The following is a 53710-nucleotide window of genomic DNA, read 5'->3' on the forward strand; positions in this document are numbered from 1 at the left end:
AGTGGACCTCGTCCATGACCACGTAGGCGAGCCCGCCCAGCGTCTCGGAGCCCGCGTACAGCATGTTGCGCAGGACCTCGGTGGTCATCACGACCACCTCGGCCTCGCCGTTGATGCTCGTGTCGCCCGTGAGCAGTCCGACCCGGGCCGGGCCGTAGCGCTCGACGAGGTCCGTGTACTTCTGGTTGCTCAGCGCCTTGATGGGCGTGGTGTAGAACGCCTTCAGGCCGCGCTCGAGCGCCAGGTGGATCGCGAACTCGCCGACGACAGTCTTGCCCGCGCCGGTCGGGGCGGCCACCAGGACGCCCTTGCCCTCCTCGACGGCGCGGCACGCGTCGACCTGGAAGGCGTCGAGCTCGAAGCCGAGCGTCTGGCGGAATCCGTGCAGCCGGGTCTTGGCCTCGGCCGCGCGCTGTTTGAAGGCCGCGTACTGTTCGGCAGGAGAGCCCATGTGCGCCGCTCCTTCCGGATGGTGTCGGTGTGCGGTACTGGTCCCCTACAGGCTATCGGCATCGGTGGGGCGGCCAATATCGCTGCCGTGGCCGGCGGCGGCGCGCGCGTTCTCCTCCTCGAGGGCGGCAGACCGCTTGGCTCGGCGCTTGTCGTTGGCCAGGCAGAACACGGTCGCCGCCGCGAAGAGCACCAGGAGGGGCCCGGCCAACACGAACATGGTCAGCGCGTCGCCGCCGGGGGCGGCCATGGCCGCCACGAGGCAGATCAGGAAGACCGTCACGCGCCAGTGCTTGACGATGAGCCTGCCGGGCAGGATCCCGACGAGGTTCAGTCCCACCATGAGGACGGGCACGATCATCGACAGCCCGAAGGCCAGCAGCAGGCGCAGCACGAAGGGCAGGTAGACGTCGATGCCGATGTAGTTCACCGCGCCCTCTGGCGTGAGGCCGATGAAGAACATCAGGGCGTGCGGGAGCACCCAGTACCCGAGGACGATGCCGCCGAGGAAGAGCGGCAGGGCCGCCCCGATGAATGCCAGCGCGGTGCGCTTCTCGCGCTTCTTGAGCCCCGGGACGATGAACGCCCAGAGCTCGTAGAGCCAGACCGGGCTGGCCATGATCAGGCCCAGGAACACCGAGACCTTGATCATGACGTCGAACGGCGACATCGCGCTGTTGAAGTTCGCCACGCCCCCGTGCTCCGTCATGGGCACGAGCAGCAGCTCCATGACGGGCCGGTAGAGCAGGAAGCCCCCGATCGTCGCCAGCAGCAGTGCCACCAGCGAGATGAGCAGGCGATTGCGCAGCTCGATCAGGTGCTCCTTGAGCGCCATCCTCCCCTCGGGATTGGACTTGCGCCCCGAATGTGCCGCCACGGGCGCCTACGCCTGGGGGTCGCGGCGGTCCGGATCGACGATCTTGCCCTCAACGGTCTCGCCGGTGGCGTCCTTGTCGCGCTTGTCGTCGTCCTTCATCTCGCGGACCTCGGACTTGAAGATCCGCAGCGACTGGCCGATCGAACGGGCCAGGCCCGGGAGCTTGGGCGCGCCGAAAAGCAGCAGCGCCAGAACAATGATGATGACCAGATGCCATCCCTGCAGACCACCCATGGGATTCCTTTCGTTGGATTCAAGTCTACGTCAAGCCCCGCCGCGGGCACCCGCCCCACGCGGGCCCGCACGATCCGTTCACCGGCCCGTCAACCGGGCGCCACCTACTCCTCGTCGAACACGTCGGACCAGCGCTGCGGCCGGCCGGCGGCCCGCTTGGCCGCGACCCGCCGCTCTCGCCGGGCCAGCCGCCGCGCGTCCGAAGCCGCCTCCTTCCGGCCGCGCAGGCGGTCGGGGTCGGCGAACACCGCGTCGTAGCCGGCGGGCAGGCGGTCGCCGGCCTGCGGGTCCGCGGGGGCGGACGCCGGATCGGACCCCGCCCCGCGTCCGGCGGGCCCAGGGGCCGGCATCGCGAGTGCGTCGAGCGACCGCCCGGCGTCGTCGGCCAGCGCGGTGAACCCGCGGAAGAGCCGGAACCCGCAGTAGAGCAGGAAGGCGCCGCTCGCGGCGGCCAGCGCCAGCCACAGCAGGACCCAGAACCACCAGGGCATCATGCGTTCTCCTTCGTTCCGCCGGAACGGGCCGGCGGCGTGTCGGTGGGGCCGGGCGGCCCGTACGGTGCGAGCGCCGCGTCCAGCCACCCGCGCACGGCCCGGACCGCGTCGTCCGGGGCCAGGACCGTCACGGCGCCGCCGTGGCGCGCGACGAGCCCGCGGAGCATGGCGGGCTCGGCAATGCGCACCTCGGCGACGAGCGCCTTGCCGTCGGCGTCCGTCCGGGCCGGGGCGAAGTCCTCGGCCAGCGGGACCAGGCGCTCCGCGAAGCGCAGGACCACCGTCGCATCGTCCTCTCCCGGCACGTACAGGGTCTCCTGCATCGAGCCGTGCCGGTCCCGGTCCTCCGTGTAGGTCTCCCCCGTGGCCGCGGCCTCGAGGATTCGGTCGGTGCGGAAGTTGCGGGCCGCGCCGGCGGCGCGGCACCAGGCCTGCAGGTAGGTGCGGCCGGAGTCCTCGAGCAGGCGCACCGGCTCGACGTCGCGCTCGGTGGCCCGGTCGGTGTCGGGGTTCAGGTGGCGCAGGCGCAGCACGCGCCGCCCGGCGACGGCCTCGCGCAGCGTGGCCAGGTGCCCCGGCGCCTCGCCGGAGGCCAGGCGCGCGGCCACGAGGTCGTCGATCCCGGCGAACTCCCCGGCCGCCCGCCGCAGCTTCTCCAGGGCGGAGCGCGCCGCGCCGGGATGCTCCGCCGGGAGGTCGAGCAGCGCACGCAGCCCGACGATCAGCGTGGACGCCTCGGTCAGGTTCAGCCGCATCGGGGCCGCCAGCCCCTCGGCGTTGGCCATCGTGACCGTGTTCTCGTCCCAATCGACGTCGATCAGCTCGTCGGGCAGTCCGTTGGGGATCCCGGAGAGGCTGATCGTCGACAGGTCCTTCATCAGCGCGCGCTTGCTGATCCCGAACCGTGCGGCCGTCTCGTCGAGGTCCGCGACGCCCTGCCCGACGACGTACGCGATGAGGTCCAGGGCCCGCGCGACGACGGCGGTCGCGGGCGGACGGCCCCCGCCGCGCCGGCGGTCCAGGTCGTAGGCGGGCACGGGGGCGCGCTGGGCGTCGCGGGCCGCGGCCAGGCGCCGGACGACGGCGTCGCGCACCTCGCCCGGCTCGGCGACCCAAGCCACGGGTCCGAGGGCGGCCAGGTCCGCGCCGAGTGCCTCGGCGTCGTGGTAGTGGAGCGTGATCCGCTCGCGCCCCGGGGCGGTCCCGGGCCTGGCCCGCTGGCCTGCGCCGTAGCGGGCGCGCACCTGCAGCCCCCGTCCGGCGTCGAGCTCGACCGTGGCGGCGTGCGGGGCGTGCCCGGGGTCGAGCCGGTCCAGCGCCGCGCCGACGCTGAATCCCGCGGGCCGCTCGAAGTGGCCGCCCAGGCGGGCGACGGCGCTGGTGATGCGCGAGAGCCGGAACACGCGCTCGGCGTCCCGGTCGCGGTCGCGCCCGACGAGGTACCACTGGCCGAACCGGTGGCCCACGCCCCAGGGGTCGACGCGGCGGCGGGACTCGCCGCCACCGACGGTGCGGTATCCGAATTCGACGGGTACGCGCTCCCAGACGGTGCGCAGGAGCACCTCGAAGGCGGGGTCGGTGGTGTCCAGCCGGGCCGCGTAGGCGCCGGTGGAGCCGGCGTCGGCCGCGCCGTCGTGCAGCCGGGCGGCGGCCCGGGCCGCCGCGGAGCCGAGGGCCGGGTGTTTCCAGACGCGCGAGGCGAGGCCGACGGCGAGGGCCTCCCCGGCGGTGAACGAGACCTCGGGCAGCCGGTACCGCTCGGGCCGGACGAGGTAGCGGGTCTCCTCGCCGGAGTCTCCGTCGACGGTCTCGATCGGCACGCCGAGGCCGCGCAGGTCGTCCTTGTCGCGCTCGAACTTCCGCTCGAAGGCCTCGTCCCCGAGCCCCTTGTAGTCGTCGACGATGCGGCGGAGCTCGGCGCGCGTATAGCCGCGGCGTCGGGCCATCAGCGCGTAGGTCAGGCTGACGAGCTTCTCGGTGCGCGTCGGGGCGTCGGGTCGCTGTTCAGGCACGCTTGTACGTTACTACGCCGCGGGCGGCGCACCCCCTCGGGGGTGCGCCGCCCGCGGCGGTCGTGTGGGGTCAGCGGACGCCGACGAGGTCGACGACGAAAATCAGCGTCTCGTTGGGCCCGATGGCGCCACCGGCGCCGCGCTCCCCGTAGGCCAGGTGCGGCGGGATCTCCAGGCGGCGGCGGCCGCCGACCTTCATGCCAACCAGGCCCTGGTCCCAGCCCTGGATGACCTGGCCGACGCCCACTCGGAAGTCCAGCGGGGTGCCCCGGTTCCAGGACGCGTCGAACTCCTCGCCCGTGGACCAGGCCACGCCGACGTAGTGGGCGGAGACGGTGTCGCCCGGGGCGACCTCGCGGCCGTCGCCGGCGACGACGTCCTCGATGACGAGCTCGGAGGGCGGGGTGTCGCCGGGGAACTCGATCTCCGGCTTGGTGCGGTCGTACTCGCGCTTGCCAAACGACATGGTGGTCCTTTCTGGGGCCTAGTTGGAGGCCGCGGGCTCCGCGGACTTGATCTCGACAACGAAGACGAGCGTACCCTGCGGGCCGGACGGCGACTGCGCGTAGGCCATCTGCCCGGGGATGGTGAGCATGACGGTCGAGCCGACCTTCTGCCCGGCCAGGCCCTTGGTCCACCCCTCGATGACCTGCGTCAGCGGGAACGCGGCAGGTTCCCCGCGGTCGTAGCTGGAGTCGAAGACCTTGCCGTCCTCCCAGCGGACGCCCTCGTAGTGCGCGGTGACCGTGTCGGACTCCTTGACGGTCTTGCCGGTGCCCTCCTCGAGGACCTCGACGGCGAGGCCGCCCGGCTCCTCGGACTCGGGGATGGTGATCGTCGGGTTTCCGTCCTGCGCGAACTCCACGGTCGGCAGCCGGCCCTCGTCCGCGAGCTTCTTCACCTCGTCCTGGCCCAGGACCTTCGCGGGCTCCGGCATGTTCTCGGCACCGACGACCTTGAGGATCACCACCTGCTCCGCCTTCGCGGGCTCGGGCGAGGGGCTGGCGGAACCCTCGGACGGCGCGGCGGAACCGGACTCCTCCGACGGCGCGGCCGAACCGGACGCCCCGCCGTCCTGGCCCGCGGGGTCCTCGACCGGGCGGACGTACGCGACCCACGAGCCGACCTTGGCCCCGACCAGGACGTCGTAGATCTCCGGGTCGAGCGACTTCATCTCCTCTGTCATGGACAGGACCTGCGGCGGCTCGGAGAACAGGTTGCCCAGCTCGGATCCGTCCTCCGTGTTGTAGCCGGCCAGCTTGTACTGCACGTTCTGGCCGGCTTCGATGACCGGCCCGTCGCCCTCCTTGACGACGGCCGCGCCCGGGGCGGTGGCCACCAGGGGCGTGTCGAACTCGACCGTCGGGGCCGTGTTGTCGTCGGCCCCGGGCTTGATCTCGATCGAGCTCAGCGGGGCGGCGTCGCCCGAGGTCTTGCTCGGCTCCGCGCTGCATCCCGTCAGGAGCAGCCCGGCGGCGAGCGCGGTGGCCAGGATCTTGCGCACGTGTCCAGCTTTCGTCGTCGGTGTGGTGCCCGCGCGCGCGGGACCAGGGTCATCAGCGCGCCGGGGCTTCCAGTTTAGGGGGCACTGCTGTGAGGCCCCTGTGCCGGACGCGCATCGTCCCGGCCGGCCCGGCGGGGCGCTACAGCAGCGAGCGCAGGTGCTCGACGCGCGGGTCCTCGTGCGCGAACGGGTCCTTGCACAGGACCGTCTGCCCCGAATGGTCGTTGAGCTTCAGATGGACCCAGTCCACCGTGAAGTCCCGCCCGGCGGCCCGGGCGTCCCGCACGAAGTCCCCGCGCAGCTTGGCGCGGGTGGTCTGGGGCGGCACCTCCCGGGCCCGCTCGACGTCCGCCGGGTCCGTGATCCGCGCGGCCCTGCCGTGGGCCTCGAGCATCCGGAACAGCCCCCGGGACGGCGAGATGTCGTGGTAGGTCAGGTCCAGCTGGGCGATGCGGGGGCTCGAGAGCTCGAGCCCGTGCCGCTGGCGGTACTCCTCGATCAGCCGGTGCTTGATCGCCCAGTCGATCTCCGTGTCCACCCGGGACGGGTCCCCGGCGGAGACGGCCTCCAGGGCACGCCGCCACAGGTCCATCACCCGCGGTACGTGCGGCGTGTGCGCGCCCTCCCGGGCCACGAAATCCTCGACCTTCGCGTAGAAGGACTCCTGCAGCTCGAGGGCGGTCATGGTCCGGCCGTTCGCCAGGCGCACCGGGGTGCGGCCGGTCGTGTCGTGCGAGATCTCGCGGATACTGCGGATCGGGTTCTCGAGGCGGTGGTCCCCCAGGATCGTCCCGGCCTCGATCATGCGCAGCATCAGGTCCGTGGCCCCGACCTTCACCAGCTGCGTCGTCTCGGACATGTTGGAGTCCCCGACGATGACGTGCAGCCTGCGGTGGAACTCGGCGTCGGCGTGCGGCTCGTCGCGCGTGTTGATGATCGGCCGGGACCGGGTCGTCGCCGAGGAGACGCCCTCCCAGACGTGGTCCGCGCGCTGCGAGAACGCGTAACGGTGCTCGCCGTCGACCGGCAGCACCTTCCCCGCCCCGGCGAACAGCTGCCGGGTGACCAGGAACGGGATCAGGGCCTCCGCCAGCCGGGTGAACTCCAGGCGGCGCGGGATGAGGTAGTTCTCGTGGCACCCGTACGAGTTCCCGGCGGAGTCGGTGTTGTTCTTGAACAGGTAGACGGACCCGTTGAACCCGTCGTCGCGCATCCGCTCCTGGGCGCCGGCCGCGAGCTCGTCCAGGACCGCCTCGCCGGCGCGGTCGTGCACGATCAGCTGGACGACGTCGTCGCACTCCGCGGTCGCGTACTCGGGGTGCGAGCCCACGTCGAGGTAGAGGCGCGAGCCATTGGTGAGGAAGACGTTGGAGCTGCGCCCCCAGGCCACGACCTTCCGGAACAGGTAGCGCGCGACCTCCTCGGGGGTCAGCGGGCGCGCCCCCGGGGCCGAGTACGCGATGCCGTACTCGGTCTCGATGCCGAAGATCCGCCGGTCCACGCTACGCCCCGCCCGTGGCGAGCATCGCGGCGACCTCGGAGTCGGCGATGCGCCGGAACGCGCGCCGCGACCCGCGCAGCGCCAGCGGGTCCCGGTCCAGGACGGAAACCTCCAGCAGGGCCGGCCCGGCGCCGTCGGCCGACATGGCTGGCAGGGCCCGCGCCGCCGCGGCGACGGCCTCGGCGAAGCCCGCGCTGGCGGGGTCCCGCCCGGCCGGCACGCCGGAGAGCGCCTCCGCGATGGGCCCGGGCTCCCCGCCCATCACGACGCTGCCGCGCTCGTCGGAGATCGAGCCGTCGAAGGTGAGCCGGAACAGGTGGTCGGCCGCCGGGTCCTCCCCCACCTCGGCGACGGCCAGCTCGACCTCTAACGGCTTGCTGTCGGCCGTGAACACCGCCCCGAGGCTCTGCGCGTAGACGCTCGCGAGCCCGCGCCCGGTCACGTCCCCGCGGTCGTAGGAGTAGCCGCGCGTGTCGGCGTACCGGACGCCGGCCTGGCGCAGCGACTCGAACTCGTTGTACTTGCCGACCGCGGCGAAGCCGATCCGGTCGTAGATCTCGCCGGTCTTGCGCAGCGAGCTCGACGGGTTCTCGGCCACGAACGCGATCCCGTCGGCGCAGCTGAGCACCACGACGGAACGGCCCCGGGCGATGCCCTTCCGGGCGAAGTCCGCCCGGTCCTTCATCAGCTGCTCGGGCGAGACGTAGAACTGCGCCGTCACCTAGGCCTCCCTTCCCGCGGCGGAGCGGTCCGCCACGATGGCCGCCGCGACGGCGGCCAACTCGTCCTCGGGCACCCGCTGCGCCCCGGGCTCGGCCACGGTGTACACGACCGGCCACAACTGCCTGACCAGGTCCGGCCCGCCCGTGGCGGAGTCGTCGTCGGCCGCGTCGTAGAGCGCCTCGACCGCGATCCTCACTGCCGCGTCCCGCTCGAGGGCCGGACGCCACAGCTTCTTCAGGGCCCCGCGCGCGTAGACGGAGCCCGAGCCGATGCTGTGGTGCTCGATCTCCTCGTAGCGCCCGCCCGTGATGTCGAAGGAGAAGATCCGCCCGACTCCCCGGCCCGGATCGAACCCGGCGAACAGCGGGACGACCGACATACCCCGCATGGCCAGCCCGAGGTTGGCCCGGACCATCGAGGCCAGGCGGTTGGCCTTGCCGTCGAGGCTGAGCAGCGTGCCCTCGATCTTCTCGTAGTGCTCCAGCTCCACCTGGAACAGCCGCGCCATGTCCAGGGCGGTGCCCGCGGACCCGGCGATCCCCACGACGGAGTACCGGTCCGCGGGGAGCACCTTCTCCATGTGCCGGCTCGCGATCACGTTGCCGATCGTCGCCCGGCGGTCGCCGGCCATCACGACGCCGCCCGCGTACTCGAGGGCGACGATCGTGGTCGCGTGGCGCTGTTCGCCGGACTCGGCGCCGGGCGCGGCCGGGAGCAGCTCGGGCCGCTCCCGGGCCAGGTACTCGACGAAGGACGGACCCGCGGGCAACTCCACCTACTGGCCGCCCTTCTGCACGAACCCGCGCACGAACTCCTCGGCGTTCTGCTCGAGGACCCCGTCGATCTCGTCGAGCAGGTCGTCGGTGGCCTGCGACTGGGCCTGCGCCTCGGCGGACGGGGCGGCGGGGGCCGGCGCGCCGGCGTCCTCCTCGTCCTGGCGCTGCTCGGTGGGCTCCGACCGGTACTGTTCCTGGGCCATGGGGTCCTCCTGGTCTCGCTACCGCGGCGGGTGCCGCCGTGTTCCCATCTTGCCACCTGTGGCGCGGCGCACCACCTATGCCTCTTTCCGCCCGCGGCGAAGCCGGTCGACGAAGTCGCCGATGTCGTGGCGGGCGTCGAACAGCGGCCCCACCAGGTCGCGGGTGCCGCGCAGGGGCTCCATCATGGCGACCCGCTCCAGGCCCGGGCGGCCGGGGACGCTGAAGATCACGGAATCCCAGCTGGCGCCGACGACGTCGTCGGGGTACTCCGTGAGCGCGCGGCCGCGGAAGTAGGCGCGCGTGTCCGCCGGCGGCTCCGACACGGCGGCGGCGATCCGCTCCGGCGGCACCAGGGTCTCCATCAGGCCGCGGGCCACCAGCCGGTGGTAGAGGCCCTTCTCGGGCCGGATGTCGGCCCACTGCAGGTCCATGAGCGCGATCCGGTGGTCGTCCCAGGCGAGCCCGCCGCGTTGCCGGTACCCCTCCATGAGCTGCAGCTTCGCGACCCAGTCGACCTGCCGGGCCGCGGCCGCGACGTCGCGGCGCAGCGTGTCCAGCACCGCCTGCCAGCGCCGCAGCACGTCCGCGGTCTGCCCCTCGGCGTCCGCCCCGGTGTCCGCGCACAGGGCGCGGGCGGCGTCCAGGTAGGCCTGCTGGATGTCCAGCGCCGTGGCCCGCCGGCCGTCGGCGAGTTCGATGGTGCGGGTGAGCGTCGGGTCGTGGCTGACCTGCTGCACGGCGCCGACCGGGTGGCGCAGGGCCAGCTGGGGCGCGCGCCCGGCCTCGACCAGTGCGAGCACGAGGGCCGTCGTACCGATCCGCAGGTACGTCGAGACCTGGCCCAGGTTGGCGTCCCCGGCGATCACGTGCAGGCGCCGGTACTTGTCCCACGCGGCGTGCGGCTCGTCGCGGGTGTTGACCAGCGGGCGGCGGATCGTCGTCTCGAGCCCCACCTCGGCCTCGAAGAAGTCCGCCCGCTGGCTGATCTGGAACCCGGGCTCGCGGCCCGTGACGCCCAGCCCCACGCGGCCGGCCCCGCAGAAGGCCTGCCGGGTGGCGAAGAAGGGCAGCAGCGCCGCGGCGATGGCGTCGAAGGGCACGTCCCGCGGGACCAGGTAGTTCTCGTGCGCGCCATAGCTGACGCCCTTGTTGTCCGTATTGTTCTTGTACAGCAGGACCGTCTCGCCGCCCTCGGCGATCCGGCGGGACGCCGCCAGCATCACGGCGTCCCCGGCCTGGTCGTGGACCACGGCGTCCAGCGGCCCGGTCGTCTCCGGGGACGAGTACTCCGGGTGCGCGTGGTCCACGTAGAGCCGGGCCCCGTTGCCGAGCACCATGTTCATCAGGACGTGCTCGTCGCGCGTGTCCTCCGTGTACAGGGTCTCGCCGGCCCGGGCGTCGCCGCCGGCCAGCGCGACCTCCTCGGCGGTGAGCTCCCGCGCCTCGTCGGTCAGCTGGGAGGGGTGGGCCTGCACCCGGGGCACGGTCCAGCCGCGCGCGTCGGCGAGCGGGGACTCGTCCGAGAAGTCCCAGCGCGTCCCGGCCAGCGGCCCGCGGCCGCGCCGGACGACGGCGGCGTACGCGTTGACCACCTGCGCGGAGAGCACGGTCGGGTTCGCGCCGGCGCGTCCCGGCGCGAGGATCCCGTATTCGGTCTCGAGCCCGACGACGCGGCGCACCGTCACAGGTACTGCCCCGTGTTCTCGTAGGGCCCGCCGTGCCCCTCGGCATCGATGGAGCGGCCCGAGCCCGCCTCCCCCTTGCTCTGGATGATGGTGCGGATGTAGGTGATCCGCTCCCCCTTCTTCCCGGAGATGCGCGCCCAGTCGTCGGGGTTGGTGGTGTTGGGCATGTCCTCGTGCTCGTGGAACTCGTCGACGACGGCGCCGAGCAGGTGGTCGATGCGCAGGCCCCGCTCCCCCGTGGTCAGCAGCTCCTTGATGGCGGTCTTCTTGGCCCGGTCCACGACGTTGCGGATCACGGCCCCAGAGTTGAAGTCCTTGAAGTAGAGGGTCTCGGTCTCGCCGTTGGCGTACGTGACCTCGAGGAACTCGTTCTCCGGGACCGTGGCGTACATGGCCTCCACGGTGCGCCGGATCATGGCCTGGATCGTCGCGTGCGGGTCGCCCCCGTGCTCGGCGACGTCGTCCCGGTGCAGGGGCAGCGAGTCGACCAGGTACTTGCCGAAGATCTCCGCGGCGCCCTCGGCGTCCGGGCGCTTGACCTTGATCTTCACGTCGAGGCGGCCCGGGCGCAGGATGGCCGGGTCGATCATGTCCTCCCGGTTGGAGGCCCCGATGACGATCACGTTGTCCAGCTTCTCGACGCCGTCGATCTCGCTGAGCAGCTGCGGGACGATCGTGGTCTCCACGTCGGAGGAGACCCCGGTCCCGCGGGTGCGGAACAGGGAGTCCATCTCGTCGAAGAAGACGACGACCGGGTTGCCGCCGGTGGCCTTCTCGCGCGCCCGGGCGAAGATCAGGCGGATGTGGCGCTCCGTCTCGCCGACGTACTTGTCCAGCAGTTCCGGGCCCTTGATGTTCAGGAAGTAGCTGCGGGCCCCGCTCTCCCCGCGCAGTTCCGCGGTCCGCTCCGCGAGCGAGTGGGCGACGGCCTTGGCGATGAGCGTCTTGCCGCACCCGGGGGGCCCATAGAGGAGGATGCCCTTCGGGGCGGTGAGCCCGTGCTCGCGGTAGAGGTCCGCGTGCAGGAACGGGAGCTCGACGGCGTCGCGGATCTGCTCGATCTGCGGCCCCAGTCCGCCGATGTCCGCGTAGGAGATGTCCGGGACCTCCTCGAGGACGAGGGACTGCATGTCCGACAGGTGGACCCGCTCCACGGCCAGCCCGGTGCGCGGGTCGACGGCGAGCGTGTCGCCCACGCGCACCTTCTCCTGCAGCAGCGGCGCGGCCAGCCGCACGACCTTCTGGTCGTCCGCGCGCCCCACGGCCAGGACGCGCCCGTCGTCGAGCACCTCCTTGACGGCGACCAGGTCCCCGGCCTGCTCGAAGCCGAGGCCGGCGACGACCGTGAGCGACTCGTTGAGCAGGACCTCCTGCCCCACGGCCAGGAGCTTGAAGTCCAGCAGCGGCGACACGGCGACGCGCAGCTTGCGTCCGCCCTGGACGATGTCGACGCTTTGCCCGCCGGCGGCGGCGATCGCGGTGCCCTTGGCCGGGGCGCCCTTCGGGTTGATGGCGACGATGGTCCCGTAGCTGAAGGGGGTCTCGCCGTCCTTGTCGAGGGCGGCCTTGAGCGTGACGATCTCCTCGCGCGTCCGCTCGAGCATGGCCACGAGCCGCTGGTTGTTGGCCGTGGCGGTCCCCAGTTGCCGGTCGAGGTTCCGGGACTTGTCCCGGAGCACGTTCAGCTGCCGCTCGGCCGCGGCGAGCTGCGCGGCGAGGCGCTCCTCGCGCCCGCCCGGCTCGGCGCCGGGCCCCGTTCCCTCCGGCTTCGGTTCCATCGACATCGGCACCTCCCGTGACTGGGACCCCATCCCGGGCCCCGTACAGCCATCGTAGCCAGCGCCGACCCCACCGCCACCCCGGCGTGTCGCGCGTCCGCATGGCGGACGGGTGGCTGCCGCGAGACGACCCCCCGCGGGCGAGGAGACCGGATATGCAGGGTGGCCTCGTCCGCGGCGGGTCGTGTCGTCCGCGGCGGGTCGTCTCGATACCGGCCCGCCCACGCCGGCCGGGCTACTGCGGGTCGGCCTCCGGGCTGGCGGGACGGCCGCCGTCCCCGGCGCCGTCGTCCGCCCGGGCGCCGCCGTCGTCGCCCGCCCCGAGCAGCGGGTGCGGCGCCGCATCGCGCCCGGCGCGGCGCAGCTTGCGGTCCGAGACGCCGCGCTCGCCGATCGCCTCGGGCGTCCAGGCCTCGGGCTCGTGGCCCTGGGTCCAGGCCCGGACATCGGCCTCGGCGAACTCCGTCGACTTGGGGCGCTTGCTGCCGGGGATCCCGCGGGCCCCCTCGGCGAGCCGCCGGCATGTCATGAGGAAGCCGGTGTGGGCGACCATGCGGTGGTCGGGCCGCACGGCGAGGCCGTCGAGGTGCCACCCGCGCACCATGGACTCCCACGCGTCGGGCTCGGTGAACCGCCCGTCGGCGCGGATGGCCTCGGCCGTGCGGGAGAGCTGCGTGACGGTGGCGACATAGTTCACCCACACCCCGCCGGGGGCCAGGACGGTGGCGACGGCGTCGACGCACTCCCACGGGGCGAGCATGTCCAGGACCACCCGGTCGACCGATCCCGGCTCTTCGGACTCGACGACCTTCTCCTGGAAGTCGCCCAGCGTGATGTCCCAGGCGGGGTGCTCGGCGCCGAAGATCGTCTCGACGTTCCCGCGGGCGATCTCGGCGAACTCCTCGCGGCGCTCGAAGCTGTGCAGGTAGCCGTGGTCCCCGACGGCGCGCAGCAGCGAGATGGACAGCGCCCCGGACCCCACGCCGGCCTCCACGACGCGCGCGCCCGGGAAGATGTCGCCCATGGTCACGATCTGGGCGGCGTCCTTGGGGTAGACGACGGCGGCGCCGCGCGGCATCGACAGCACGAAGTCCTTCAGCAGCGGGCGCAGCGCCTGGTAGCGGTGCCCGGTGGTGTTCTCGACGACGCTGCCCTCCGGCCTGCCGATCAGCAGGTCGTGGGCCAGCACCCCCTTGTGGGTGTGGAACTCGCCCCCGGGAACGAGCGTGATCGTGTTGATCCGGCGCTTCTCGTCGGTGAGCTGCACGCGCTCGCCGGCGGAGAAGGGGCCGCGGCGGCGCGAGGCCCCGGTGGGCGTGTGGGCGGTGTCGGAGGGCGTCATGGGTTCCGGTCTTTCTGGTGGGGAATGGTCTGGGGGTGCCGCTTAGCGGCGCTTGCCGGTGATCGCGGCGACGACGGCGGACTGGACGAGGAGTCCGACGACGCGGCCGGCGGGGTCGACGACGGCGTACTCGCTGCCGGCCAGCGGGGCGAGCCGGTCGATGAGGTCCCGGCCGGCGGCCTCCGCGGAGACGACGGCGCCGGGGGCCAGGGCCCTGGCCACCGTGCTCGCGGGCGTGGTGGCGCGCAGGGGGCCCGGGACGGACCGCAGGGAGGCGGAGTCGACGATGGCCTCGGGGGCGCCGCCGGGTCCGGTCAGCAGGACCGGTTCGCCGTAGCGCCCGACGTGGGCATCGAGGTCGGCGACGCTCCAGCCCGCCGGGACCCCGGTGGCGGGGACCATGAGCTCGCGCGCGGCGATCCGCGGCAGGCGGAGGCGCATCCGGGCGTTCGCGATGGCCTGGGACGCCCCGGTCCACAGGAACGCCGAGACCAGCAGGCCGATGATGGCCAACTGCAGGTCGGGCGACCGCCCGAGGGCGTAGGGCAGGACGACGAAGTAGGCGACGAGGGCGACGACGATGACCCGTCCGGCCCACCCGGCCGCGACGGTGCCGCGCTCCTGGGAGCCGGTGGCGGACCAGACGGCGGACTCGACGAGCCGTCCGCCGTCCAGGGGCAGCCCGGGCAGGACGTTGAAGATCGCCACGAGCAGGTTCGCGTACTGGAAGAAGACGAGCAGCAGGCCCGCGGCGCCGGCCGGTTCGGCCGCTGCCAGCACCACCGTGGCTATTCCGGCCAGGGCGAAGTTCGCGGCCGGGCCGGCGAGGGCGACGGCGAGGGAGCTGCCGGGCGTCGCCTTGACGCTGCCGAACTGGGTGTGCCCGCCCATGAGGGTCAGGACGATCCGGGCGCCGGGCCAGCCGTACGCCCGCGCGACCAGCGCGTGGGCCAGTTCGTGCGCGAGCACGGAGAGCAGCAGCAGGAGCGCGTAGGCGAGGGCGACGGCGTAGGCGGTGGCCCCGCTCCCGGGCAGCCTCCGGGCGACCTCCGGACCGAAGAGGACGACGATGGCCGCGGCGATGACGAACCAGGACCACGCGAGCGAGACCGGGACGCCGCCGATCCGCCCGAGCGGGATCCCGCTGCGCGGCTCCCCGGTCCCCTCGGGCCCGCCGGATCCCGCGGGCGGGGCCGGGCGGGGACCCGGGTTCACCGGGGCCCGCCGGCGCGGACCAGGGCGTCGAGGTGCGCCGCGGTGGCGCCGGCGAGCGTCTCCCAGCGCGTCCAGCCGCCCGGCTCGGGGACGGCGCCCACGTTCGGCACGCCGATGGTGGTGGCCCCCGAGGCGACGGCGGAGGCGATGCCGGGGGCGGAGTCCTCGATGGCGACGGCGCGGTGGGCCACGAGTCCCGGCACCTCGGGGGCGAGTCCCCGCAGGGCCGTCAGGTACGGCTCGGGGTCGGGCTTGCCGCGCTCGACCGCGTCCCCGGTGACCAGGAACCGGAACGTCCCGGCGGGCAGCGCCCCGGCCACGGCCTCGGCCAGGGGCGCCTCGGACATGGTCACGAGGACGCAGGGCACGCCGTGGGCGCGGAGGTCGGCGAGCAGCTCCCGGGCCCCCGGGCGCCAGGGGGCGGTGTGGGCGACGTCGGCGCGGACGGACGCGCTGAGCACGTCGATGATGGACCGGATGTCCAGGCGGACGCCAGCGTCCTGGAGCATGGCCGCGCTGGTGGGCAGCGCCTGTCCGACCAGCCGGCGGGCGTCGGCGTCGGTCCAGGTGCCGCCGTGTTCCTCGACGAGGCGCTTCTCGGCGGCGATCCAGTAGGGCTCGGTGTCGACGATGGTTCCGTCCATGTCCCACAGGGCCGCCTGCAGTCCGGTGGCAGGGTCGATGGCGGGGCTGTCGTCGGCGGGGGCGTCGGCGAGGGTGGGCATGGGGCCGATTCTACCGCCGGGGATGCGCCCGGGCGGCGGGGCGCTAGGGTGTGAGGCGTGGCAGAGGAATTCGAGGAGCGCAAGTCGTTGACCGACATCGTCGCCGAGACCCACGGCGGCGAGGGCGCGAAGCGTCCCGCCATCATGGTGGTCGCGTTCGAGGGCTGGAACGACGCCGGCGAGGCGGCCAGCGATGCGGTGCGGCTCCTGTCCCGCGAGTGGGACGCCCGGAAGATCGGGCAGCTCGCGGACGACGACTACTACGACTACCAGTTCTCCCGCCCCACCATCCGGCGCACGGCGGCCGGCAAGCGGACCGTGCGCTGGCCGACGACCCGCTTCTACCGCACGTCCCTGCCCGGCGCCCCCGTCGACGTCGTGCTGGTCCGCGGCGTGGAGCCGACGTACCGCTGGCAGGCGTTCACCGCGGAGCTGCTGACCCGGGCCGAGGAGGAGAACGTCAAGGCGGTGGTGCTGGTCGGCGCGCTGCTGGCCGACGTGCCGCACACGCGCCCCATCCCGGCGAGCGTCACGAGCGAGGACCCGCAGCTCCGCCGGCTGCTGCCGGCCGAGACGACGACGTACGAGGGCCCGACCGGCATCCTGGGCGTCCTGGCCGAGACGTCCGACTCGGCCGGGCTGCCCACGGTGTCGATCTGGGCTGCGGTACCGCACTACGTGGGGCAGTCCCCGTCCCCCAAGGCGACGCTGGCCCTGGTGCGGCACCTCGAGGAGGTCCTGCACGTGGCCCTGGACGTGCACACGCTCGTGGAGGACGCGGAGGCATGGGAGCGCGGGGTGAACGAGCTCGCCGGCGAGGACCCCGAGGTCGCCGCCTACGTGGAGCAGCTGGAGCAGGCCCAGGACGCGGCCGACCTGCCGGAGGCCACCGGCGAGTCGATCGCCCGGGAGTTCGAGCGGTACCTCAAGCGCCGGGACCAGGGCGGCGGTCCCGACCCGTCGGGCTCCGCCTAGCCCACGCCCGACCCGGGCCGGACCCTGTGCCGCCCCGCGCGGCGTGCGCGCGGTCGGGCGGCGGCCCGGCCCGGAATCAGCGCAGGCGCAGGCCCAGCAGCGCGTCGACGGCGTCGGCGACGGCGTCGGCCGCGGATCCCGCGCCGGGGCCCTCGGCCTCGGACGCGGCCCAGGCGTCGAGCGCATCGAGGGCGCCGGGGGCGTCGAGGTCGTCCGCGAGGCGCTCGCGGATCGACTCGATCAGGCGCCGGGCGTCCGCGTCGGTGGCCGTGGCCAACCGCGCGCGCCACGCGTCCAGGCGGCCCCGCGCCTGGGCGAGCAGTTCGTCGGTCCAGAACCAGTCGCTGCGGTAGTGCTGCCCCAGGATCACCGCGCGCACGGCGACCGGATCCTCGCCGGCCTCCCGCAGCTTCGAGACCAGGACGAGGTTGCCGAGGGACTTGCTCATCTTCTCCCCGTCGAGCCCCACCATGCCCGTGTGCACGTAGTGGCTCGCAAGGGGCAGGCCGTCGGACGCCGTCGCGTGCCCGGCCGAGAACTCGTGGTGCGGGAACACCAGGTCAGAACCGCCGCCCTGGACCGTAAAGGGGGCCGGCAGGAACCGCCGGGCGATGACGGAGCACTCGATGTGCCATCCGGGACGGCCAGACCCGAGGGGTCCCCCGTCCCAGGACGGCTCGCCGTCGCGCGCGGCCCGCCACAGGAGAGGGTCGAGCGCGTCGCGCTTGCCGGGACGCTCCGGGTCGCCGCCGCGTTCGCCGAAGAGCCCGAGCATCGTGTCGCGGTCGTAGCCGCTCATCCGGCCCAGCTCCCAGGCGTCCTGGGCCGCGGCCCGGGTGTCGAAGTAGACGTCGCCGTCGGGCTCGCCGCCGGTGCCAGGCACCCGGTAGGCGAGACCGTCCTCGAGCATCGCGGACACGACCGGCACGATCCACGGCACGGACTCGACCGCGCCGACGTAGTGGTCCGGGGCGATGACGTTCAGGGCCTCCATGTCCCGCCGGAACAGGTCGGTCTGCTCCTCGGCGAGCTCACGCCAGTCGGCGCCGGTGGCGGCGGCCCGCTCGAGGAGCGGATCGTCGACGTCGGTGACGTTCTGCGTGTAGGTGACGTCCAGGCCCGCGTCCCGCCACTGGCGCACGAGCAGGTCGAACGCCACGTAGGTGGCGGCGTGGCCCAGGTGCGTGGCGTCGTAGGGCGTGATTCCGCACACGTACAGGCTGGCGGCGCCGTTGGTCTCCGGCGTGGCGGTGCCGCCGAGCGCGGTGTCGTGGATGCGCAGCGGGGCGGGCGACCCGGGGACGTCGGGGATGCGCGGCGAGGGCCAAGCGTGCACGGTGTTCCTTTCGCGGGGGGTGGAGCGGGCGGCGGCTAGACCGGCTGGATGACGTTCAGGCCGAGCAGGATGTAGAGGACCGCGCCGAGGCCGATCCGGTACCAGACGAAGAGCCGGTAGTTGTGCGTCGAGATGTAGCGCAGCAGCCAGCCCACGACCACGAAGCCGACCACGAAGGCGATGCCGGTGGCGAGCATGGTCTCGCCGAGCCCGTACGGCCCGCTCTGCCCGTCCTCCGTGAGCGCCTTGCCGAGCTTGTAGAAGCCGGAGGCGACGACGGCGGGGATGGCGAGCAGGAACGAGTAGCGGGTGGCCGCCTCGCGGGTGTAACCGAGGAGCATGCCGCCGGTGATGGTGCCGCCGGAGCGGGACACGCCGGGGATGAGCGCCATCGCCTGGGCGAGGCCATAGAGGATGCCGTGCTTGACGGTGAGGTGTTCCAGCCGGCGCTGCTGCCGGCCGATGGTGTCGGCGACCGCGAGGATCACGCCGAAGACGATCAGCGTCGTGGCGGTGATCCAGAGACTGCGGAACGTCGAGTCGATCTGCTCCTCGAACAGCAGGCCAAGCACACCGATGGGGATGCTGCCGATGATGATGAACCAGCCCATCCGCGCGTCGGGGTCGCTGCGCTCGACCGTGCCGCGCAGGGACCCGAACCAGGCCTTGATGATCCGCACGATGTCCCGCCAGAAGAACAGGACGACGGCGGCCTCGGTGCCCAGCTGCGAGATCGCCGTGAACGTGGCGCCCGGGTCCTGCGCGTCCGGCAGGAACTCGCCGACGATGCGCAGGTGGGCACTCGATGAGATCGGCAGGAACTCGGTCAGGCCCTGGACAAGGCCCAGCAGGGCGGCTTCGATCCAATTCACACCCGAGACACTACTTCACGCCGGGCGCGGGACCCGATTCGCTCCCTGGTGAGCCGCGTCATGCCCGGCGGGCAGCCCCGGCGGGAGCCGGCGGCGTCACCCCTGGGCCAGTTCGTCCCCCGCGGGCTCTTCCCCCCACTCCTCGTCTTCGTCCTCGTCCTCGTCGTCGTAGAGGTCGAGCGGGGTGACCTCCCCGTAGGCGTCGTAGAGTGCGTCCTCGTACTGCTCGAACGCGTCGGCCACGGCGAGGAACGCGGACTCGACGGCGGGGTCGTTCTCGCCCCGCCGCGCGGCGACCGCGTTGAGGTGTTCGCCCAAGGCGTTGGTCAGGGCCTCCAGTGCCACCCGGGGATCGATGCTCATGGGCTAGACGTTACCCGCTCCACAGGGACAATGGACAGGACATGATGGAAAAAGCACCCACCGTTCCCCACCGCTTCACCGACCCGTCGGGCGACTTCGAATACATCGTCGTCACCGTGTATCCGGGCCAGTCGCTGGCGGAGGCCCGCCGCGCCCTCATCGAGCACGCCGAGTACGGCAAGTGGGAGCTGAGGCGCAGCCTGCTGTACTTCGGCGGCGTGCGGAAGTTCTGGATGCGCCGGCGGCTCATGCGCGTGGAGCGGACCCTGCCCCCGCGCGGCTGAGCCGGACTACGGCGACGGCGGGCCGAGGAGCCAGTTGGCCACCGTAGAGTGCGCGGATTCCGCGTCCGACGGGTGGTAGAGGCTGGCCAGGGCGTCCCGGTGGAGCCGTTCGAGCTCGGTGCCCCGGAAGTACTGCCCGCCGCCGGAGACCTTCAGCGCGATCTCGGCGCACCGCCGGGCAGCGTCACCGGCGCGCGTGCGCAGCGTGACCAGGCGTGGGAACCAGCTGGGGCCGTGGTCGGCGACCGCGTCGAGGTCCGCGGCCGTCTGGCGCAGGAGCGCGTCCACGGCGAGGACCTCGAGGCCGGCGTCGGCGACCTGCCACCGGATGTCCGGGTCCTGGTCGTAGGGGCGTCCCGCGAACTTCAGCGACCGGCGCCGCGCGGGCAACTCCGCGGCCAGCTGCATGCCCCGCTCGGCCACACCGACGTAGACGGAGGCCGTCAGCGTGAGGAAGGAGCCGAAGATCCCGAAGACCAGCGGATCCGGGTTCGGGCCGACCGGCAGGCTGCTGTGCACGGACTCGGCCGGGGCGACGGCGCCGTTGAGCCGCGTCGAGTTCGACTGGGTGGCCCGCATGCCGAGCGTGTTCCAGTCGGAGCCGACTTCGACGCCCGGCGCGTTGCGGTGGAGGAATGCGTGGACGAGCGCCTCGCCGCCGTCGGCGTCCGTCTTCCCGAACACGCCGAGCCGGGTCCACACCGGGGACAGCGACGTGAAGACCTTCGTGCCCGTGAACGCGTAGCCGCCGTCGCTCGTGGGCTCGGCCTTCGTAGTCGAGTCGAAGAGCACCTGGTCGTTCCCGGCCTCGGAGACGCCGAAGGCCATCACCTCGCCGTCGGCCACCCACCGGCGAACCATCCCGAGCCTGTCGTCGCCGCGTTCGGCGAGAAGCCGCCAGACCCCGGTCCAGACCAGATGCATGTTCACGGCGAGCGCCGTGGGCGGGGAATACGTGGCCAGAAGCCGCTGGGCCGCGGCCGTCCGGGCCAGCCCCCAGTCGTGGCCCCCGTCGGCCTCCGGCAACATCGCGCGCAGGTACCCGGCCGAGCGCAGCTCCTCGAAGTCCTCCGCGCAGAACGCGTTCTCGGCGTCGTACCCGGCGGCGCGTTCGCGGACCCGCGCGAGCAGGTCGGGGGTGAGGACGTCCCGGATGTCGGTCATGGAGGCCCCTCTCGGGTCGGTCAGTAGGTGGTCAGGAGTCGGTGCAGGACCCGCGTGCCGAAGCGCAGGGAGTCGGTGGGGACCCGCTCGTCGACCCCGTGGAACATGCCGGTGAAGTCGAGGCCCTCCGGCAGCCGCAGCGGCGCGAACCCGTACCCGGTGATCCCGAGGCGGGCCAGGTGCTTGTTGTCGGTGCCGCCGGAGAGCATGTAGGGCAGGACGACGGCGTCGGGGTCCTCCGCGGCGAGGCTGGAGACCATCGAGTCGACCAGGTCCCCGGCGAAGGGCACCTCGAGTGCGCGGTCCCGGTGGATCTCGGTGATGTCGATGCCCTCCCCAGCCAGGCCGCGCAGGGTCTCCAGCACGAGTTCGTCCTGGCCGGGCAGCGTCCGGCTGTCGATGAGCGCCTCGGCCGACCCGGGGATGACGTTGTGCTTGTAGCCCGCGGTCAGGGCCGTGGGGTTGGACGTGTTCTGCAGCGTGGCCCCGACGAAGCGGGCGACGGTGCCCAGCTCGTCAAGGAGCGCCTGCGGGTCGTCTTCCGTGAACTCGATGCCGGTCAGGTCCGAGATCGCCTCGAGGAACGCGCGCGTGGTCTTGGTGTACTCGATCGGCCACTCGTGCCTGCCGATCCGGGCCACGGCCTCGGCGAGCCGCGTCACCGCGTTGTCGTCGTTGATTTGGGAGCCGTGCCCCGCGCGCCCGGAAGCGGCGAGCTTGAGCCAGGCGATCCCCTTCTCGGCGGTCTGCAGGAAGTAGGCCCGGCGTCCGCCGACGGTCGCGGAGAACCCCCCGACCTCGCTGATCGCCTCCGTGGCTCCCTCGAACAGCCCGGCGTGGTTTTCGACCAGGTGCCGCGCGCCGTAGACGCCGCCCGCCTCCTCGTCGGCGAAGAACGCGAAGACGATGTCCCGCCGCGGGGGCGTGCCGTCGCGGTGCATTTGGCGCTGGACGGAGAGGATCATCGCGTCCATGTCCTTCATGTCGACGGCCCCGCGTCCCCAGACGCAGCCGTCGCGCACCTCGGCCGAGAACGGGTCGACGCTCCAGTCGGCCGCCGCCGCGGGGACGACGTCGAGGTGGCCGTGGACCACGAGCGCGGGCAGCGAGGGGTCGGTGCCCTCCATGCGGGCGACGACGCTGGCCCGCCCCGGAGCGGACTCGAAGATGCGCGGCTCCAGCCCCCCGCCCTCCATGAGGCCGGCGGCGTATTCGGCCGCCTCCCGCTCACCGCGGGCGTCGTTGTTGCCGTAGTTCGACGTGTCGATGCGGATGAGCTCGCGGCAGATGTCCACGACCTCGTCGGCCGCGACGGGGCCTCCGCCTGCCGTCCGGTCCTCGCCCATGGCGTCCCCTTCCGTTGGTGTGCCCGTGCGTGTCCAGCCTAGCCAGAGCGGCAAGAGGGCGGAATTGGGACTTCGCCGCAGGTCGTGTTAGAGTTTTACTCGCTGCTTTCGCAGGGGGAACGCCGGGGGAACCGGCGGAGCCAATGCGAAAGTGACCACCTGCGCGGGTGGCGGAATAGGCAGACGCGCTAGCTTGAGGTGCTAGTCCTCGTATAGAGGGTGGGGGTTCAAGTCCCCCCTCGCGCACAAGAAAGGCCCTAGTCAGAGCAATCTGGCTAGGGCCTTTGTTGATGGATGCGCCAAATTGGTTGATCGCGTCGCTAGTATCCCGGTTCATGGCGAGCATCAGGATCATGGACAGGCGCGATGGGACCCGGGCGTACCAGGTCCTCTGGCGGGACCGGGACGAGGGCAAGCAGACCTCGCGCACGTTCGACGACGAGAACGAGGCCCGGCTGCTCCGGGACTTCCTGAACGCCAACGGCCAGTCGTTCCGGCTCGCCGTGCAGGCCGCGGCGGAGTACCGCTCGAAGGCGCCGGCCGTGGCCGACGTCGTGGCCCGGCACATCGACTCGCTCACCGGGATCGAGCCGGGCACGCGCGGACGCTACCGCCGGCTGCTGGCCAACCACATCGAGCCGCACCTGGGCCACCGGCCCGTGGACAAGCTCGCCCGGCAGCAGGTGCTGGATTGGTTCGAGGAGTCGCTGGACCTGTCGGCGAAGTCGAAGAAGAACGTCCACGCGCTGCTCTCCAGCGCGCTCGGCTACGCCGTGGAGCAGGGCTGGGCGGCCGAGAACGTGGCGGTGGGGATCAGGGCACCCAGGACGGCGCCCAGGACGCGTGAGCCGGTGTTCCTGACCCGGGAGCAGGTCGACGTCCTCGCGGAGGCCATAGAGCCGCGGTACGCGACTCTGGTGCACTTCCTGGCCGGGTCGGGCCTGCGATACTCGGAGGCCGCGGCGCTGCGGCGCCGGGACATCCCCAAGCGCGACGGCCGGTACACCGTGCAGGTGACGCGGGCGTGGAAGCGCGGGGCCAGCGGATTCGTGATCGGCGGCCCGAAGTCCCCGAAGTCCCGCCGCTCTGTGGTCCTCCCCTCGTACCTGGTGGAGCCCATGGACGCACAGCTGCGCCCGCTCGGGCCGGACGGCCTGGTGTTCGCGCGTGCCGGCGGCACGGCCCTGCACAACGGGCACTTCCACGAGCTGTACTGGCAGCCGATGGTCAACCGGCTCACGCACCCCGACCACGAGGATCCGCTCGAGGTCCGGCCCGCGCCCCACGACCTGCGGCACACGCACGCATCCTGGTTGATCGCCGCCGGCGTCCCGCTGCCCGTGATCCAAGTGCGATTGGGCCACGAGACCATCAAGACCACCGTCGACACGTATGGGCACCTGCTGGACAACGCGGACCAGCTCGCCGCCGACGCGCTCGGCTAGGCCAGCGGCTGGACCTCGACGCTGGAGAGCGACTCCCGCTCCCCCGGCGTCAGGCAGGCGAAGCGGTCCTCTAGCACCCAGGGCGTGACGTTGAGCGCGTCGGCAAGCTCGGCGCAGTCGCGCGCCCACGGCAGCTCCCGGCGCAGGGCCTCGAGTGGGACGAGCCAGCACGCGGTCCGGCAGCGGACTTCCCATTCGGTGGCCTCGGGTTGCGGTCCGTCGTGGCCCAGCTCGAAGTGGATGAGCTCGTGGGCGAGGACGCAGCGCGCCTCGGTCTCGGTCAGGCGCGGGTCGAGCCAGATCCGGGATCGCCCGTCCGTCGCTCCAAGCAGGCCGGCACCAGGCTTCCTCCAGATCACGCGCGCGCTGCCCAGCGCGGCCAGTCTCCCCCATGGCATGGCGACAGGCTAGCGATGGTACGTGACATTATGTCGAACGTATGTTCGACTGATGCTTGGGGGTAGCATGGCAAGCTGACCGCGAGGGGGAACACCATGGCCAACAAGTCGGCAATCGAATGGACCGAGGTCACCTGGAACCCGGTCACGGGCTGCGACCGCGTCGCCGCAGGGTGCGATAACTGCTACGCCCTGGCCCTGGCGAAGCGCCTGAAGGCGATGGGCGCCGAGAAGTACCAGAACGACGGGAACCCGGCGACGAGCGGCCCAGGGTTCGGCGTGACCATCCATCCCGCGGCCCTCGACCAGCCGTACGGGTGGAAGGCCCCGCGCACCGTGTTCGTGAACTCGATGAGCGACCTCTTCCATGCGAAGGTCCCGTTGTCCTTCGTCCGGGACATCTTCGACGTCATTCGCGAGACCCCACAGCACACCTACCAGGCGCTGACGAAGCGCGCCCACAGGATGGCCCGGTTGGCCGACCAGCTGGACTGGCCGACCAATCTCTGGATGGGCGTCTCCGTCGAGGACCACACGGTCACCGACCGTATCGACCACCTCCGCGAGGTGCCGGCGGCCGTACGGTTCCTCTCCTGCGAGCCTCTGCTCACCGCACTGCCGAACCTGGAGCTCGACGGAATCCACTGGGTCATCGCCGGCGGCGAGTCCGGACCCAACCACCGCCCCATGGAGCAGGCCTGGGTCGAGGACATCCGCGACCAGTGCCTCGCCGCCGATGTGCCCTTCTTCTTCAAGCAGTGGGGCGGACGCACTCCCAAACAGAACGGACGAGCGCTCGCCGGCCGGACCTGGGATCAAATGCCGGCGCCTGCCGTAGCGGTCTAGTTCCGTGCGATGACAGCATCCCACCACCTGTCTGGTCGGCGGTTGGCGATGATTCCCTCCGCCGCCAGCTGCTTCCATGCGGCCTTCAGCTCGGCTTCGCCGGCGGTCCCGAGAAATGGGCCGTAGATCTCTTCGATGTGCGAAGGCAGCGAGATGACGGAATTCCGCTCGAGCTGGGTCAGGAGCGCTTGTTTGATATGGGTTGTGCCCGCGACCTTGAGATCCGCTTCCGACCTCAAGAAGTCTGGCGTGAGGTCCACATCGAAAAGCGCGTCCGGGGCCTTGACCGATTCTGCGTACTGTTCCCAGTCCTGCTCGCGCCAGCGCTTGTGAGCCCGAGCCGCTGAGTCGACGAAGAGCAGCTTGGCGGCGTTGTGCTTGTGGAACAGCATCAGAGAAAAAATCGGGCCGGTATTGCGGCGGCGCCGGATCGGAACAGCAAGCGATTCATAGCCGGAGCGTGCAGTGAGCATCTCCCTGTAGCGGTTTGCGACCCTTGCTGCTGCCATGGATGCGGGCCTGTAGTTGCCCGATTCTTCCGCAATCCGTTGGGCGTCCTTGAAGTCCTCGTGCCACCAGTCGCCGCCTAGGAAGCGGTCAGCCGCAGCGATAGATTTCGCTGCTGGACTCGAGTCGGAGCCGTCCCAATCGCGCAGCAGGCCGCCGATACGCCACACTGCCGACAGGCTGAAGTTGAGTAGCACTTCGGTTGACACTTTGCCGCGCATCAGGATCCGCTCCACAACCGTGTCCGGATCAAGCGCAGTCCCGAAGGGATCCAGGAAGAAGAGGGACGGACGCCCCTCGATAGCCGCAAGCACGTCGTCCAGGCGGTCTTCGATGGAACCGAGAAGGGGGCCAACGACATCGACGCCTCGCCCTTCAGACTCGACGACGTCCCGAAGCTTGGCCGCAGTGCCAGCCGACTTCTCCACGAACACACACCGCACACGAGCCTTCGCAGCCGTGCGAGCAACTTCCATCGCGATCGCCGGAGAACCTTCCTCGTCGCCTGCGTATCGCCCGGCGCCCGCATAGCCATCTACGAACGCAACGTCCGTGGCCCAGCTCCCCATTTTCGCCGCCCAGGCTGTTAGATAGTCCCGCAGCAGCTTGTGCTTGAAGACGGCAGCGGTTTGAGGCGCTGCAAAGAATTCGGCATTGTTAGACATGGTTCCCCCCTGATCCCTGAGTAACTGACTACCTTCCGTCCGGTGGCGCCTGAGATTCCTCTCCGGCCCCGCCGTACTCCTCGTCGAACTGGTCCCGGGTTAGCTCGTGCCCAAGCGGCTGCTTGTGGGCAGCGATCTGGGCCGGCGGTTCGTCGTCCTCCGATATGCGCTGGACATTCCGGGCAGCAGGCTGCTCATCCTCGGCGCCGCCGGCGATCATCACGTCAATCGGCATCCGCCGCTCCCCCACTGGAGGAGCCCAGCGGCTCCCCGGCCGGATCTTCTGTTCATCGCCAACACCACGGCGTGGCGGGTCATCTCCCCCGCGCTCGCCGGTTGGCTGTTCGTCGTCGTGTCGTGACATGGCATGGGTGCCCTCGCTCTGCGTGGAGCGCATCGCTTCGACCAGGCTCATGACGAGTTGGCGGTCGCGTGCGCTCAGTTCCGTTGACGCGTGAACGGCAGCATCCAGGGAGGTTGTGTCGGCACGGAGGTCCACGCCCATGCTCGCCATAGCTGCACGAGCGACTTCGGCCTCCGGCACCTGCAGCACCTCGGCGAGCATCTTGACCGTGCTCCCCTTGATCGAGACGATCCCGCGGTTCTTCATGCGGGAGAAATTCGACGTGGTGATGTCGAGGCCTAAGCGGTGCGCCCGATTCCCCAGTTCTCGATCAGACCAGCCGTTAGCCTCCTGGGCGGACCTGATCAGGTCGCCGAGCGGATTGTTGCTGTTCACGATCGGAAGTCTTTCCGGGAGTTCGGCTGGGGGCAAAGCGAGCGGACACAGCGCACATGCCCCTAGTGGACACCAGAAACTCTACACACGACCAGTCGCAGAACGCCGGAACCAGAGGGCACGCGGGCGCGATCAGTTGACAGGGTGGACACTGGCGACGCATCATGAGTTCGAAAAGTGGACACAACGAGTTGTATTGGAGTACGGTGATGTCGCAAGCAAGGACCGCAGTGATTGGAGATCTCTGGATGGAACTCAGGGACCGAAAGATGCTCCAGCGGCTCATGATCGTGCAGGGGGTCTCGAATCGAGAACTCGCCAGGCAGGCGGGTTGGAAGTCGCACAGCTACATGAATCGCCTGGTTCGCGGAGACGTGAAGACCCTAGAGCCCGAGCCCGCCTTGAGGATCGCGAAATTTCTCGGGGTCGGGGTCGAGGATCTTTTTTTGACCCAAGTGAGTACTAAAACAACTCACGCTGAACACTTCCAAGCACGGAGGGCGTCGTGAATCTTCGACTGTTTGACCCTGCGGAGACGGCGGCGAAGCTCGGCCCGCACGTGACGGAGTACGAGATCCGGGCGCTGGTTCGGCGTCGGGAGGTGGCCTACACGCGGGGCTCCCGCGGGAAGGTCCTGTTCACACAGGCGCAGATCGATGCCCTGGTGAAGCACATGGAGCGGCCGGCCGAGCCGAAGCCGGCCCCCGCGCCGGTCCTGGCGGAGCAGGCCGAGGAGCCCGCGGACATCTTCCGCACGACGTCCCGCTCGAAGCGGGCACACGACAAGGCGGCCGGCCGCAAGGCCGTCTGACGGAACGCCAGACAAAGAAAACGCCGCCGGCTGCGGGAACAGCCGACGGCACCGAGTCCAGATCGGAGCTGAACTCATGTCCAGTGTAGAGACCACCCAGCATCAGGGCATCCCGCCCGAGGCCTTCACCCCGGGCACCACTGTTTTCGACCGCGAGTATGGGCACCGCGGCGTCGTCATCGCGGAGAGCCCGCAGATCCGGGCCGAGTACCCGGGCATGGTCGGCGTCCAGTGGCTGAACGGCCACCGCACCCAGACCAGTCCCCGCGTCATCGGTATCGTCGGCGGCTCGGCGAACGCCGCCGCCGTCGCCCAGGACCCGGACGAGGCGGAAGCGGTCCGCCTGACCGGCACGGTGCCCTCCGCGCAGACCCCAGCGTCCGGCGTCGCCCCGACCCTGGCCGAAGTCCTCGCGCCCCCCGAGATCGCCGGCCAGGAGCGCCAGTATCTGCTCCGCGCCGACGAGGGGCCCATCATGGGCGCGATCCCCTGGCCGCCCTCGGACACTGTGACGGCCATCCACACCACAGACTCCCGGTCGGACGTGTCCCCCTCGTCCGGCCGGGCCAAAACCCCGGACGCCGGCCGCACTCCCCCGCGCTCGCCGTCCGGGAACGAGCCGGCCGCCGCCGACCCCCGGGGCGCGGCCGGCAACGCTGGGGCGCCCGTCCCCCCATCTGCGGGCGCCCCGGCTACCTTCCATGACGTCGTGGCAGCCGCCGTCCGCGACATCGCGTGGCGTGAGCAGTGCATCCGCGAGGAGCTCGAAGAGATCACCCACAAGCGCCGGCTGCTCGCCGCCGAGGTCGACAACGGTCTTGCGTATTGGGACCGCGTCCGCGGGCTGGTCGAGGACCTCCGCGGGTATGGCACCTCGGTCCGGGACCTCGCAGGCCGCATCGGCCCTTGGGCGGACCAGACCGGGTGGGAGCTCGAGCAGGCAGAGGCCGCCGCGGAGCGCCAGGCGGAGGGCCTGGAGCAGTGAGCTGGCATTCGAGGCCCTCGTTCTTCCAGGCCGTCGTCCCCGAGGGCGCGGCGACCCCGCAGACCGAGGCCGCGTACGCGGACAGGGACCGGCGGGTGAAGGCCCTCGACGACGCGAAGACCGCTGCGAAGTCCCTCCTCTACGGGCTCGACAGGTTTAGCGCCCTGAACGCGACGGACCAGGTCGACGCCGCACTGGAGCACGTGACCCGTCTGGCCGACCGAACCGACGACGCCATGGAGGTCCTCGAGCGGGTAACCCAGCTGTTCCTCGACCAGCACTACGCCCAGCCCGAACCGGAGAGAACGGACACCTGATCATGGAACAGCCCATCGGCCTCTTCGACGCCCAGCGCTCGCCGTTCGACGCCCTCCGTCGGGTGCGTGTGGACGGTTCGGAGTTCTGGTCGGCGCGCGACCTGATGCCGGTCATGGGGTACGAGCAGTGGAAGAACCTTATGGTCCCGCTGGGCCGGGCGATGACGACGGCGCGGAACCAGGGCCACGACGTGGACCGCAATTTTTCGGGATCGCGAAGAATTACCGCGACCAAGCCGCAGCAGGACTACGAGCTGTCGCGGTTCGCGGCCTACCTGGTCGCGATGAACGGGGACCCGAACAAGGCGGAGGTCGCCGCGGCGCAGGCCTACTTCGCGGTGAAGACCCGGGAGGCCGAGACCGCGCCGTCGCCGGGGGAGCCCCTGGACGAGGACGAGCTGATGGCCCGGGCCCTGGTCGCCGCGAAGCGGAAGATCGACGAGCGCGACCGGCAGCTGGCGGTCGCCGCGCCGAAGGCGGAGGCGTTCGACACGTTCCTGTCCTCGGCCGGGGACTACTCCGTGAACGAGGCCGCAAAGATCCTGGCCCGCGACCACGACATCCTCACCGGCGAGAAGCGCCTGCGTGCCCGGCTCGAGGAGTGGGGCTGGGTGTACCGGCAGGCCGGAAAACCCCGGGCGAAGCAGGCGCAGGTCGACTGCGGGCGCCTCGCCGAGAAGGCGCAGTTCCACTACCACCCGGAGACCGGGGAGAAGGTCGCCGACCCTCCCCAGGTCCGCATCACACCGAAGGGACTGGCCGCGATCCGCGACCGCCTCACGAAGGAGCCTGCAGCATGACCACGATCATCGAGACCCCGCACCAGCATGGGATCAGGGAGCAGATCGCCCGGGCCGTGGAGCTTCTTGGCCGGGCGGCGCGCGCCGCGGCGACGGGCCAGCCCCGGATGGAGCGGCTCTACCTGGACAACGCGTTGGCGGCCATGCGGCGGGCCAGCGACGACACGGTGTTCGACCTGATGTCCACGGTGTTCGCGAAGTCCATGCTCGTCGCGGCGCTCGGCGCCCGTCCGGCCCGCAGCGCCCCGCGTGCCCGCCCCCGGATGCGCACGCAGGAGCGCCCGGGCGAGTGGATCAGCGTTCCCGCCGTCGGCTCGGTCGCCCGGTTGCGGGCTGTCGCGCCTCCTGTGCTGGAGGGCGACGAGCTCGCCGGGTATGTGCTGCGCGGCCACGGGGACGCCCGGTGACGTATCTGCCTCGCCAGTACCGGCACATCATCATCCAGCCCACCGGGGAACCACCCCGCAGGGACAGGCCGCAGGTGAGCTTCCGCTCGAAGCAGGACCTCAAGGACGCGGTGGTCCTCGCCGCCCGCACCGTCTGGCCCAGGGCACGGCGCATCGACGTCGAGGTCCGTGGCCACTTCTCGGCCTGCACGGGCCGGATCCTCGTCGATTCCCGCGACGCTGCGGGCTTCAACCCAGTCACCGAACGGCCCCTCCAGGCCCCGGATACACTCCCAGGAGTCACCCCATGACCAGCTTGCTCCGACCACCGTCGCCGGCCGTCGCCGCGCGCCGCCGTACCGTCCTCGTGTACCTGCCCGCAGTCATCGCCGCCGGGCTGCTCTGGGCGGCCACCCAGGCCACCCTGGCGGGCCCCGCGGTCCTCGCCCTCGCCGTCGTCACCGCTGCCGCCGCGGCGGCGGTCCTCGACCTGGGGAGGTTCCAGTGAACGGCCCCGAGGCCCTGCTCGCCGTCCTCGTTGCCGCCGTCGTCGCGGTCCTGGCCCTCGCCGTCGTCCTGGTCGGGACCGTGGCCCTGCTGCACGCCGCGGTGTACGCGGCCCGGCACCGCCGCCGCGAGCGGGACCGCCGCCGGCGCCTCCGCGCCGCGGCAGCCCGCGGTGCCCTGGACCCGCACCTGCTGGCCAGCGCCCGCCACCTCTCCCGGGGCGGTGGCAAGCCGTGACCACGGAAGCCGAGTTCCTCGGCAACGTCACCCCACTCGCGGCCGCCCGGGCCCGCGCCGAGCACCCCGCCGGCCGCCGACCCGCAGGCGAACGCGCGGACGACGCCGCCCAGGCCTCCGCCGACCTCCGCACCGCGGCCGCCATCCAACTCCGCCACGCCGCCCGCGCCATCGACAACGCCACCGACACCAGCCAGGCGCTCGCCGTGGCGGCGTCGGCGGTCTCCAACCTGGCCGAGGCCATGAGATTCGACCAGCAGGCGGACCGCCTGCGGAACCCGAGAGGCTGAATGATGAACACGACCCTGGAACTGATGCCGGTCTCCCAGCTGCGTCCCCACGAGGGGAACGTCCGGCGGGACCTGGGCGACCTGTCGGAGCTGGCGGACAGCATCCGCGAGCAGGGCATCCTGCAGGCCCTGACGGTGGCCCCGCACCCGACCCTGGAGGGCGACTACACGGTGATCGCCGGGCACCGCCGGCTGGCCGCCGCCCGGAAGGCCGGCCTCGACCAGGTGCCGGTGGTCGTGAACCACGGCCTGCGCACGAAGGCGGACCAGATCGCGGCGATGCTGGTGGAGAACCTGCAGCGCGCGGACCTGACCGCAGTCGAGGAGGCCAAGGCCTACGAGCAGCTCGAGCTCGAAGGCCTGGCCGTGAAGGAGATCGCCAAGCGCACTGGACGGGCCCAAAAGACCGTGCGGGAGCGGATGCGCCTCAACGGGCTCTCGGAGGAGCTGCAGTCCCGGATCGAGGGCCACCAGGTGACCCTGGAGAAGGCGTTGGAGGTGGCCCGGTTCGCGGCCCACCCCGAGGTGCAGGAGCAGGTCGAGGCCGCAACCGCCGGCCCCGCCTACAACTGGGACTTCGCGGTCCGCCGCGCCGACGAGGCGGTGAAGTGGAAGACCGAGACCCTGCCGGCCATCACGGCCCGCGCCGCCGAGCTCGGCCTGGAGACCGGCACCCTGCCCGAGGACATGGGCGCCCGGCACTGGATGGCCCGCCAGTTCGGCGTCGAGGTCGAGACGAACGCGAAGTGGGTGATGGAACAGGACGCCGCCAACGGGCTCAAGGCCGACGGCTGGTGCCTCGTCGTCGAGGGCCTCGACCGCCAGGCGTGGCTGCTCCGCGCCAAACCCGAACCCACCGACACGCAGGCGGCGCAGGAACCGTCCCCGGAGGAGGTCGAACGGCAGAAGCACGCCGCCGCCGAGGCCAGGATCCTCGAGGACCTGCGCACGGCAGCCGACGTCGAGGCCGACTGGCTCGCGGACAGGATCGGCGGAAGCGCCCACCTGCCCCCGAACACCATCGGCAGGCTCGGCGCACTCCTCGTCGCCCGGGCCGTCCCCGAGGACACCCTGAACGAGCTCACGGGCCTCGAACCCGGCGACCCCGCCATCGAGAAGCTCTCCGCCTACAACCTCCTGCTCCTCCTCGCCGTCTCCGAGCTGCGCCACCCAATCACCAACCGGTGGTCCTACTCCATGAACCTCGGCTACGACCACGACACCCTCGTCGAATGGCGCCGCATCCGCGACGGGATCCTCGGCTACCAGCCGACCGAGGCCGAGAACGCCGCCGTGGAGCACTTCGGCACCATCCTCAAGACCCGCGAGGAGCAGGAGGAAGAAGCCGAAACCGACCAGGACCCCGAGGGCACCGCCGACGAGGACGGGGACGACCAGTGACCGCGACCGCCGCACCCCGCTCCGCCCTCGAGGCCGCGTTCGTCCGCCACGAAGGCACCCACACCGCCCCCGCCCACCGGCCCGGCCCCGCGGCCCCCCGCGGCGCCAACCCCGCACGGCGCCGCTTCCGGATCGTGAACACCGACTACTCCCCCGTCGGCGTCTGGACCGCCACGACCGGCCGGCTCCAGCGGGTCCGCCAGACGGGTCAGCCGTGGCAGCTCCACGACCGCCTCAAGGGCCAGACCCTGCCCTTCCCCACCGCCGGCGACGCCATCGGGTTTGCCCGCCTGCGCCTCTCCCTCGAACGCATCGTCGCCCGCCAGAACGCCGAGCGCTCGCCGGTGCTGAGGGGGCGCGGCTGATGGCGCAGCACAGGTACGCGCTCACGCTGGCGAAGTCCCCGGACCGGGCGGCGCCCACGAGGGTGCGGCGCACGGCGGCGCTGTGCGCCCAGGAGGGCGCGGACCGGGAGCTCTGGGTTCCGCCGGCCGACAGGGAGAACGAGTACGGGATCTTCCACGAGGCCAAGCGGATCTGCGCCGCGTGCCCGATTCGGACAGTGTGCCTGGAGAAGGCCATGCAGCTCGAGGGCGGCATCCCCACGGCGGGCCGCGGCGCCCTCTGGGGCGGTCTGACCCCGCGCGAACGCTACGACCTCCACCTGGCCCGCCGGGACAGGGTCGCCTGATGGGCATGTTCACCGAATCCGTGGCCTGCTGGCACGGTACGCACCCCGGATGCGACGGCCATGCCCGCGACTGGCTCAACAACCGATCCGGCCCCTGCGCCTGCAAATGCCACACGAAGGAGACGCCATGACCATGCCGATCGAAGAAGGCGCACAGGTGCGCACCATCAACGACTCGCCCGAGCACTGGCCGGATCGTGCCTACCGCAAGGGGCAGCTCGCGATCATCGAGTGCTACGTCAGCGCTGAGGAGTCCGAAGACGGAATGCCCTTCTACTGGGCAAACGACGACCGAGGCAGCCTCATCCTCCGGCCCCAGGACGTGGAACAGTCCCTGTCCGCCCAGCAGGTTGCTGACCGCCGGCCTCCGAAGCTGGCGCAGATCCTCGACTTCCTCGGCAGCGAGCTTCTGGGCGACGGCGAGGGGTTCCGCACCGACGAAACCGATCGCACCGCCGAAGAGGCCACGGTCCACGTCTACGGCAAGACGGACGACGGAATCACCTTCGGATTCGATATCCGCGTCGCCCGCATCTACGAAACGGACTTTTAGCCATGGGAGCACACGGCGCCCAGCTCCCCCACTACGTCACGGTCACCTCCACGCGGGACGAGGACGGCGAGTGGGAGGAACCCCAGGTCGAGTTCAAGTGCCCGTGGCTCTACGGGGCCTGCCACTTCTACCCGTCCTGCGGCTGCGAATACTTCGACCGCCACCACATGGTCGACAACGGGCCCGGCCACGAGCCCGAGCACCACGGCCTCTGCTGGATGGACGACTGGTTCAAGAACGACGGCGCCGTCTACGACGGTGACGACTTCGACGACATGCGCGACAGCTGCGTCCCCCGCGGGATGAACCGCGCCGGCCCCATCGAAGTCGAGTGGGAGCTCGACTACATCACCTGGCACTTCAAGGAGCATGCGTGACTTCCGAGAAGCACGTGATGCAGGAGCTGGTGGAGGACACCACCGACAACACCCGAGAGGACCACTCATGACCGTCACACGCGAGGCGCGCACCCTCACCGACCGCGACGTCGGCCGCACCATCACCTACGCTGGCGGCCCGGCCGGAGGGATCAAGGAAGTCCACCCCGGCGCCGCGCCCGGCCGGGTCTACATCGTCACCAGCACCGGGGCCCTCGGCCTCGCCGGCGACGACCTAGTCCAGGTCACGGGCGCCGATGCTCCGGTCTGCCCTGAGTGCCGGGACGGGAAGCACCGGATCTGCACCGGGCAGGCCCTCGACGTCGGGGCCGACGAGCTGGTCCCCTGCGGGTGCGTTGACGGCCACGGGCAGGAGGCGCTGTGAGCTACGACTACGCGTACGCGAAGAAGTGGCGGATCGAGCGCGAGCGGGGCCTGAAGCGGACTCGGGACGCGACCCGGGTGCGGGAGCGCATCGCCGAGCTGCTGGCCCTGGGTTGGACGCTGCGCGGCATCGGCGACGCGGCCGGCGTCTCGGTCCAGTCCGTGCATTCGATCCACCACGGCCAGCAGGCCAGATGCAAGAACGCGACCCACGATGCGATCCTCAGCCTGCGCCCCGGCAGCGTCTTCGCCCGCCCCATGGCTGCCGGGTTCGTGCCCGCCGTCGGCGCGCGGCGCCGCCTCCAGGCGCTCATGGCCATCGGGTACCGGCACGGCGACATCACGCCCCTGCTCGGTTCCAGCTCGGCGAATCTCCTGCACCATCCCGGGGACCTGGTCAGCCGGGCCAAGCACGACGCCATGGTCCGGGTCTACGACCAACTCTGGGACAAGCCCGGCCCGTCCCAGAGGGCCAGGGACAACGCGGCGAAAGCCGGGTTCCTGCCCCCGCTCGCCTGGGACGACGACCTCATCGACGACCCCACGCACACGCCGGTGCTCGAGCGCCCCCATGGTGATCGCCGGGAGCAGTCCAAGGAGGCGTTCATCGAGGAGGTCGAGTTCCTCCGCCGCACCGGCTCCACCGGCGAGCAGATCGCCGAGCGCCTCGGCTTCAAGGGCTGGAGCGGCCTCGAACGCCGCCTCCACCGGTACGGCCGCGGCGACCTCGCCTCCCGCCTCCGCGCCGGGGAACCCAGGGACACCCAACCCCACACCCGCAAGAACGGCCGCGCAGCGGCCTGACGAAGAGGAGACGCCATGACCACGCGCACGATCTTCGACTTCTGCAGCACAGCCTGCCTCGTCGAGCACATCAAGAAGCAGGGCGGGCAGCCATGATCATCAACCAGACCGCCACCGCCACCGACGCGGCCGGCGAGGCAGCGGGCCGCGCGATCGCCGGCGCCCTGAACACCGACTGGTCCACCCTCACCATCGCCGACCAGACCCAGCTCGCGCTCGCCGGCAGGGCGGCAGTCACAGCGGCGGCCCCGTTCATCCAGTACGTGATGCTCCAGCGCCTCGTCCACGCGGTGCCGAAGTCCCTGCCCGCCGTGGCCGAGTGGCTGCAGCGCAAGGCCAACATCGCCAGAAAGCAGGCCTACGGGACGTGACCGACGACGAATACGACCAGCAGTGGATCTGCCAGGTCTGCGGCGACCAGAAGGTCGTCCCCGGCCTCGCGCGGGACTGCGAACAACGACACGAGGTCGAGACGGACCCAAACAGACATCAGAGCGGAAGGAGCTGAACCACACAGATGCCGTACTTCATGGTCGACGACCAGCTCCACGTCAACCGCAAGGCCACCGCGCTCGCCGTGCGTGCCCTCGACGACGACCTGCTGGGCCTCGCCGCGCTGGGCCTGTGGGGCATGGCCGGCTCGTTCTGCCAGGCTGCCCTCTCGGACGGAAGGATCACGCTCACGGAGCTGGTGAAGATCTCGCTGAACAAGGAAGCGGTCGATCTCCTGGCATCCATGCTGGTCGACGTCGGGCTCTGGCACGCGCACGGCCACGACTGCGAACGCTGCCCCCAGGTCCCGGAGCGCACCTTCGTGTTCCACGACTGGTTCTCCCTCGGCTACGACCGGGGCGAGGACGTCCGGCTCGCCCGGGACAAGCGCAAGGAGCTCAAGGACGCGAAGCTCATCGCCGCCGTCTGGGCCCGCGACTGCACGGACCACCCGAACGCGACCCGCGGCAACTGCCGGTACTGCGGCCGCGAGGTCAAGCGCGCCACCCAGAAGGGCGACCTGCGCCCCGAGATGGACCACATCGACCCGACGAAGGCCATCGGACCCGTGAACGTGGTCCTGGCCTGCGCCGAGTGCAACCGCAAGAAGGGACGCCGCACCCCGCAGCAGGCAGGCATGACCCTGCGCCCGGCTCCGGAACGCGCCGCCGTATCCGCCCCCGTCGAGACGCGCTCGCCCCTCGTGGCCGCAGAGCAGGACACTCCGGGAGCGTCGATCGCGCGCGACACCGTCGAGCCGGCACAGGACCACGCCGCCCGCTTCAACGCGAGGATCGGCCCCCCGCCCTCAGCGGCCGCCAGGATCGAAACACCGATCGAATCCGATCCACGCACCGGATCGGGCCCGGTATCGGAGCCGGAAGCTCTCCACGGGCGTATGCGCGGGGACGCGCGGGCTGGCAGGGCAGGGCAGGGTTTAAGTACTGGGTTAGAGACAGGGTCACCACAGGGTCAGCCCGCGCCCTCCGATCCCCCGCAGCCCAAGTCCCGCCGTCGCAAGCGTGGCGGGAAGGGCAAGCCCGCTGGGACTGGTGCCCGGGCTGGGGCTTCGCCTGCTGTGGCTGATGGTGGTCCTGCTCCCGAGGTCTCCAACGGCGGCCGGTTCGGTTCCCCGTGGCATGGCTGGCAAGGCAGACCCTCGGAAGTCGTCGAGGAGACCACCTGCCAGGACCACGGCCAGCCCATGCCGTGCCGGCCGTGCCAGGACTCGGCGGTGGACCAGTGACCCCGAACCCGCTCGAGCAGCAGATCCTCAGCTGGCCCGAGCAGGAGTTCCAGGACCAGGTCATCGCCGCGGCGCAAACGCTGGGCTGGCGGCACTTCCACACCTACGACTCCCGGCGCTCGCCGTCGGGGTGGCCGGATCTGGTCCTGGTGAATGTCCGGCAGGGCCGGCTGCTGTTCCGGGAGCTGAAGACCGAGAAGGGCCGCGTGTCGGCGGCGCAGGAGGTTTGGCTGGCCCATCTGGTGGCGGTCGGTCAGGACGCCGGGGTGTGGCGGCCGAGGGACTGGGTGTCGGGTCGGGTGCAGCGTGAGCTGGCCGGCCCATGAGGGGCGCCTTCCTGGACCGGTGCCCGCTCGGGCGGCGGTGTTGGGGATGCATCAACTTGGCAATGGCGAAGGAGGAGGGGCGCGATGCCGACGAGCTTGAGAGGGAAGACGATGGCCGGGACTGACTACCGGGCGAGATTGCGTGAGCTCGTGGACCGCATGACCAGGACGACCAAGCAGGTGGCGGTGTGGCAGGACGAGGACGGGCGGACACGGCGCCGGTTCTACGATGCGCCGTCGCTGCTCGCGCAGCTGCGCGCCGAGTTCCGTCCGAGCATGGAGACGGGAGGTGGTGGCGGTGGCGGGGTAAGCCCGGGCGTCCCGCTCGCTCTGGACGCCCTGGACCTCGAGGTGCGCATCAGTGATGAGGTGGCGCAGCAGGTGTGGCTCGTGCGCGATGCGACGTGGCGTCCGGGCGGGCGCACGCTGGAGGACCGCATCCGCTACTGGGCGCAGCGCGTCGAGCACGACGAGGCAAACGCTCGCGAGTGCATGAAACTGCTGGCCGGCTGGGCGCTGGACATCGAGTACCTGTTCGAGCCGCCCCGGCAGGTGGCGCTGCACATCTCCTGCCCCGAGTGCGGCGAGTACTTCGCCCGGGTCGAGGAGGCGGGAGAGACGATGCGCCGGCTGGCGATGGTCACGTTCCTCGGCAGCGTGATGGTTACCCGGTGCGGCGCCTGTGGCGGGACGTGGACCGGGGACGAGATCCACGCCCTGGCCCGGGGCGCGCTGCCCGCCACGCCGACGGGCGCCGCGGAATGACAGCCGTGTAGTTTCTCGCCTATCCTGAAACCACTTACCACTCCTGTATCCAAAACCAGGAGGCAGAGGCCCGGACCAGCAGGTCCGGGCCTCTCGCGTGCGGGGAGGTGGCACGGTGTCCCGACTGCGGGTCTGCTCCGAGCCCGGCTGTCCCGAGCTCGGGCCCGGCACCAGATGCGACACGCACCAGCGGCAGCGGGAGCAGCGGCGCGGCAGCGCAAGCCAGCGCGGCTACGGCCCGGCGCACCAGCGCAAGCGGCGCGACATCGAGCGCCGGGGCGTCGAGCACTACCGGTGCGGCAGGTGCGGTGCCTGGTTCGAACCGGGCGAGCCGTTCCAGCTCGGCCACACCGACGACCGCCGCGCCTGGTCTGGTCCCGAGCACCTGCGATGCAACCTCGGGGCCGCGGGACGCGCCTCCCATGCCGTATTCGAGCAGCCTTCGACCGCCTCCGCCGAGGGGTGGGGGGCACCCCCGGCCGACCGGGAAGCGCCGGACCGCCGGGGAGGGCTCTAGATGGTCTGGCAGGTTCAGTAGATTCCGTGAAACCCCTAGTCAGGTTCAAACTTCCGGGGTCTGTCAGGTTCAAACGAAGCCCCGGAAGGAGGTCGCGGAATGGCCCGGATCTACGGCCACGAAATCGAGCTCGAGGAGCCGGACGACGATGCCGTCGTCGTCGACGTGATCGTCCTCGCCCGGACGGTCCGGAGCACGAGCGCCGGCAGGCTCGAGGACATGCTCCTGGTCAGCACCACGGACCAGACCACGGGCATGGTGCAGCAGGGCATGATCACCCACGCCGTGTCCTGCCTGACCGACAACGACGACTACGGCTCGTAGCAAGACCCCCACTGGAGGAGCCGGCGCGATGCCGGCCCCGATTCGCCGCGCGATGCGGCAGGGAAAGCAGGTGGAACCCCATGCCCCGAGGCGGAGCCCGCGTCAACAGCGGACCGGCGCGCGACCCGAACGCGCTTCGTCGGACCCGCAAGGACGACCAGCAGCAGTGGACCCTCCTCCCGGCCAAGGGGCGGCCCGGAAACGCGCCGGCGTGGCCGTTGGAGAAGTGGCGGGAGCTCGAGCGGATGAAGCCCGCCGAGGAGCGGAACGACGCCGGGGCCCGCGCCCTCGACAAGCGGGAGCTCGACGTCTGGCGCCAGATCTGGAAGACCCCTCAGGCCACCGCCTGGGAGCGGCTCGGCTGGCTGTACGACGTCGCCCTGTACGTGCGGCTCCTTGTCCAGGGCGAGCGCGGCAGTCTCAAGGCCGCCGGCGAGGCCCGCCAGTGGTCCGACCGGCTAGGCCTCTCCCAGACGGCCATGCTCCGCAACCGCTGGAAGATCGCCGCCGACGAAGTCGGCCAGCGCCGCGAGGAGCGCCGCGATGAGAACGCCGGCGCTCGCCGGCCGTCCTCGCGCGACCGGTTCACGGTGGTGCCCAGTGGCACCGGAGGCTGAGCGGTACGTCGTCGACTTCCCGACCCTCGGGTTCCTCGCCGCCGACTGGATCGCGGCCCACTGCCCGGTCCCCACCGGGTTCCGGCGCGGCCAGCCGTTCGTCATGAGCGACTGGCAGCTCTGGTGCACCGTCAACCACTACCGGATGAAGCCCGCGGCCCGTTGGGTTCCCGAGCAGCCCGTGTTGGCGCCGGCCTTCCACAACCGGCGCTCGCAGGTCATCGCTCCGCAGAAGACGGGCAAGGGGCCCTGGTTGGCGTCGGTGACGCTGAACGAGGCGAAGGGGCCGGCCCTGTTCGCGGGGTGGGCGCACGACGGCGAGGCGTGGGACTGCCTGGATTGGGACTGCGACTGCGGATTCGTCTACGAGTACCGCGAGGGCGAGCCGAAGGGCATGCCCTGGCCGACTCCGCTGATCCAGCTGTTCGCCTCCTCCCAGGAGCAGGTGGACAACACGTACGGCCCGCTCAAGGAGATGGTCAAGCACGGGCCGCTGGCGGAGCATCTGCGCGTCGGCGAGGAGTTCACGCGCATCGGCGAGGACGGCAAGATCGAGTCGGTCACGTCCTCGGCGCTGTCCAGGCTGGGCGCACCGATCACGTTCGCGGGCTTCGACGAGACGGGCACGTGGACGGAGTCGAACAAGCTCAAGGGCGTCGGCAGGACGGCCCGCCGAGGCCTGGCGGGCATCGGCGGGCGCAGCATCGAGACGACGAACGCCTACGACCCGGGCGCGAACTCGACCGCCCAGGAGACCCGGGAGTCGCGGGCCCAGGACATCTTCCGGTTCTACCGGGAGCCTCCGGAGGGCCTGAAGTTCAAGCGGGCGCGGGACCGCCGGAAGATCCTCGAGTACGTCTACGAGGGCTCCCCGTGGGTGGATCTGGACGGCATCGAGGCCGAGGCACTGGAGCTGATGGAGAAGGACCCGGAGGAGGCCGAGCGCTTCTACGGGAACATCCTGGTCCAGGGCAAGGGAGCGTGGATGCCCGAGGGCCTGTGGTCCTCGACGGAGTCCGTGGCCGCGGTGCAGGGGGTGGCGTAGTGAGGATCTGCCTCGGGTTCGACGGCTCGGACAAGAGCGACTTCACGTGCATCCGGGCCGAGACCGTGGGCGGGTGGCAGTTCACCCCGACCTTCGGCCCCGACCGGAAGCCGACGATCTGGGACCCGGCCGAATACGGCGGCCGGATCCCGCGGGCCGAGGTCGACGCCGCTGTCGAGGAGCTGTTCACGACCCACGAGGTCGAGCGCATGTACTGCGACCCGCCGTTGTGGAAGACGGAGATCGAGGGCTGGTCCCTGAAGTACGGGGAGAAGCGCGTGATCCAGTGGGAGACCTACCGCCCGGCGCCGATGCACGCCGCGCTGGAGCGGTTCATCGTCGACCTGAACTCCGGGCAGCTCACGCACGACGATTGCCCGGTGACGGCCCTGCACGTGGGCAACGCCCGGATGTTCGCACGCACGAACCAGCGGTACATCATCCTCAAGCCGTCCGAGCACCAGAAGATCGACGCCGCGGTCACGTCCGTCGTCGCGCACGAGGCCGCTTGCGACGCCCGGGCCGCCGGATGGTCGGCCTACTACCAGCCCCCGGTGGGCGTCTCGACCGCAGCCTACGGATTCAACTAGGAGGTGCCGTGGACGTAGCACAGGCCCGCGAACACCTCGAGCTCGGCGAGCACGAGCTGCGCCAGCGGGAGAAGCCCTGGGACAAGATCGAGGACTACCTCAAGGGCGACCAGGAACTCCCCTACGCGCCCGAGGGAGTGAACGCCGAATACGAGCAGCTGCGCAGGATGGCGATCGCCAACTGGATGGGCATCGCCGTGTTCGCCCCCACCCAGCGTCTCCAGGTCGACGGCTTCCGCACCGGACGCAACGAGAACGCCGACGAGGCCGCCTGGAACGAGGTCTGGCAGCCCAACCGGCTCGACTCCCGCCAGGGCATCGTCTTCCGGGACATGTACGCCCACGGCCGCGGCGTCATGTCCGTCTCCGCGGACCCCGCCCGGCGCAGGACCCCGAGGATCCGGCCCGAGAACGCCCGCCGCGTCTGGATCGGCAGCGACCCCGAGGACCCGTTCACCCACACCTGGGCGGTCAAGATCTTCACCACGGCCGAGCGCCCGCCCTCGGGCCTGATCCTCCCCAGCAACGTCCAGGCCGGCGGCCGGACGAAGCACGGCTACGTCTACGGTGTCGAGGACTGGCACCGCTTCGTCAGCGTCGACTCCGCGTTCGGGGGAAAGTGGGAGCACGCCGGAAGCGGCAAGCACGGCCTCCGCGAACTCCCCTTCGTCGCGTTCGACTACAACACCGACAGCGATGGGAACCCCCGCTCCGCGGTCGAGGCGCTCATGCCGCAGCAGGACGCCATCAACACGATCCGCTTCAACGCCCTGCTGGCCATGCAGTTCTCCGCCTACCGCCAACGGATCATCACAGCCTACGACCCCGTCGTCCGCGACCAGAACGGCCACCCCCTCATCAAGCGGGACAAGGATGGCCAGCCGGTCCTGGACGGCAACGGGCTCCAGATCCCCGTCACCCGCTCCCCCGGCCGCTTTGGCGTCGACAGGGCCCTGGTCTTCCCCGGATCCGAGACGAAGGTCTACGACCTCCCGGAGTCCAACCTCGACAACTACGTCAAGGTCCTCCAGGAGTTCCTCACGGACTTCTTCGCCACGGGGCAGATCCCACCGCAGTACCTGCTCTCCCGCATGGCCAACCTCTCCGGCGACGCGCTCGCCGGAGCGGAGTCCACGCTCCAGTCGCTCGTGAAGGACCTGAAGCGGGCGGCCGGCGAGTCGCTCGAGCAGGTCATGCGCCTGGCCAACCGGGCGCGTGGCGAGTCCCACGAGGACAACACGTCGGAGGTCATCTGGGCGGACACGGAGCCGCGCAGCTTCGCGCAGATCGTGGATGCGATCGGCAAGCTCATCGTCTCCGGCATGTCCCGCGAGGACGCCTGGGCGATGCTGCCGGGCGCCACCCCGCCGCGCGTGAAGGACTGGGTGGCGAACTCGGACCGGGACCGGGACGCGGCTGACGCGGCCATGAACGCGATGGCGGACAAGCTGGCCGCCACGGCGCCGTGACCGACTACCCGGAGGGAGCCCGGCAACACGACAACGCGATGCGCGCACTGGTCCTGCTGGGGCTGGCGGCGGCACGCCGGGCGTGGCGCCGGGTGTCCCTCCGGGACCTGGACGCGAGCTGGGCCGAGACCGCCGCCCCGTTGGAGCTCGAGCTACGGGCACTGCAGGTCCGGGCCGCCGCGGAGGGCGCCTCCTACGGGGCGTCCACGCTGGCCCAGCAGGGCGTGTACCGGGCGCCGGACGCGTTCGTGGACCCTGCCGGGTTCGCCGGGCAGGCCGCCGACGGGCGGCCCCTGGCGTCGCTGCTGTACTCGCCCGTGACGCAGGTGAAGGCGGCCATCGCCGGCGGCATGGCGCCGCCCCGTGCGCTGGAGCTCGGCCGGGACCGCATGGACAGGATCGTGCACACCACGGTCTCGGACACCGGCCGCGCGGCCGCGGGCGTGGATACGGCGGCGCGGCCGACGGTGTTCTACACGCGGATGCTCGCCCCGCCGTCGTGCGCCCGGTGCGTCATCCTCGCGGGCCGGGTCTACCGCTGGAACGCCGGGTTCCTGCGGCACCCGCGCTGCGACTGCACGCACGTGCCGACGGTGGAGGACCGGGCCGGGGACCTGCGCACGGACGCCTACGCCTACTTCGGCTCCCTCACGGAGGCCGAACAGGACAAGGCGTTCGGCCGGGCCGGCGCCCAGGCGATCCGCGACGGCGCCGACGTCTCCCAGGTGGTCAACGCCCGCCGCGGCATCAAGCCCGGCGGGCTGATGACCACCGAGGGCACAACGCGGCGGGGCGCGTTCGGCCAGTCCGAGACCGCGCGGCAGACCCGCGGCCGCCGGCTGACGCCGGAGGCGATATACCAGCTGAACGGCAACGACCGGGCAGGGGCCCTTCGGGACCTCGAACGCTACGGGTACATCCTCCCCGGCGGGCAGAACCCGCTGGGCTCCATCGTCGGCCAGCGCCAGGGCTACGGCCAGCTCGGCCACGGAGGCGCCTACGGCGCGGCGCGCAAGCGGATCGAGGACGCGATCAAGCACGGCCGCGACCCGAACGTGCGCGCGACCATGACGGCCGCCGAGCGGCGGCTGTTCGACGCGAAGGCTCGATGGGAGCTCGTCCAGCGGGGCGTGAATCCCTTCGGAAACCCTGCGCTGTCACCGCGGGAGGCCTACTCGGCCGGCCCGCTGACACCGCGGATAGCAGCGGACGTGGAGAACCACTACCGGAAGATGCTCGCCTCCCGGGGCGAGGTCTTCACCCGCTGACCCAACCGACCAGCCACGGGGCGCGAGGCCCCGGGCTCCGACCTCTGCGATAGGGGAACACCATGAACAAGCGCCTGAGCAAGGCCGCGGCCACCGCCGGCAGGACGATCCACGGGATCGACCCGTACGCACCGGGGGGCGTGGACCGGCTGATCGACTTCCACCGCCGGTTCTGGGGCGACGCCCAGATGAACGCCAACGCTGGCGGCGACGGCGGCCAGGGCGGCACCGGGGGCGAAGCCGGCGGCGACGGCGGGGCGGGAGCTGGCGGCAACGCTGGCGCCGGCGCGGCTGGCGGCCAGGGCGGCGCAGGCGCCGGTGAGGGCGGTGACGGCGACGAGAAGCTCGGCGAGCCCGGCAAGCGCGCCCTCGAGGCCGAGCGGGCCACGGCTCGGCAGCTGAAGCAGGATCTGGCCGCGCGCGACGCGCGGATCAAGGAGCTCGAGCAGGCCGGCCAGACCGACGAGCAGCGCCGCCAGCAGGAGCTGGACAGCCTGCGCACGTCGGACAAGCAGAAGGACGCCACGATCCAGACGCAGGAGCAGACGCTCATGCGCTACCGGATCGCGGCGCAGAAGGGTCTGGACCTCGAGGCGGCGGAGCGACTCCGTGGCGCCACTGAGGAAGAGATCACCGCCGACGCCGACGCGTGGATCGCCAAGTGGGGCACGGCCCCCGGCAGCGGACACGTCCCCGGCGCCGGTGCCGGCGACGCCGGCAAGGTCGATGCCCGCCCCGGCCTGGACCGGATGCGGCAGGCGTACTCGTCCTCGAAGTAGCAGCCCCGTAGGGAACAGCCCTCGGGTCGTCCAACCACCACGAAAGGAAAGCCGACATGGCTGTCACCCTTGCTGAGGCGGCGACGCTGTCTCAGAACGACCTCCAGCGCGGCGTCATCGAGACGTTCGTGCAGGCCTCCCCCCTCCTCGACCGACTGCCCCTGATGGACATCGAGGGCAACGCCTACGCGTACAACGCCGAGGCGACCCTGCCCAACGTCGCGTTCCGTGCCGTGAACGAGGCCTACACCGAGTCGACGGGCACCGTCGTCCAGCGGACCGAGACGCTCTCGATCCTCGGCGGCGACGCCGACGTGGACCGGTTCATCCAGCAGACCCGCTCCAACGTCAACGACCAGCGCGCCGTGCAGACGGCGATGAAGGTCAAGGCCGCGTCCTACAAGTTCCAGGACACCTTCTTCAACGGCGACGTCACCGTCGACGCGAAGGCCTTCGACGGCCTGAAGAAGCGCCTGGTCGGGGCGCAGGTGCTCGACGCGGACGTCAACGGCATGGGCATCGTCTCCGCGGGCCACGACTTCCTGGACGCGCTCGACGCCCTCGTCGCGGCCGTTCCGGGCATCAACGGGACCAACGGCGCGATCTACGCCAACTCGGCCCTCCTGGGCAAGCTGACGTCGTCCCTGCGCCGCCTCGGCGGCGCGGACTTCATCCGCGAGGACCTGACCAACAAGCGGGTCCTCACCTACAACGGGATCCCGGTCCTGGACCCCGGCCAGAACCTGGCCGGATCCGACGTCCTGCCCCAGACCGAGACCCAGGGCACCGCCGCCGGCACCGCCTCCTCGATCTACGCCGTGAAGTTCGGCCAGGACGAGGGCGACCAGGCGGTCACCGGCCTCACCAACGGCGGGGTCATGGTCGACGACCTGGGCCAGCTCCAGGAGAAGCCGGCCCTCCGTACCCGCATCGAGTTCTACTGCGGCGTCGCCAACTTCGGCGGCCGCGCCGCCGCGCGCCTGCGCGGCGTGCTCAACTCCTAGGCCAGGAAGGAGAACCCCATGGCCACCCTCAAGAAGGAGGCGGCGGAGACGAAGCTCGACTCCGACGTCACCAAGCCCTCCACCACCGCCCCCGGTGACGGTCCGGCCGACACCACCGATCCCGAGGAGCGGGCCCAGTCGGTGCCGCCCCAGCCCGACGAGGAGGCCCAGAAGGCCGGCACCGTGAACGCGGTCAAGCCGGCCCCGCGGGCCGCCACCGCCTCGCGGGCCCGGCGCAAGGACCGGATCGAGACCTACACCGCGGCCCGCCCCGACGGCACCGAGGTGACCGTCGAGCGCAACATCGAGACCGGCGAGTCCAAGGTCAAGTAGCCGCCCCGCGGCAGGGAGGAGGACGCCATGGCAGCCATCAGCATCACCCCCGGTGAGATCGAGGCGGTCTGGCGTCCCCTCTCTGCCGCCGAGCGCAACGTCGTGGCCGGGCTCTCCACCGAGGCGTGGACGCGTCTCCTGGCAGTCCAGTCCGACATCGAGGCCGACCTCGCGGCCGGCGACATCAGCGAACCCGCAGTCCGCTCGGCCATGATCTCCATGGTCCTCCGGGTCCTGAAGAACCCCGACAGCGTCCGCACTGTCAGCAAGACCTACGACGACTGGTCCAAATCCCAGACGCTCGACAACTCGGTCTCCACCGGGGAGCTCTACGTAAACGACCACGAGCTCCGGCTCGTCACCCCGGCCTCCCCGGTCCCGGAGTACGGCGCCTACTCCGTCTCCCTCTGGGGCGACGCATGATCCCCTACGACCACGCGGCGCTCGCCGAGGGGCAGGAGGCCGCGAGGGCCTCCATGCGCGAGACCTGCACCGTCGCGCGCCCCACGGGCGAAGTCGCCACCGACCCCGAGACCGGACGCGACGTCCCGGTCGCCACGGCGGTCCAGGTGGAGGGCATCTGCCGGGTCAAGCTCGTCGGCGTCGGGGCCGTCCAGGAAGACGCCGCCGGGCATGTGTACACGATCGGGCGCCCCGTCATCGTTCTCCCCCTCGAAGATCCGGTCCAGGCAGGCGACCTCCTGACCATCACCACCGTGCCGGCCGCGGGCGACCCGCCGCCGGCCGTGCCCGCCGGGACCGTGTTCCGGCTGACCGCCCCGGAGCGGGCATCGTTCATGACCGCACAGCGCTGGGCAACCGAGGAGCTGATCGCATGAGTGTGGACACGTCCCAGCTGGACCGGCTCGCGCACGACCTCGGCCGGGTCCCTGCCAAGCTGGCCACGCGGATCCTGCCGATCATGCGCAAGACCGGCGCCCAGGTGAAGCGACGGATGCAGGCGGACCTGAACGCCTCCACGCACTTCCGCAGCGTCGCCCGCTCCGTCGACTACGAAGTCACCACCAGCTCGTTCGGGGGCGCCTCCACCGTGACAGTGGAGATTGGGCCCAACGCCCACCGTGCCCCCTCCGCCGCGCTCGCCGGTATCGCCTACTTCGGAACCTCCCGGGGTGGCGGCACCGTGCGGGACCCCATCGTGCCGATGCGCGAGGAGGAGCCGATCCTGCTGGGGTACCTCGAGCTCGCGGCGGAGGGGCTGCTGTGATCGAGCTCTACGACGCGGTCAAGGCACTTGTCCCGGCCCCGGTATCCGTGCACCTCTTCACGGCCAAGCTGTCCAGCACCCCGAGCGTGGAGGACTTCCCCTACCTGCTGCTGGGAGGCAATGCCGGCTGGGCGTTCTCCGGGGACCGGCCCGAGGACGACAGCCTCGAGGCGGAGGCCGCCAACCTGGAGATGCGCGTCAGGGCGACGCTGGCCGCCACTTCGCCGGGCTCGCTCAACTGGCTGATCAATAAGATCCGCCCCTCGCTCGCCGGGGCCGCGCCAAGCGCGCCCGGCTGGCATTGCTCCGCAATGGAGCAGCAGCCCCTGCTGGATATCCAGCCCGACCGGGACGTGAGCCTCAACGGCAAGCATCCCTTGTTCCTGGTGGACGAGTACGTGTTCACCGCCACCCGAACCTGAAAGGCAACGCAATGCCCGACACCCAGTTCGTGGACGCCTACTCGAAGTCCACTGGAAAGCAGCAGCGCATCCCGAAGTCGTGGCTGGCGATCGACCGCCCGCCGTTCAACGACTTCACCACCGAGGACCCCTCCGCGGCGCAGGACGCCGCGACGGAGCCCGAGGCCCCTGCCGCCGACGAGAAGCCCACCACGACGGCCCGTGAGGCCGGGAAGAAGAAGGAGGCCCGCTGATGAGCGGCGTTCGCACCCTTGCCAAGGGCAAGACCAAGTACACCCTGCTCCTGACGGCCCCGGCCGACCCGGGGGCGCCGACCGTCACCGAGCTGGCCGCGGGCATCGACATGTCCGCGGACATCCTCACGTCGGACTTCGCCTGGAGCGCCGCCGACTCCGCCACCGTCTCGGAGGACGCCCTGGAGGACGAGGAGACCGTCGAGATCTTCGACGCCTCCACGTACAACCTCGGCATCACGCTGTGGCGTCGCTTCGACCCGGACACCGGCGCCCCTGACCCGGCCCGCGAGGCCGGCTGGGCCGCTCTGAAGACCAAGGGCGCCGAGGTCTACGGCTACGCCCGGGAGACCGGCAAGAAGTCCACCGAGCCGTGGGCGCAGGGTGACGAGATCTACCTCGGCGGCCTCGTCGCGGTGGACAACCCGCAGCGCCTCGACGGGACGGGCTTCATCAAGCGCCGCGTCCCCATGCGCAACCGGACGATGTACAACAACATCGTCGTCGGCCCCGCCCCGGCCGCGTGGGCCGCGTCCACCGCCTACACGCTGGGCCAGCGCGTCACCCTCGCGGGCGGACAGGTCCTCGAGGCGACCACCGCCGGTACGTCCGGCACCACGGAGCCCACGGCTCCGGCCTCCGTCGGCGGCACCGTCACCGACGGCACCGTCACCTGGACGCGCGTCTCCTAACGCGCCCCGGGGCAACGACCGGGTGGCGGCGCGTGAATGGGCTCCGCGCCGCCACCCCACCCACCCGAGCCCAACCGTAGAAGTGGAGCCCATCCCATGACCGAGAACCACACCCCCAAGACCTTCGACGTCGACGCCTGGATCGCCGGCGCCTCCCGCCCCACCCGAGCCGTCTACCTCACCCAACGCGGCGATCTGCTCGCCGAGATGGACCGCCTCGCCCACAAGATCAGCCTCGCCGACGCCACCGAGGGCCCCGCCGAGCACACCCTCGAGGACGGCGACGACGCCGAAGCCCTGCGCTACCAGTACGCGGCGCTCGCCGAGGCGTACTCCTCGTCGGCGCTGGAGGTCCGCCTGCGGGCCTTGGACGACGACGAGTGGCAGGAGGCACTGAAGTCCGCCGTGAAGGCGGGCAAGAGCCACGAGGACGTCCACGAGATGACCCTCTGGACCGTGGCGGCCGCGATCCTCGAGCCGGCCCTCGGTGTCGAGGACCTGCGCCGGATCCGCGAAGCCGTCGGCCAGGCGCAGTACCGCAGCTTGGTGGAGGCGTACAACGAGCTCAAGGCGGGCCTGGTCGAGCCGAGCGCGGATTTTTTGCCGAGTGCCTCTTCGAGCCAGGATCCCGACGAGTCCTAGCGGGGCTGAAGGCGTCCGCCTTGTACGGGCGGGCGCCGTCGGCGTTCCTGGGGGGCCGGGACTGGGGGCGGCGCGACCACCTGCTGGCGTTCGCCTACCAGCTGTATCTGGACCTGAGGTGCCCGGTGTGCGGCGGGAACATGGCCGAGTGCCGGAACGAGGCCAACGCGGGCCTGTACGAGGTGCAGGAGACCATCTGCCACCGGAAGGCCGCCGTGGACGAGCGCACCCGGCAGAAGGGCTTCAAGCCGGAGCCGGGCCAGATGTTCTACGCGGCGCCGATCGACGACGAGCTAGTCGCGGGGTCCGGAGCGGTTCTCTACGGCGGCCAGGAGCCGCCAGAGGTACCCGATGAGCGCGACGCCGAGCCCGAGGACGAGGCCGCCCCGGCCTGATCCGTCGGCGTTCACCATCAGGCCGAGCAGGCCGAAGAGGGCGATGGCCAGGCCGATGGCGATGACCCAGGACCCGGGCTTGCTTGCCTCCCGCTTTTCGGACATGCGCCGATCGTATCCCGAAGGAGGTCACCGTGGCTGATCGCCGGGTGAAGGTTATCTACGAGGCCGAGAACACGGGCCTGGTGAAGGCGACCAAGGACGCCGCGAAGGCGACCGAGGAGCTGAAGAAGAGCAGCCAGGAGGCCGGCAAGGCAGTCGACGAGCGGGCGAAGAAGATCGCCGTCGTCGCGGAGGCGGACCAGCGCGCGGCGAAGGCCGCGGGGCTGCTCTACGACCAGTCCGGGCAGCTGGTCGACTCCAACGGCAAGGTCCTGTCCTCGGCCCAGGCGGCGGCCCACGGCGTGGAGGCGTTCTCCCAGGCCGTCTACCTGGCCGGCTACGAGTCGGAGCAGGCCGCGGCGAAGGAGGCCAAGGCCGCTGCCGACGCGGCCGAGGCGACGAAGAAGCGCCAGGAGGCCATGCAGTCGCTGGCCCCCGCCGTCACGGCGGTCGGCGTGGCCACGGTGGCTGGCATGGCGATTGCCACGACGGCGGCCGCGAACTTCGACAAGGCCATGTCCTCCGTCGAGGCTGCGACCCACGCCGGCGGGATGGAGATGCAGGCGCTGCGGCAGGCCGCGATCGACGCGGGCGCCGACACCGCGTTCTCGGCCTCTGAGGCGGCCGGCGCCATCGAGGAGCTGGCGAAGGCCGGCGTCTCGACGGCGGATATCCTCGACGGCGGCCTGAACGGCGCGCTGGCCCTCGCGGCCGCCGGGAACCTCGACGTGGCGAAGGCCGCGGAGATCTCCGCCTCGGCGTTGACGCAGTTCAACCTCGAGGGCTCCGAGGTCCCGCACGTCGCCGACCTGCTGGCAGCTGGTGCGGGCAAGGCCCAGGGGTCCGTGGAGGACATGGGCGCGGCCCTGAACCAGGCCGGGCTCGTCGCATCCCAGACGGGTCTCACGATCGAGGAGACCACGGGCGGCCTCGCGGCGTTCGCCTCGGCCGGTCTGACCGGCTCCGACGCCGGCACGTCGTTCAAGACCATGCTCCAAGCGCTGACTCCGAACTCGGAGAAGGCGGCCGAGACCATGGAGGCCCTGGGCCTTTCGGCCTACGACTCCCAGGGCAACTTCATCGGTCTCTCCGAGTACGCCGGACAGCTCAAGTCCGCGCTCGCCGGGATGTCCGAGGAGCAGCGCAACGCCACCCTGGAGACGATCTTCGGCTCCGACGCCGTCCGCGCGGCCTCGGTCCTGTACGAGCAGGGCGCCGAGGGCATCCAGAAGTGGGAAGACGCGGTCAACGACGCGGGCTACGCCGCCGAGACGGCCGCGATCATGCAGGACAACCTCGCGGGCGACCTGGAGAAGCTCGGCGGCGCGATCGACACCGTCCTGATCCAATCCGGATCGGGCGCCAACGAGGCCCTGCGCGGGCTCGTGCAGGGCCTCGAGGGGATCGTCGACACCATCGGCACGATCCCCGCAGACGTCCTCTCTGTGGCGGGTCTGATCGCGGGGATCGGTGGAGCCGCTGCCATCGCCGGCGGCGGCCTGATCACCGTCCTGCCGAAGATCGCCGAGACCGGCGAGGCCCTGAAGAACATGGGGTTCGACGCGGACAAGGCCGACAAGGCTACCCGCCGGACGTCCAAGGGCATCGTCGGGCTGAGCAAAGCGGCCGGCGTCGCCACCGTCGCGCTGATCGCCCTCGACGTGGCATCCCGCATCGCCGGAACCGGACTCGACGACCTCGGCACCGTCGAGGACGTCGAGGCGGAGATCCTCAAACTCGGCACCGGCTCCGAGTCCGCGGCCGCAAAACTCGACGCCCTCGCCACGGCGTCCGGGTCGGGCGGCGCCGGGATCAGCGGACTCGGACACGCGCTGGAAGTCGCGAACAACAACGACTTCCTGAAGTTCCTCGACAGCGCGGGCTCCCTGTTCGGGATCTTCGACTCCGAGGCGGAGCTGGCGCAGGGCGCGCTGAGCAACTACGACGGCGCCCTGTCCTCGCTGGTCCAGTCGGGCAACCTCGACGAGGCCGCCGCCGGGTTCCGCCGCGCGGCCGAGGCCGGCGCCGAGCAGGAGCTCTCCGTCAAGCAGGTGGCCGAGTCCTTCCCCAACTACATCAGCGCCCTCCGGAACACCGCCGAGCAGCTCGGCGTGAACGTCTCCGAGCAGGACCTGCTGAAGTGGGCCATGGAGGGAACGGCCCCCGCCGCGGTCACCGCCGCCCAAGGCGCCGAGGAGCTCGAGGGCGCGCTCGCCGAGGTCGGGGTGACGACCGAGGGCGTGGTCGAGGACATGGCGACGTTCCTCGAGCAGCTCTTCCAGGCAGGCATCCTGACCATGGACTCCCGGGACGCGGCCGCCGCGTACCAGGAGACCCTCGACTCGGTTGACGATGCGGTGAAGGAGATCGCCAAGGGCGAGATGGGCGCGGCCCTGAACAAGGCCAAGACCGATTTCAACCTCTCGACCGAGGCCGGGCGACTCGCCAACGAGACCTTCCAGGGTCTCGCGCGCGGCGGCATGGCCGAGGTCGAGGCGATGGCGGCCGAGGGCGTCGGGCAGGATCAGCTGCAGGCCAAGCTGTCCAAGACCTACCAGGACCTCGTCGCGTCGGGCCAGGCGTTCGGCCTCTCCAAGGAAGCCGCGGCCGCGCTCGCCCGCGAAGTCCTCGGCGTCCCCGACGGCGTGAACATCTCCACCTGGATGGAGCAGACGGCTAAGGCCACGGCCGAGGAGACGAAGACCGCCGTGGAGGCGATCCCCGGGTTCAAGCTCGTCTCGGTCGCGGTGTCCGAGCACGGAACCGCCGGATCGGTCCAGGCGAAGGTCGACGCCGTCACCGGCAAGACCACCTACGTCTTCGTCACCGACGACGGGACCACCGTCGGAGTCCAGCAGCGCATCGTGAACATCGACGGCGTCCAGCGCACCGTCTGGGTTGGCGACGACGGCACGGTGTACGGGACCCAGCAGGACATCAACGCCATCCACGGCAAGGGTGTCACCGTAACCGCCACCGCCCAGACCGGGGCGGCGGAGAGTGAACTCAACCGCACCGCCCGCGACCGGGTGTCCACGATCACCCAGAACGTGATCACCCGGTACCGGTCCGAGGGCCGTGACAACCGCGCCGCCCAAGTCGAATCCCGCGTCTACGGGCAGGGCATGCTCGCCGGTGGCGGGCGCGCCCGCCTGCGCGGGTACGACAAGGGCGGGCGGCTCCCGTACACGGGGTTGGGCACGGACATGATCCTGGGCGTGACCTCGGCCGGCCAGCCGATCGCGAACGTGGACGACGGCGAATGGGTGATCCGGGAGCGGTCATCGTCGAAGTACGACCGGGCGCTGGCCCTGATCAACGAGGACCACCCGAGCATCCACCACCTGGCCTCCTACGCCACGGGCGGGCAGGTGAACGCGGTCCCGGCGCCGGTGGCCATGGCGGCACCGGGGGCTGCCGGCGCCGCCCGGCCGGTCGTGTTCGAGCGTGGCGCGATCCAAATCAACGGGGTCGGGGACGATCACATCGCCCGGGTCCTGGAGAACCGACTCGCTTGGGCGCTGCGGAACAGCTAACGGAAGGAGGCCCGCGTGGACGTGGTGCTCGGAACGCATGTGTTTCCGCTCGTGCTCGGCGACGGGACCCGGATCACGGTCCGGAACATCACCGGCTGGCTCGGTGACCCCGAAGAGGTCCGCAAGGATGCCGTGGCCAGGGTGGGCGCCGCCGGAGACTACCCGGCCCCGGCCGACCCCGGGCCGCGGTACATGACCCTGAAGGGTTCGGTTTATGCGGCCACACATGAGGGGCTGCACGATGCCGAGCGGCTGCTGAGCACATTGTTCTGGGACGGCGCCTTGGAGCTCACGGTCTCCGGCCACGGCCCCGCCATGTCCGCCACGGTGGAGATGGAGTCCGGGATGCGCTGGGCGGACATCGGGAGCAGGCAGGCGCAATGGGAGCGGGACATCAAGGCCCCGGACCCGCGCAAGTACGGGCAGCTGCGGGTGTTCGAGGAGGACGCCCGCACCAGCGTGCAGGTCTTCCACGACGGGAACTACCCGGCGGTGCCCCAGATCGAGGTCCGGGGGTCGATGACCTCGGGGTTCACGGCTTGGGGCACCGGAGAGGATGCCTACACGGTGACGGAGACCGTCAATAGCGGCGAGGTGTTCCTGGTCGACTTCGGGACCGGGCTCCTCTACAAGGACGGGGCCGTGGCCTACGGGAAGACCGGGGCCTACACCGAGCTGGCCC

General features: G+C 71.3%; 70 protein-coding genes and 1 tRNA gene (2 of these 71 cut by a window edge). 47 read left to right on the forward strand and 24 right to left on the reverse strand.

Translation table 11 applies throughout. The features are described 5' to 3' along the window. The 16 genes from AC1Q5D_RS09900 to AC1Q5D_RS09975 form a co-directional block, all read right to left on the reverse strand. Positions 1-451: the 5' portion of a DEAD/DEAH box helicase gene (locus tag AC1Q5D_RS09900; protein ID WP_481738429.1), read on the reverse strand. Its footprint begins 2375 nt before the window's first position; the window shows 451 of its 2826 coding nt (coding positions 1-451); its start codon is at positions 449-451; the stop codon falls past the left edge of the window. A gap of 45 nt (positions 452-496) precedes the next feature. Then, positions 497-1285 carry a twin-arginine translocase subunit TatC gene (tatC, locus tag AC1Q5D_RS09905; protein ID WP_481738545.1) on the reverse strand — a complete coding sequence of 263 codons (789 nt, stop codon included), beginning with the start codon at positions 1283-1285 and terminating at the stop codon, positions 497-499. A gap of 48 nt (positions 1286-1333) precedes the next feature. Continuing rightward, positions 1334-1561 (reverse strand): Sec-independent protein translocase subunit TatA, encoded by a 228-nt coding sequence (tatA, locus tag AC1Q5D_RS09910; RefSeq protein ID WP_481738430.1) that lies wholly within the window; start codon positions 1559-1561, stop codon positions 1334-1336. Between the two features lie 104 nt (positions 1562-1665). After that, positions 1666-2055, reverse strand: a complete 390-nt coding sequence (locus AC1Q5D_RS09915) for a hypothetical protein (RefSeq protein WP_481738431.1) — start codon at positions 2053-2055, stop codon at positions 1666-1668. Further along, positions 2052-4067 carry a helix-turn-helix transcriptional regulator gene (locus tag AC1Q5D_RS09920; protein WP_481738432.1) on the reverse strand — a complete coding sequence of 672 codons (2016 nt, stop codon included), beginning with the start codon at positions 4065-4067 and terminating at the stop codon, positions 2052-2054. The genes AC1Q5D_RS09915 and AC1Q5D_RS09920 overlap by 4 nt, the downstream gene beginning before the upstream one ends. A 70-nt stretch (positions 4068-4137) precedes the next feature. After that, positions 4138-4533 (reverse strand): FKBP-type peptidyl-prolyl cis-trans isomerase, encoded by a 396-nt coding sequence (locus AC1Q5D_RS09925; RefSeq protein WP_481738433.1) that lies wholly within the window; start codon positions 4531-4533, stop codon positions 4138-4140. An 18-nt stretch (positions 4534-4551) separates the two neighbouring features. Continuing rightward, on the reverse strand, positions 4552-5571 hold the full coding sequence (locus AC1Q5D_RS09930; protein ID WP_481738434.1) for an FKBP-type peptidyl-prolyl cis-trans isomerase: 1020 nt from the start codon (positions 5569-5571) through the stop codon (positions 4552-4554). Between the two features lie 139 nt (positions 5572-5710). Continuing rightward, positions 5711-7072: a Pup--protein ligase gene (gene pafA, locus AC1Q5D_RS09935; protein WP_481738435.1), complete on the reverse strand. Its 1362-nt coding sequence runs from the start codon at positions 7070-7072 to the stop codon at positions 5711-5713. 1 nt (position 7073) lies between these two features. Then, the gene (gene prcA, locus AC1Q5D_RS09940) at positions 7074-7793 is read right to left on the reverse strand and encodes a proteasome subunit alpha (protein ID WP_481738436.1); all 720 of its coding nucleotides are present in this window, start codon (positions 7791-7793) and stop codon (positions 7074-7076) included. Further along, positions 7794-8570 carry a proteasome subunit beta gene (prcB, locus tag AC1Q5D_RS09945; protein ID WP_481738437.1) on the reverse strand — a complete coding sequence of 259 codons (777 nt, stop codon included), beginning with the start codon at positions 8568-8570 and terminating at the stop codon, positions 7794-7796. Next, a complete protein-coding gene (locus AC1Q5D_RS09950; protein WP_481738438.1) occupies positions 8571-8774 on the reverse strand; it encodes a ubiquitin-like protein Pup in 204 nt (67 codons plus the stop codon). It lies immediately after the preceding gene. A gap of 75 nt (positions 8775-8849) precedes the next feature. Beyond that, on the reverse strand, positions 8850-10460 hold the full coding sequence (gene dop / locus AC1Q5D_RS09955) for a depupylase/deamidase Dop (protein ID WP_481738439.1): 1611 nt from the start codon (positions 10458-10460) through the stop codon (positions 8850-8852). Further along, a complete protein-coding gene (gene arc, locus AC1Q5D_RS09960) occupies positions 10457-12244 on the reverse strand; it encodes a proteasome ATPase (RefSeq protein WP_481738440.1) in 1788 nt (595 codons plus the stop codon). Before arc ends, dop begins: the two co-directional genes overlap by 4 nt. Positions 12245-12473: 229 nt before the next feature. Further along, on the reverse strand, positions 12474-13580 hold the full coding sequence (locus tag AC1Q5D_RS09965; protein WP_481738441.1) for a tRNA (adenine-N1)-methyltransferase: 1107 nt from the start codon (positions 13578-13580) through the stop codon (positions 12474-12476). Between the two features lie 42 nt (positions 13581-13622). Further along, the gene (locus AC1Q5D_RS09970; protein ID WP_481738442.1) at positions 13623-14795 is read right to left on the reverse strand and encodes a site-2 protease family protein; all 1173 of its coding nucleotides are present in this window, start codon (positions 14793-14795) and stop codon (positions 13623-13625) included. Beyond that, positions 14792-15520 (reverse strand): HAD family hydrolase, encoded by a 729-nt coding sequence (locus AC1Q5D_RS09975; RefSeq protein WP_481738443.1) that lies wholly within the window; start codon positions 15518-15520, stop codon positions 14792-14794. The genes AC1Q5D_RS09970 and AC1Q5D_RS09975 overlap by 4 nt, the downstream gene beginning before the upstream one ends. Positions 15521-15607: 87 nt before the next feature. Between AC1Q5D_RS09975 and AC1Q5D_RS09980 the strand changes: the two genes are divergently transcribed. Continuing rightward, positions 15608-16495 carry a PAC2 family protein gene (locus AC1Q5D_RS09980; RefSeq protein WP_481738546.1) on the forward strand — a complete coding sequence of 296 codons (888 nt, stop codon included), beginning with the start codon at positions 15608-15610 and terminating at the stop codon, positions 16493-16495. Between the two features lie 76 nt (positions 16496-16571). On the opposite strand, the gene mshC is transcribed toward AC1Q5D_RS09980, so the two are convergent. From mshC to AC1Q5D_RS09995, 3 genes are all read right to left on the reverse strand, one after another. Next, positions 16572-17831, reverse strand: coding sequence for a cysteine--1-D-myo-inosityl 2-amino-2-deoxy-alpha-D-glucopyranoside ligase (gene mshC, locus AC1Q5D_RS09985; RefSeq protein ID WP_481738444.1), 1260 nt, complete (start codon positions 17829-17831; stop codon positions 16572-16574). 35 nt (positions 17832-17866) lie between these two features. Then, on the reverse strand, positions 17867-18703 hold the full coding sequence (locus AC1Q5D_RS09990; RefSeq protein ID WP_481738445.1) for an undecaprenyl-diphosphate phosphatase: 837 nt from the start codon (positions 18701-18703) through the stop codon (positions 17867-17869). Positions 18704-18799: 96 nt separating this feature from the next. Then, entirely contained in the window at positions 18800-19066 is a 267-nt protein-coding gene (locus AC1Q5D_RS09995) for a hypothetical protein (protein ID WP_481738446.1), read from the reverse strand. Positions 19067-19107: 41 nt separating this feature from the next. On the opposite strand from AC1Q5D_RS09995, the gene AC1Q5D_RS10000 reads away from it, so the two are divergent. After that, on the forward strand, positions 19108-19350 hold the full coding sequence (locus AC1Q5D_RS10000) for a DUF5703 family protein (RefSeq protein WP_481738447.1): 243 nt from the start codon (positions 19108-19110) through the stop codon (positions 19348-19350). Positions 19351-19356: 6 nt separating this feature from the next. Here the strand turns inward: AC1Q5D_RS10000 and AC1Q5D_RS10005 are convergent, their stop codons facing one another. Together AC1Q5D_RS10005 and AC1Q5D_RS10010 are read right to left on the reverse strand one after the other, a co-directional pair. Further along, a complete protein-coding gene (locus AC1Q5D_RS10005; protein ID WP_481738448.1) occupies positions 19357-20514 on the reverse strand; it encodes an acyl-CoA dehydrogenase family protein in 1158 nt (385 codons plus the stop codon). Positions 20515-20534: 20 nt separating this feature from the next. Continuing rightward, positions 20535-21860 (reverse strand): M20/M25/M40 family metallo-hydrolase, encoded by a 1326-nt coding sequence (locus AC1Q5D_RS10010; protein ID WP_481738449.1) that lies wholly within the window; start codon positions 21858-21860, stop codon positions 20535-20537. Positions 21861-22021: 161 nt separating this feature from the next. Between AC1Q5D_RS10010 and AC1Q5D_RS10015 the strand changes: the two genes are divergently transcribed. Further along, positions 22022-22106 (forward strand) — tRNA-Leu (locus tag AC1Q5D_RS10015). Positions 22107-22195: 89 nt separating this feature from the next. After that, complete coding sequence (locus AC1Q5D_RS10020) at positions 22196-23305, forward strand: tyrosine-type recombinase/integrase (protein WP_481738450.1); 1110 nt, start codon at positions 22196-22198, stop codon at positions 23303-23305. On the opposite strand, the gene AC1Q5D_RS10025 is transcribed toward AC1Q5D_RS10020, so the two are convergent. Next, a complete protein-coding gene (locus AC1Q5D_RS10025; protein ID WP_481738451.1) occupies positions 23302-23703 on the reverse strand; it encodes an ImmA/IrrE family metallo-endopeptidase in 402 nt (133 codons plus the stop codon). The two genes, AC1Q5D_RS10020 and AC1Q5D_RS10025, sit on opposite strands and share 4 nt — an antisense overlap. A gap of 96 nt (positions 23704-23799) precedes the next feature. On the opposite strand from AC1Q5D_RS10025, the gene AC1Q5D_RS10030 reads away from it, so the two are divergent. Continuing rightward, on the forward strand, positions 23800-24549 hold the full coding sequence (locus AC1Q5D_RS10030; RefSeq protein ID WP_481738452.1) for a DUF5131 family protein: 750 nt from the start codon (positions 23800-23802) through the stop codon (positions 24547-24549). Here the strand turns inward: AC1Q5D_RS10030 and tcmP are convergent. Further along, positions 24546-25721 (reverse strand): three-Cys-motif partner protein TcmP, encoded by a 1176-nt coding sequence (gene tcmP / locus AC1Q5D_RS10035; protein WP_481738453.1) that lies wholly within the window; start codon positions 25719-25721, stop codon positions 24546-24548. The two genes, AC1Q5D_RS10030 and tcmP, sit on opposite strands and share 4 nt — an antisense overlap. 28 nt (positions 25722-25749) lie before the next feature. Continuing rightward, the gene (locus AC1Q5D_RS10040) at positions 25750-26460 is read right to left on the reverse strand and encodes a helix-turn-helix domain-containing protein (RefSeq protein WP_481738454.1); all 711 of its coding nucleotides are present in this window, start codon (positions 26458-26460) and stop codon (positions 25750-25752) included. 284 nt (positions 26461-26744) lie between these two features. Between AC1Q5D_RS10040 and AC1Q5D_RS10045 the strand changes: the two genes are divergently transcribed. The 42 genes from AC1Q5D_RS10045 to AC1Q5D_RS10250 form a co-directional block, all read left to right on the forward strand. Beyond that, the gene (locus AC1Q5D_RS10045) at positions 26745-26969 is read left to right on the forward strand and encodes a helix-turn-helix domain-containing protein (protein WP_481738547.1); all 225 of its coding nucleotides are present in this window, start codon (positions 26745-26747) and stop codon (positions 26967-26969) included. Then, complete coding sequence (locus AC1Q5D_RS10050) at positions 26966-27271, forward strand: hypothetical protein (protein WP_481738455.1); 306 nt, start codon at positions 26966-26968, stop codon at positions 27269-27271. The genes AC1Q5D_RS10045 and AC1Q5D_RS10050 overlap by 4 nt, the downstream gene beginning before the upstream one ends. Before the next feature lie 76 nt (positions 27272-27347). Next, positions 27348-28256 carry a hypothetical protein gene (locus AC1Q5D_RS10055; RefSeq protein ID WP_481738456.1) on the forward strand — a complete coding sequence of 303 codons (909 nt, stop codon included), beginning with the start codon at positions 27348-27350 and terminating at the stop codon, positions 28254-28256. Then, entirely contained in the window at positions 28253-28573 is a 321-nt protein-coding gene (locus AC1Q5D_RS10060) for a hypothetical protein (RefSeq protein ID WP_481738457.1), read from the forward strand. Before AC1Q5D_RS10055 ends, AC1Q5D_RS10060 begins: the two co-directional genes overlap by 4 nt. A 2-nt stretch (positions 28574-28575) precedes the next feature. Continuing rightward, on the forward strand, positions 28576-29373 hold the full coding sequence (locus AC1Q5D_RS10065; RefSeq protein WP_481738458.1) for a phage antirepressor KilAC domain-containing protein: 798 nt from the start codon (positions 28576-28578) through the stop codon (positions 29371-29373). After that, complete coding sequence (locus AC1Q5D_RS10070; protein WP_481738459.1) at positions 29370-29780, forward strand: hypothetical protein; 411 nt, start codon at positions 29370-29372, stop codon at positions 29778-29780. Before AC1Q5D_RS10065 ends, AC1Q5D_RS10070 begins: the two co-directional genes overlap by 4 nt. Then, positions 29777-30070, forward strand: a complete 294-nt coding sequence (locus AC1Q5D_RS10075; protein ID WP_481738460.1) for a hypothetical protein — start codon at positions 29777-29779, stop codon at positions 30068-30070. The genes AC1Q5D_RS10070 and AC1Q5D_RS10075 overlap by 4 nt, the downstream gene beginning before the upstream one ends. Beyond that, the gene (locus tag AC1Q5D_RS10080) at positions 30067-30267 is read left to right on the forward strand and encodes a hypothetical protein (protein WP_481738461.1); all 201 of its coding nucleotides are present in this window, start codon (positions 30067-30069) and stop codon (positions 30265-30267) included. The genes AC1Q5D_RS10075 and AC1Q5D_RS10080 overlap by 4 nt, the downstream gene beginning before the upstream one ends. Further along, positions 30264-30503, forward strand: a complete 240-nt coding sequence (locus AC1Q5D_RS10085; RefSeq protein WP_481738462.1) for a hypothetical protein — start codon at positions 30264-30266, stop codon at positions 30501-30503. Before AC1Q5D_RS10080 ends, AC1Q5D_RS10085 begins: the two co-directional genes overlap by 4 nt. Next, positions 30500-30793 carry a hypothetical protein gene (locus AC1Q5D_RS10090; RefSeq protein ID WP_481738463.1) on the forward strand — a complete coding sequence of 98 codons (294 nt, stop codon included), beginning with the start codon at positions 30500-30502 and terminating at the stop codon, positions 30791-30793. Before AC1Q5D_RS10085 ends, AC1Q5D_RS10090 begins: the two co-directional genes overlap by 4 nt. 3 nt (positions 30794-30796) lie before the next feature. After that, the gene (locus AC1Q5D_RS10095; protein ID WP_481738464.1) at positions 30797-32194 is read left to right on the forward strand and encodes a ParB/RepB/Spo0J family partition protein; all 1398 of its coding nucleotides are present in this window, start codon (positions 30797-30799) and stop codon (positions 32192-32194) included. Further along, positions 32191-32559 carry a hypothetical protein gene (locus tag AC1Q5D_RS10100; RefSeq protein WP_481738465.1) on the forward strand — a complete coding sequence of 123 codons (369 nt, stop codon included), beginning with the start codon at positions 32191-32193 and terminating at the stop codon, positions 32557-32559. The genes AC1Q5D_RS10095 and AC1Q5D_RS10100 overlap by 4 nt, the downstream gene beginning before the upstream one ends. Beyond that, the gene (locus tag AC1Q5D_RS10105; protein WP_481738466.1) at positions 32559-32885 is read left to right on the forward strand and encodes a WhiB family transcriptional regulator; all 327 of its coding nucleotides are present in this window, start codon (positions 32559-32561) and stop codon (positions 32883-32885) included. The genes AC1Q5D_RS10100 and AC1Q5D_RS10105 overlap by 1 nt, the downstream gene beginning before the upstream one ends. A 127-nt stretch (positions 32886-33012) precedes the next feature. After that, positions 33013-33438: a hypothetical protein gene (locus AC1Q5D_RS10110; protein ID WP_481738467.1), complete on the forward strand. Its 426-nt coding sequence runs from the start codon at positions 33013-33015 to the stop codon at positions 33436-33438. Positions 33439-33440: 2 nt separating this feature from the next. Beyond that, entirely contained in the window at positions 33441-33815 is a 375-nt protein-coding gene (locus tag AC1Q5D_RS10115) for a hypothetical protein (RefSeq protein WP_481738468.1), read from the forward strand. Positions 33816-33882: 67 nt separating this feature from the next. Next, entirely contained in the window at positions 33883-34200 is a 318-nt protein-coding gene (locus tag AC1Q5D_RS10120) for a hypothetical protein (RefSeq protein WP_481738469.1), read from the forward strand. Continuing rightward, positions 34197-35003, forward strand: a complete 807-nt coding sequence (locus AC1Q5D_RS10125; RefSeq protein ID WP_481738470.1) for a hypothetical protein — start codon at positions 34197-34199, stop codon at positions 35001-35003. Before AC1Q5D_RS10120 ends, AC1Q5D_RS10125 begins: the two co-directional genes overlap by 4 nt. Before the next feature lie 92 nt (positions 35004-35095). Beyond that, a complete protein-coding gene (locus AC1Q5D_RS10130; RefSeq protein WP_481738471.1) occupies positions 35096-35374 on the forward strand; it encodes a hypothetical protein in 279 nt (92 codons plus the stop codon). Then, the gene (locus tag AC1Q5D_RS10135) at positions 35371-35511 is read left to right on the forward strand and encodes a hypothetical protein (RefSeq protein ID WP_481738472.1); all 141 of its coding nucleotides are present in this window, start codon (positions 35371-35373) and stop codon (positions 35509-35511) included. The genes AC1Q5D_RS10130 and AC1Q5D_RS10135 overlap by 4 nt, the downstream gene beginning before the upstream one ends. 9 nt (positions 35512-35520) lie before the next feature. Next, entirely contained in the window at positions 35521-36741 is a 1221-nt protein-coding gene (locus tag AC1Q5D_RS10140) for an HNH endonuclease (RefSeq protein ID WP_481738473.1), read from the forward strand. After that, a complete protein-coding gene (locus tag AC1Q5D_RS10145) occupies positions 36738-37067 on the forward strand; it encodes a VRR-NUC domain-containing protein (protein WP_481738474.1) in 330 nt (109 codons plus the stop codon). Before AC1Q5D_RS10140 ends, AC1Q5D_RS10145 begins: the two co-directional genes overlap by 4 nt. Positions 37068-37178: 111 nt before the next feature. Further along, positions 37179-37832, forward strand: a complete 654-nt coding sequence (locus AC1Q5D_RS10150; protein WP_481738475.1) for a DUF7341 domain-containing protein — start codon at positions 37179-37181, stop codon at positions 37830-37832. Positions 37833-37947: 115 nt separating this feature from the next. After that, positions 37948-38349, forward strand: a complete 402-nt coding sequence (locus AC1Q5D_RS10155) for a hypothetical protein (RefSeq protein WP_481738476.1) — start codon at positions 37948-37950, stop codon at positions 38347-38349. A 99-nt stretch (positions 38350-38448) separates the two neighbouring features. Further along, on the forward strand, positions 38449-38673 hold the full coding sequence (locus tag AC1Q5D_RS10160; protein ID WP_481738477.1) for a hypothetical protein: 225 nt from the start codon (positions 38449-38451) through the stop codon (positions 38671-38673). Positions 38674-38753: 80 nt separating this feature from the next. Continuing rightward, positions 38754-39290 carry a hypothetical protein gene (locus AC1Q5D_RS10165; RefSeq protein WP_481738478.1) on the forward strand — a complete coding sequence of 179 codons (537 nt, stop codon included), beginning with the start codon at positions 38754-38756 and terminating at the stop codon, positions 39288-39290. Next, entirely contained in the window at positions 39274-40335 is a 1062-nt protein-coding gene (locus AC1Q5D_RS10170) for a terminase (protein WP_481738479.1), read from the forward strand. Before AC1Q5D_RS10165 ends, AC1Q5D_RS10170 begins: the two co-directional genes overlap by 17 nt. Further along, on the forward strand, positions 40335-40925 hold the full coding sequence (locus AC1Q5D_RS10175; RefSeq protein ID WP_481738480.1) for a terminase: 591 nt from the start codon (positions 40335-40337) through the stop codon (positions 40923-40925). Before AC1Q5D_RS10170 ends, AC1Q5D_RS10175 begins: the two co-directional genes overlap by 1 nt. An 8-nt stretch (positions 40926-40933) precedes the next feature. After that, on the forward strand, positions 40934-42394 hold the full coding sequence (locus AC1Q5D_RS10180; protein WP_481738481.1) for a phage portal protein: 1461 nt from the start codon (positions 40934-40936) through the stop codon (positions 42392-42394). Positions 42395-42432: 38 nt separating this feature from the next. Beyond that, the gene (locus AC1Q5D_RS10185; RefSeq protein ID WP_481738482.1) at positions 42433-43662 is read left to right on the forward strand and encodes a hypothetical protein; all 1230 of its coding nucleotides are present in this window, start codon (positions 42433-42435) and stop codon (positions 43660-43662) included. 62 nt (positions 43663-43724) lie between these two features. Then, the gene (locus tag AC1Q5D_RS10190; RefSeq protein WP_481738483.1) at positions 43725-44441 is read left to right on the forward strand and encodes a hypothetical protein; all 717 of its coding nucleotides are present in this window, start codon (positions 43725-43727) and stop codon (positions 44439-44441) included. 56 nt (positions 44442-44497) lie between these two features. After that, a complete protein-coding gene (locus AC1Q5D_RS10195; RefSeq protein ID WP_481738484.1) occupies positions 44498-45445 on the forward strand; it encodes a major capsid protein in 948 nt (315 codons plus the stop codon). An 18-nt stretch (positions 45446-45463) separates the two neighbouring features. Next, positions 45464-45778 (forward strand): hypothetical protein, encoded by a 315-nt coding sequence (locus tag AC1Q5D_RS10200; protein ID WP_481738485.1) that lies wholly within the window; start codon positions 45464-45466, stop codon positions 45776-45778. A 27-nt stretch (positions 45779-45805) separates the two neighbouring features. Further along, positions 45806-46201, forward strand: coding sequence for a hypothetical protein (locus tag AC1Q5D_RS10205; protein WP_481738486.1), 396 nt, complete (start codon positions 45806-45808; stop codon positions 46199-46201). After that, positions 46198-46617: a DUF6093 family protein gene (locus AC1Q5D_RS10210; protein WP_481738487.1), complete on the forward strand. Its 420-nt coding sequence runs from the start codon at positions 46198-46200 to the stop codon at positions 46615-46617. Before AC1Q5D_RS10205 ends, AC1Q5D_RS10210 begins: the two co-directional genes overlap by 4 nt. Continuing rightward, a complete protein-coding gene (locus AC1Q5D_RS10215; protein ID WP_481738488.1) occupies positions 46614-47006 on the forward strand; it encodes a hypothetical protein in 393 nt (130 codons plus the stop codon). The genes AC1Q5D_RS10210 and AC1Q5D_RS10215 overlap by 4 nt, the downstream gene beginning before the upstream one ends. Beyond that, positions 47003-47428 (forward strand): hypothetical protein, encoded by a 426-nt coding sequence (locus AC1Q5D_RS10220; protein ID WP_481738489.1) that lies wholly within the window; start codon positions 47003-47005, stop codon positions 47426-47428. The genes AC1Q5D_RS10215 and AC1Q5D_RS10220 overlap by 4 nt, the downstream gene beginning before the upstream one ends. A gap of 11 nt (positions 47429-47439) precedes the next feature. Continuing rightward, on the forward strand, positions 47440-47661 hold the full coding sequence (locus tag AC1Q5D_RS10225; protein ID WP_481738490.1) for a hypothetical protein: 222 nt from the start codon (positions 47440-47442) through the stop codon (positions 47659-47661). After that, the gene (locus AC1Q5D_RS10230) at positions 47661-48353 is read left to right on the forward strand and encodes a phage tail tube protein (protein WP_481738491.1); all 693 of its coding nucleotides are present in this window, start codon (positions 47661-47663) and stop codon (positions 48351-48353) included. Before AC1Q5D_RS10225 ends, AC1Q5D_RS10230 begins: the two co-directional genes overlap by 1 nt. Before the next feature lie 96 nt (positions 48354-48449). Continuing rightward, positions 48450-48995, forward strand: coding sequence for a hypothetical protein (locus AC1Q5D_RS10235; protein WP_481738492.1), 546 nt, complete (start codon positions 48450-48452; stop codon positions 48993-48995). A 20-nt stretch (positions 48996-49015) separates the two neighbouring features. Then, on the forward strand, positions 49016-49390 hold the full coding sequence (locus tag AC1Q5D_RS10240; RefSeq protein WP_481738493.1) for a hypothetical protein: 375 nt from the start codon (positions 49016-49018) through the stop codon (positions 49388-49390). A 134-nt stretch (positions 49391-49524) separates the two neighbouring features. Continuing rightward, on the forward strand, positions 49525-53028 hold the full coding sequence (locus tag AC1Q5D_RS10245; protein WP_481738494.1) for a phage tail tape measure protein: 3504 nt from the start codon (positions 49525-49527) through the stop codon (positions 53026-53028). Between the two features lie 15 nt (positions 53029-53043). After that, positions 53044-53710, forward strand: the 5' portion of a protein-coding gene (locus tag AC1Q5D_RS10250; protein ID WP_481738495.1) for a hypothetical protein. It continues 98 nt past the right edge of the window; the window shows 667 of its 765 coding nt (coding positions 1-667); its start codon is at positions 53044-53046; the stop codon falls past the right edge of the window.

The organism is Arthrobacter paludis (assembly GCF_056782315.1).

What these genes read in the sequence shown, in the direction of transcription:
- AC1Q5D_RS09975 (WP_481738443.1), bottom strand. Translation starts at nt 15,520, where the DNA reads ATGCCCACCCTCGCCGACGCCCCCGCCGACGACAGCCCCGCCATCGAC.
- AC1Q5D_RS10025 (WP_481738451.1), bottom strand. Translation starts at nt 23,703, where the DNA reads ATGCCATGGGGGAGACTGGCCGCGCTGGGCAGCGCGCGCGTGATCTGG.
- AC1Q5D_RS10000 (WP_481738447.1), top strand. Translation starts at nt 19,108, where the DNA reads ATGATGGAAAAAGCACCCACCGTTCCCCACCGCTTCACCGACCCGTCG.
- AC1Q5D_RS10225 (WP_481738490.1), top strand. Translation starts at nt 47,440, where the DNA reads ATGCCCGACACCCAGTTCGTGGACGCCTACTCGAAGTCCACTGGAAAG.
- AC1Q5D_RS10205 (WP_481738486.1), top strand. Translation starts at nt 45,806, where the DNA reads ATGGCAGCCATCAGCATCACCCCCGGTGAGATCGAGGCGGTCTGGCGT.
- AC1Q5D_RS10065 (WP_481738458.1), top strand. Translation starts at nt 28,576, where the DNA reads ATGGAACAGCCCATCGGCCTCTTCGACGCCCAGCGCTCGCCGTTCGAC.
- AC1Q5D_RS10235 (WP_481738492.1), top strand. Translation starts at nt 48,450, where the DNA reads ATGACCGAGAACCACACCCCCAAGACCTTCGACGTCGACGCCTGGATC.
- AC1Q5D_RS10165 (WP_481738478.1), top strand. Translation starts at nt 38,754, where the DNA reads ATGCCCCGAGGCGGAGCCCGCGTCAACAGCGGACCGGCGCGCGACCCG.
- AC1Q5D_RS10115 (WP_481738468.1), top strand. Translation starts at nt 33,441, where the DNA reads ATGGGAGCACACGGCGCCCAGCTCCCCCACTACGTCACGGTCACCTCC.
- AC1Q5D_RS09915 (WP_481738431.1), bottom strand. Translation starts at nt 2,055, where the DNA reads ATGATGCCCTGGTGGTTCTGGGTCCTGCTGTGGCTGGCGCTGGCCGCC.
- AC1Q5D_RS10185 (WP_481738482.1), top strand. Translation starts at nt 42,433, where the DNA reads ATGCGCGCACTGGTCCTGCTGGGGCTGGCGGCGGCACGCCGGGCGTGG.
- AC1Q5D_RS10095 (WP_481738464.1), top strand. Translation starts at nt 30,797, where the DNA reads ATGAACACGACCCTGGAACTGATGCCGGTCTCCCAGCTGCGTCCCCAC.
- AC1Q5D_RS10120 (WP_481738469.1), top strand. Translation starts at nt 33,883, where the DNA reads ATGACCGTCACACGCGAGGCGCGCACCCTCACCGACCGCGACGTCGGC.
- tatA (WP_481738430.1), bottom strand. Translation starts at nt 1,561, where the DNA reads ATGGGTGGTCTGCAGGGATGGCATCTGGTCATCATCATTGTTCTGGCG.
- AC1Q5D_RS10150 (WP_481738475.1), top strand. Translation starts at nt 37,179, where the DNA reads ATGGCCGGGACTGACTACCGGGCGAGATTGCGTGAGCTCGTGGACCGC.
- AC1Q5D_RS10110 (WP_481738467.1), top strand. Translation starts at nt 33,013, where the DNA reads ATGACCATGCCGATCGAAGAAGGCGCACAGGTGCGCACCATCAACGAC.
- AC1Q5D_RS10030 (WP_481738452.1), top strand. Translation starts at nt 23,800, where the DNA reads ATGGCCAACAAGTCGGCAATCGAATGGACCGAGGTCACCTGGAACCCG.
- AC1Q5D_RS09965 (WP_481738441.1), bottom strand. Translation starts at nt 13,580, where the DNA reads ATGACGCCCTCCGACACCGCCCACACGCCCACCGGGGCCTCGCGCCGC.
- AC1Q5D_RS09925 (WP_481738433.1), bottom strand. Translation starts at nt 4,533, where the DNA reads ATGTCGTTTGGCAAGCGCGAGTACGACCGCACCAAGCCGGAGATCGAG.
- AC1Q5D_RS10105 (WP_481738466.1), top strand. Translation starts at nt 32,559, where the DNA reads ATGGCGCAGCACAGGTACGCGCTCACGCTGGCGAAGTCCCCGGACCGG.
- AC1Q5D_RS10190 (WP_481738483.1), top strand. Translation starts at nt 43,725, where the DNA reads ATGAACAAGCGCCTGAGCAAGGCCGCGGCCACCGCCGGCAGGACGATC.
- AC1Q5D_RS10055 (WP_481738456.1), top strand. Translation starts at nt 27,348, where the DNA reads ATGTCCAGTGTAGAGACCACCCAGCATCAGGGCATCCCGCCCGAGGCC.
- AC1Q5D_RS10215 (WP_481738488.1), top strand. Translation starts at nt 46,614, where the DNA reads ATGAGTGTGGACACGTCCCAGCTGGACCGGCTCGCGCACGACCTCGGC.
- tcmP (WP_481738453.1), bottom strand. Translation starts at nt 25,721, where the DNA reads ATGTCTAACAATGCCGAATTCTTTGCAGCGCCTCAAACCGCTGCCGTC.
- AC1Q5D_RS10010 (WP_481738449.1), bottom strand. Translation starts at nt 21,860, where the DNA reads ATGGGCGAGGACCGGACGGCAGGCGGAGGCCCCGTCGCGGCCGACGAG.
- AC1Q5D_RS09995 (WP_481738446.1), bottom strand. Translation starts at nt 19,066, where the DNA reads ATGAGCATCGATCCCCGGGTGGCACTGGAGGCCCTGACCAACGCCTTG.
- AC1Q5D_RS10045 (WP_481738547.1), top strand. Translation starts at nt 26,745, where the DNA reads ATGATCGTGCAGGGGGTCTCGAATCGAGAACTCGCCAGGCAGGCGGGT.
- AC1Q5D_RS10160 (WP_481738477.1), top strand. Translation starts at nt 38,449, where the DNA reads ATGGCCCGGATCTACGGCCACGAAATCGAGCTCGAGGAGCCGGACGAC.
- AC1Q5D_RS10140 (WP_481738473.1), top strand. Translation starts at nt 35,521, where the DNA reads ATGCCGTACTTCATGGTCGACGACCAGCTCCACGTCAACCGCAAGGCC.
- AC1Q5D_RS09950 (WP_481738438.1), bottom strand. Translation starts at nt 8,774, where the DNA reads ATGGCCCAGGAACAGTACCGGTCGGAGCCCACCGAGCAGCGCCAGGAC.
- arc (WP_481738440.1), bottom strand. Translation starts at nt 12,244, where the DNA reads ATGTCGATGGAACCGAAGCCGGAGGGAACGGGGCCCGGCGCCGAGCCG.
- AC1Q5D_RS10230 (WP_481738491.1), top strand. Translation starts at nt 47,661, where the DNA reads ATGAGCGGCGTTCGCACCCTTGCCAAGGGCAAGACCAAGTACACCCTG.
- AC1Q5D_RS10210 (WP_481738487.1), top strand. Translation starts at nt 46,198, where the DNA reads ATGATCCCCTACGACCACGCGGCGCTCGCCGAGGGGCAGGAGGCCGCG.
- AC1Q5D_RS10020 (WP_481738450.1), top strand. Translation starts at nt 22,196, where the DNA reads ATGGCGAGCATCAGGATCATGGACAGGCGCGATGGGACCCGGGCGTAC.
- AC1Q5D_RS10080 (WP_481738461.1), top strand. Translation starts at nt 30,067, where the DNA reads ATGACCAGCTTGCTCCGACCACCGTCGCCGGCCGTCGCCGCGCGCCGC.
- AC1Q5D_RS10130 (WP_481738471.1), top strand. Translation starts at nt 35,096, where the DNA reads ATGATCATCAACCAGACCGCCACCGCCACCGACGCGGCCGGCGAGGCA.
- tatC (WP_481738545.1), bottom strand. Translation starts at nt 1,285, where the DNA reads ATGGCGCTCAAGGAGCACCTGATCGAGCTGCGCAATCGCCTGCTCATC.
- AC1Q5D_RS10005 (WP_481738448.1), bottom strand. Translation starts at nt 20,514, where the DNA reads ATGACCGACATCCGGGACGTCCTCACCCCCGACCTGCTCGCGCGGGTC.
- AC1Q5D_RS10200 (WP_481738485.1), top strand. Translation starts at nt 45,464, where the DNA reads ATGGCCACCCTCAAGAAGGAGGCGGCGGAGACGAAGCTCGACTCCGAC.
- AC1Q5D_RS10070 (WP_481738459.1), top strand. Translation starts at nt 29,370, where the DNA reads ATGACCACGATCATCGAGACCCCGCACCAGCATGGGATCAGGGAGCAG.
- AC1Q5D_RS10195 (WP_481738484.1), top strand. Translation starts at nt 44,498, where the DNA reads ATGGCTGTCACCCTTGCTGAGGCGGCGACGCTGTCTCAGAACGACCTC.